We start from the raw sequence: 57,671 nt of genomic DNA on the forward strand, positions 1-57,671 counted from the left end.
TACAGTTTTTCTTCTCAGGAAATTGCAAGTGCAAAATTGGAATGTACGGAAAATCCGAATTGTTCTTATGTTAAAAAAGCAGCTAATGTATGGGAAACTCCGCTCCTCTATCAGTCACAAATTCCCAATGGAACGTATGAGATCTGGGCAACAAATCTGGAAGGGGAGATTGCTACTCAAAAACAGACGTTTACGATTGACAAGAGCTTGGGAGAATTGAATTTAAAGAGTTTTTATTTCGAATCGGGAATTATCCATGCAAAATGGGAAACTGTGGCAAACGCCACAGAGTATTGTCTGATGTTTTGCGTCCGGACAAAGGAAATGGCAAGCAGCGGGGGATTTAACCGTTATAATAATTACTACGTAAAATGGGATCCTTATAACACAGTCGTTACTTCAGGATCTTACAACTTGAAAGAGGTCGTAAGCCGTACAACAGGTTATTCTCTGCAGGACAACGATGAAGTACAAATCGCTGTTGCCGTGATGTACAATAGGAGCGGTAAAGGAACATTGATTCTGGAAAGTAACCGCTATGTAGTTACTACAAAGAGCGGGGATATCGATTTCTTGCAATGATAGAAATTTAGAATATACGCTATAAAACTGTATTGTCAGCTATTGGCAAATATGGAATAAAGAAAACCGGAATAAAATAATTTTTATTCCGGTTTTTTGTTCCCGGCCTTTTGAGGAAGGAGAGATATTTTTGGCTGATCTATAAGGATTATACAGCCTGTCGTTCAAAAGTTTTAATAAAAATTTTTTCCCCCGTCAAGAAGAAATCCCTCTTTTATGATTCTTTTCTTTTAAATAGGAGATGTTTTATAAGCTGAATGAGCATATCTGTATCTTATATACATAATAGTAAAAAATAGAATATTTATGTAAATATTGAATATTAAATGATTATTTCTATATATTTGTAATTGTAAATTTAATGTAAAACAGGATTTGTTGTGTATTTATCTAAGAAAAGGTATTCCATCTATTTTTAAGGGAATAGAGCAGGAGGGAGGTATGTTCGAATCCTACTTTATTTAATCTTGTTTCTTTTATGAATATATTGGGTTTTATCAAGGAATCAAAATGGTTTCAGCGTACGACTTATGGAGAAATTTATCTGGATATAGAGATAAATGAGAAAGAAGAGATTACCTTTCGGGTAAATGCCGGGTGGGTTAAAGTGGAATGGGGCGATGGAGAGCAGAGTGAGACAAAAAGGCGGGCGGAATGTTTCAGACATTATTATAGGCAAAAGGGGCTATATCGTATACTTGTTCAGGGAGAGAATATTGTAGATTTGGACATAAAGAAATGCCGGATTGTTCGTTTAGAAGTAAATTATTGTCCTACACTGGAATTTATAGACTGTTCAGGAAATTTATTAAAAGAACTGGATGTACAGGGATGCAAAAAATTGTATGAGTTGGATTGTTCTCATAATCAATTGGAAGAATTGAAACTCGGTCGGTATAAAAAATTATTTCATTTATCCTGTGCCTGGAATAATTTAGAACAGCTGGAATTGGGGGGATGTCCGGGATTAGTAGATTTATTCTGCAAGTATAATAATATACATCATCTGGATGTCAGTAAATGCAAAAAGCTGCGTTCTGTAAATATAGGAAACAATGCTTTGGATGTATCGGCTTTGAAACATTTTGTCAATTCATTAGCTATACCGCCGCATAAGGAAAAGGGTTTTATCGTTATACGAAATAATATGACCTCTCATTCTGAGCAGACCCTTGTATTGAAAAGGGGATGGTATGAAATATAGCATCCGGACAGTTTGTTTTACTGTCTCATTTTTCTCCTACAAATCAAAAAATATTTTTAACGGACTGTTTAATTAAAAAAGTCATTCATAGAACTGCTGAAGGATTACAACAACAACAACCTGGTGCTGAGCAAATCGACAATTTTCGAACGTAACACATGAGGATTGATAGGCTTGGCGGTATATCCGTCAAATCCTTGGCTAAGGATACGCTGTTCGTCTGAAGCGTAAGCATAAGCTGTGACCGCAAGTATGGGTACATCCGCCGATATTTTGCGTATCTCGGCCGTTGCTTCATATCCATCCATTACGGGCATATTTACATCCATCAATACGATATGCGGACGATGGGCTTTAAATAAGTTTACGGCTTCCTCTCCGTTCCAGGCGTGAAGAATGCGGTAATCTTTTTTGAGAATCGTTTCGAATAATTTAAAATTGCTTATGTTATCTTCGGCGATGAGAATTGTGATTTGGTCTTTTGCTACAGCCTGAAGCGTATATTCCTGAACGTGCTTTTTATTCAGTTCTGCCGGAACGTTCCGGATCGTAAACCAAAAAGTCGAACCCTTGCCTGGTTCGGACTCCACACCGATTTCACCGCCCATTCGATTTACGATGGTCTTACAAATAGACAACCCTAGTCCCGTCCCCTGTGTAAAATTATCCAACTTGACGAAACGAGTGAAAATATCGGCTTGTTTCTCCGGGGCAATACCACATCCGGTGTCGGTTACGTAAAAACGGAGCAAGCCATCTTTTTGTAATGTATAGCCTACTGTGATGCCGCCAGTCTCGGTAAATTTGATGGAATTGGTAATGAGGTTGATGAGCACTTGATTCAGACGGTTGCGATCTGTCAGAATACTACACTCAGGCAACCGGTCTTTGAATACGACCGTCAAATTTTTTGTTTCGGCTCGTAATTGCAGAGATTTGGTAACTTCCTCCAGCAAGGCATTTACATCTACCGGCACTTCAGCAAATTCCAACGTGCCGGCTTCTATTTTCGATAAGTCAAGAATATCGCCTATAAGCTGGAGCAACAGTTCGTTGTTGTTCTCGATAATCTTGACGTACTCGTTCCGCTCTTCGTTTTCGTCCGTAGAATTGAGTAAGCCGGCAAAACCGACGATGGCATTCAGGGGTGTGCGTATCTCATGGCTCATATTGGCCAGAAATGCCGATTTGAGCCGATTCGATTCTTCGGCTTTGTCGCGTGCATCAACCAGTTCCTGTTCCATTTTTTTACGTTGGGTGATAATCAGAGAAGAACCAACTAATGTGAGCGGGTTGCCATTGGCATCGCGTTTCTCTACGGCAGCCTGTGCTTCAACCCAATCCATTTTGTATCCGTTTTGATCGTGTGACACCACTCGGTACTCTTCGCGCACTTTGTTTGTACGTCCTCCGATCAGATCGTTATAAGCCTGTTCGACCCGTTCCCGATCCTCCTTATGTATTTTGGAAAAATATTGTATGTCCGGAACCGACAGTTTTTCTTCGTCGACCTGCTGCCCGACATTACTCAATTCGACCGGACGGTTTACATCACAGAGAATCTTATGTTTGCGTAAATCCCAGTTCCAAGGTACGATACTGGCTACCTCGAGTGCCATTGACAGCTTATGGTTCGTATCGTCGAGTTTCTGTTGGGCGTGATGTAATTCCGTCGCATCGATGTAGTACGCATCTACATAACCCTGCTGTGTGGCCGGGGTTATTACGACATTCTGATAGAGATCGGACGCTGAAAAGTATTGTGTGTAGGTAATAGCTCTTTTTTCAGTTTCCGCTAATTTTGCAAGGCGCAAGGATGGACCTAAATCCGCGCCAAAAAGTTCGCTCCCCCGGTAGCTGTCCGATTCGATGCCACGGGCGAAATTTATTGTAAAACGTTCGTTTGTTTGGCCTATTTCCATATCGGCGATCTCCCCGTCAGCATTGTACAGGAGTTTTGCTTTCATATAAGCAACCGGCATATTGTCGAAAAGGTTGGTTAGTTCTCGGGTCGTTTCAAACTGAAGTCGCTGAGACTCGTTCAGAACATTCAAAATGTGGAGGCGGTAGTATAAGTATGCGAAAACCGCGATCAGTAATACAGCAATTAAACTCGCTCCCAGAATAATTGAAAATTTATGCTGTTCGAAGAATGTCTGAGGGCGATCTATAAATACGCTGTTCTGAGGAAAATCTTCCACTGAGAATCCTTTCAACAGCATCGACGGATAACTAAAAGTAGGTTTCGCTTCCGTGGGTACATAAAAGGGAATTTTTCGTGGAGGTGTATCTGCTAATACCGACAAAATGGTTTGCTGTAAATGAGCCAGAAAAGCCTGTTCATCGTAAAAATATCCTCCGACCATACCGCTATTATTCATTACGGCACTTTTCAGGGCGAATACCGGGACTGAAAGGTTTGCGATCACCCGGAACGAGTTGGCGCTGAGTATGGAATTTCCAGCGATATTCGTCTTTTCGAACCACGAGGAGAAAAGGACTCCCGTTGAAGTGACATCAATCGTTTCCAGCAGGGACATTAATTCCTCCAAAGACATATTCGCTGCTGAAAGAAAACGATATTTGAGGCCCGGATATTTCTGCGCCATCAAACGTTCCATATCGTAATTAAGTTGCTGATTGACATAGCGGCCATCGCCTATAAGCAATATCTCTTTCAGTCCGGGGATTACCTGTCGCAGCAAATCTACATTATTTCGCGGAAACATTTTGGTTTGCAAGCTGGTCAGATTGTAGTCATCCGCAAGTGCTGAGATCGGCGCACGCTCCTCTTTCGGAATCGGACTTTTGTTGATATAAGCCGTATCGGGACCAAAATAATTTTCTTCCGCACATAGAATTATAGGTATGTCTCCCCAATAATCCCGTAGCTTGTCTTTCAATAGTAAAGTCGAATTCCCCAACAGCAGCACGCCTTTGGGAGCCTTATGTGCATATTTACCGAAAAGAGAATTTTCCAGCTCACCGAATTCTGCGGTATTGTCAATCATCAGCATATTGAGATGTTCGACAAAGACTGCAACATTGCGTTCGGTAGAAACCCATTTCTGTACTGGTTCGATGATTGCATTGCTCCACGGTGCATCTGAAGTATAGGTGTTGATGACCAGTAGGTAGTCGTTTTTGATATTCGGCATATGATTATCGCGGGCTTGGGCTGTTCTCACAAACGCAACGCTGATAAGCAAAAATAAATACCACTGCCCGAAGGCAAAAACACCACAATATAGACTCCGCTTCATGTTTTAGATAAATAAATTGGTGCGAAAGTATAAAATTAATCGCAAATTTTGATTATCAGTCAATTAAAATTAATCTTTTAAAATTTAGGCCTTTATACACAGTCATATGCATCCCCGCAGTAATTTCTTTTTTCTCAGATGGAAACGAAAAAACGATGCTGTTATCATTTCAAGAAGGTGGCAGTCTGCAATCCTTTGCTACCACTATGCCGTGCCGGAAGGATATAGGAGGCTGATAAAGGCGATGAAGCAGGCTAATGTGAAAAGCAATACGGCATACAAAAAATTCCTCGGAATCCTTATGGTCCGAGGAATTAATTAAATCATTCAAAGGATGCCTTCCTCCGAAAAGTTATTTAAATAACCTCTTTCAGATAGCCTTTTCGATTATTTTACCAGATTTAAAGTATCGGTAGCGATGACGAGTTCTTCATCTGTCGTGATAGTCATAACGAATGTCTTGGAGTGAGGAGTGGAGAGTATTCTGTCGACACCTCTGGCCTTCAGATTGACCGCTTCGTCGAATTCCACTCCCAGATATTCTAGTCCAGTGCAAACGGAATTCCTCACCCTTTCATCATTTTCACCTATTCCTCCGGTAAAAATAATTAAGTCTACGCCATTTAAGACGGCAGCATAAGCTCCAATGTATTTTTTTACATTGTAACAGAATACATCTAAGGCTAGTTCTGCCCTGTAATTTCCGGCATCAGCAGCACTTGTCAGTTCCCGGAAATCAGAAGAGACCCCGGAGATTCCGAATACTCCGGATTCTTTGTTTGTCAGGCGTACCGCGTCGAGAGACGTATATCCTTTTTTGTCACAAATGTAGAGTAATGCTCCTGTATCTAAATCCCCGCAACGGGTTCCCATTACGAGTCCGGCAACCGGCGTAAATCCCATGGACGTATCAACGGATTTTCCTTTATCGATGGCGGTAATAGAAGCCCCGTTGCCCAGGTGACAAGTGATAATTTTCTTTTCCGTGATGTCCCAACCCAATATTTTACATGCTTTTTCCGCTACAAATTTGTGGGAAGTGCCATGAAAACCGTATCTTCTCACACTGTAATTCTCGTAGTATTCATACGGAATGCCGTAAATAAAAGCTTTCGGCGGAAGTGTTTGGTGAAAAGAAGTATCGAATACAGCCACTTGAGGAATAGTGGGAAGTAATCGTTCCATTGTTTCGATTCCTTTTAAGTGAGCTGGGTTGTGTAAAGGAGCGATTTCACTGCAAGCTTTAATTTTAGCTTTTACTTCTTCGTCGATTAAAACACTGTGGGAAAAATATTCTCCTCCGTGTGCGATACGGTGTCCCACGGCAAATATTTCATCCAATGAAGCAATGACTCCATATTTTTTATCTGTCAGAGCTTTCAGAATAAGATCCATACCGTCGACATGATCCGGGATCGGTTTTTCCAGTATGTATTTTTCTTTTCCCTCTGGTTTATGGGTAAAAATTCCCAACGGAAGTCCTATTTTTTCTACAATACCTTTGGCCAGTAATACAGGCTGGGCTTCCATATTCAGTAATTGATATTTTATGGAAGAACTTCCGCAATTTAAAACTAATATATTCATGTTTACAGAATTAATAAGAGAAAGCCGGAAGTTAAATTTTTCCGGCCTACCGGTTTATTTATTATTTAGTCAAACCTGCGGCTTGATTAGCCGTAATGGCGACCATATTGATAATATCGTTTACAGAACATCCCCGGGATAAATCGTTGATGGGAGCGGCCATTCCTTGTAATACCGGACCTACTGCTTCGATACCGGCAATGCGTTGTACCAGTTTATAACTGATATTTCCGACTTCCAGACTGGGGAATATCAGTACGTTGGCTTTCCCGGCTACCGGACTACCGGGAGCTTTCAGATTACCGACAGAAGGTACTAATGCCGCATCTGCTTGTAATTCACCGTCAATCATGACATTAGGAGCCATTTTCTGTGCCAGTTCGGTCGCTTTTACGACTTTATCGACCAATTCGTTTTTGGCAGATCCTTTCGTAGAGAAACTCAACATGGCTACCCGGGGTTCTATTTTAGCAATATTCCGGGCTGTCCGGGCTGTAACCACGGCAATTTCAGCCAATTCTTCTGCTGTCGGATTCGGATGAACAGCACAGTCGGCAACTACCAGCAGGCCGTTTTCTCCAAATTCGGGTTTATTGGTCAATAGCATAAAAGCTCCGGAAACAACTGAAATACCGGGTTCCGTTTTTACAATTTGAAAAGCCGGTCGTAAAACATCTCCCGTCGCATTGATAGCCCCGGCTACTTCCCCATCAGCATCCCCGTTCTTTATCATCAGCGTGGCTAAATAGAGCGGATCTACAACCAGTTTTAATGCCTGCTCCTTGGTCATTCCTTTACTTTTACGTAATTCTACCAATAAATCTGCATAGACTTCTTTCTTGGCATGAGAATCTGGATCAATGAGAGTGGCTTTTTCGATATTTTTTAAACCCAATTTTTCTGCTTGTTTCAGAATGTCTTCCGGTTTGCCCAATAAGATAAGTTGAGCTATTCCTTCAGATAAAATAACTTCAGCAGCTTTTAACGTACGTTCTTCCGTGCCTTCCGGAAGTACGATTCTTTTACTGTACTTCTGGGCATTTGCTTTAATTTGTTCTAAAAGTTCCATATACCTTGCGTTTAATATTAATTTCAAAAGAAAAGTTGCTCCCTTTTTCCGGAACAACCTGTACGTTCTGAACGGATTTTAGCTTAAGTTATGTCATTCCGCCTTTTTCTCCCGGTTTTACAAACATTTTCTATTGACAACAGAGAAGAAGAACGATTTCTTACTCCTTTGAGGAGTTCAACAAAAGCGAAACAAAATTATATAAAAAAATTTAAATTTAAGGAGGTTTATTCTTGAATTTCCAAAAGTTCTGGAGTTTTGAATCATTTGATAAACTTATTTTTCCGTTTCTAATTCAAAGCGGAGACGAAATGCTCCGTTTTCGTAATCCATACCCCTGTTGAACGAAATACTCAACGGTAAACGTCCTGTATCTGCTGATATGTCTTTACTATTACTCATCAAGTTTAAATCTGATACGCAAAGTATTATTTTGAAAATCTGTACTAATTATCCTGAATCTACCTATTTCAGAAGTATTATTGACATGCAAACCAATACAGGCACAAGTATCATAATTTCCAATCCTTACAATGCGCAATGTTTGACTAGCATCTTCTGGTAATTTACTTAAATCTACATTATCTGGGACTTCACTACGAGAAATAAACTCAACAGTTACAGGTAGATTTTGTGAGATAATTTCATTGACCCTCTTTTCTATTTCAGTAATTTGCTCTAGCGTTGGAGCCATGGCTAGAGTATAGTCGCATTTGCTCTTTTTTCTTTCTATATGGTTGTTTCGAGACCGCTCACAACCGAATATGCGTATCATGGTTTGGTTTAAAATATGCTCGGCTGTATGCATTGGTGGATATTCCTGTTTGTTATGAGTGTTTAAAGTAGGTTGTTCCATTGCATTATAATTCTTTTGATAAAAATCCATATTCTTTCATGTCCTCAAAACCGATTTTAATATAAAACTTGTAGGCAGGAGAGGATAATCCGGTATTTAGTATGATATCGTTAATATTTTCAAGTTTTAGTTTCTGTTCTATTTCTCTCATAAAATATGTTCCTAATCCTTTTCCTTGTAAGGCATTGTCTATGCATAGTTGGTCAAGAAAATACTCATATCTTAGTTCGCCGTTTTTTAACCATGGCTTTATAAAACCAATCGATATTCCAATGATGTTATTATTATCATTAATTAATTGATAACCTTTAAAGTTAGGTAGTCTGATAAATGCATTAAAAAAATCTATTACAGTGTTTTTTGAGTCGAAGATATCGTTCCATGGCGGTTTTGAAAATACATTCATAAACAAATCGACAGATTCTTCGGTTAAGGATGTGTTAAATTCTGCTGTGTGCATTGGTGGATGTTCCTGTTTGTTATGGAAGTTTAAGATATTCTCTTCCATATCATTTATATATAATTAATTATTAATACTATGCGATAGTAATTGATTTCTTTCGCTCGATAGGTGCATTGCGGAAGCGGGGACAACCGAATAAACGTAGCATCGTTTGATTTAAACTATGTTCTGTCGTATGCATTGGAGCGATAGATACATCTTGAAATTTGGGGTTTGCTTCCTTTAATTCCATAAGCGGGTCGAATAGTTATTCTTTCTGTACTATTGAGAAACTTTGTTTTGATATCTTGTGCTATATCGCATGTAAAAATAATTTATATTTTAACAACATACAAGTTTTCAACTCTTTTCCCGGAAGAAGGGAGAGCGGAAAAACTTTTCAAGGAAGGAATAATCCGTTAAAAAACGGAGAGAGAATTTATTAATTCGGGATTGTAAATTGGGGGAATATCGTTTTTTAATTACCTTTGACTTTTGAAAAAAGAATAAAAACCAATAAACGGGTTTAAAAGCTAATTGATTTTGTTTAAATAAAACTGTTATTTATGAAGTTATTAGAAGGAAAGACCGCTCTTATTACAGGGGCCTCCAGAGGAATCGGTAAAGCAGTGGCATTGGCGTTTGCCAAACAAGGTGCTAATATTGCGTTCACAGATTTACGATATGATGAAGGGGCACAAGCTACTGAAAAAGAATTGGCTGAATGTGGTGTGAAAGCGAAAATGTATGCCTCAAACGCTGCTGATTTTGCTGCCACTGCTGCTACTGTAGAGGAAGTTGTCAAAGAATTCGGAAGAATCGATATTTTAGTGAATAATGCGGGTATCACTAAGGATACGTTATTGATGAGGATGACGGAAGAACAATGGGATGCTGTGATCAATGTAAACTTAAAATCCGTATTCAATTTTACCAAGACCGTTTCTGCCGTGATGCTGAAACAAAAATCCGGTTCTATCATCAGCATGAGTTCTGTTGTAGGGGTTAGTGGAAATGCGGGCCAGGCCAATTATGCTGCTTCTAAAGCCGGGATTATCGGATTTACAAAGAGTGTCGCCAAAGAATTGGGCTCCCGTAATATCCGGGCAAATGCGGTGGCACCTGGCTTTATTATAACCGATATGACCGCTCAGTTACCGGAAGAAGTACGAAAAGAATGGGCTGCAAAAATTCCGTTGAAAAGAGGAGGGACGCCGGAGGATATTGCTGATGTATGCTTGTTCCTAGCTTCTGATTTGTCCAGGTATGTTACCGGGCAGGTTATACATGTATGCGGGGGAATGAATATGTAATTTAGGGAGGAGAATATCTCAAAAGTCGAATATAACATCGATTTTCAAACTATTTTGAGGTAAATCGGAATGCTTTTGAGATATTCACCGCTAAAAAAAGAGGGGGTCGATGTATTTTAAGTCTCTTCAAATTTGTCGTATACAGGTCCGGAAATAAATTCAGGACTTTTCGTCTTTCCAGTATTTTTATAAGATACTATTATCTTTGTTTCTTATTATCCTGCTAAAGGGAGGTTGTTGAAGGGAGAAAATTTTAAGGACAAACTAAAATTTCGGGAATAGCTTTACATCTCAGAAACTTTAACTTAAGAAATATGTATAAAGTAATTTCTATTCGTTTTTTTTATAGCTTCCTACTCTTTTTTATAGGGATATGTAGCGCATGTAGCAGTTATCGTACGTTAGAAGTGGAAATATTGTCTCCGGCTAAAATTACGCTTGAGCGAGAAGGGAAAATCGGCTTTTTGGACCGTCAGATCAGTCGGGCTGCAGATACGACCTTTGTCTTGTATAGTTATCAGGGGATTTCTCCCGCAGAATTGTCTTTTTTGTTTTTTTCCGGTCTTCAGGATGCCTATAGAGATATACAGAAAGGAGATTCTATTCCGGAACTTTTGGCTAAAACCAGAACTTATTTACCGGCCCGGGATACTTTACCTCGTCCTTTGAGTAAAGGAGAAGTGGAAAAAATATGCGAGGCTTATCAGTTGGCTTATCTGATTTCTTTAGAGACTTATTCTTATACGATAAACATGGACTTGTTGGAAGTGCATAATAAATATACGATACGGTTGTATTCCCGATATGCAGAAAAACCCTTGGATTTTGTGGTACTGGGGGAAGATTTATCCGCTTTTTTAAATGATGATTACGATTTTGTAACTTATATTCGGGACAAAGCCTGGGAGACTGGATTTACTTATGCTCATCGGATTATGCCTTATTGGTATCCTGTAAAACGAAGAATTTATAACGGACAGAAAGTATTGAAAATAGGAGATTTGTTTTTGCAGAAGAACGATGTAGAAGAAGCCAGAAAGCTTTGGGAAGCTGCTACTCAACTGTCTCCGGGAACAGCACTGAAAGCTTATATAAATTTAGCGTGGTTATCGGAAAATGAAGGGAACTTTGCTGCTGCTTTGGAAGTTTTACAGAAAGCACAAAAACTGGCTTCGGCTGAAAAAATATCTTCCAAAGACAAGACTTATTTGGAAGAATACATCGAAATCCTGAAAAAGAGAATACAAGAGATGCAAATTATAGAAAAGCAGATGAAATAATTTTCAGTAGCTTCAGGAGTATAAAATAACGGACGATGTCGAAATTGAATATATATAAAGCATCAGCGGGTTCTGGGAAGACATTTGCCCTCACATTGGAATACTTTAAGATTATCTTTTCTTTTCCCCAGGAGTATAAAAATATACTGGCTGTTACCTTTACCAACAAAGCGACGGAAGAGATGAAAAACCGTATCATCGGAGAACTTCATCTTTTGGCAGAAGGGGAAAAAAGTAGTTATGGTCCTTTGTTATGCCAAAGGTTCGGTTATACCGAAGAGCAATTGAAAAACAGAGCGACTGTTTTGAGGACGCTTTTATTGCACGATTACGGACGGATTGCGGTGACGACGATAGATCGTTTTTTCCAGAAAATTATCAAATCCTTTACCCGGGAATTGGGGATATTTCCAGGTTATAATGTAGAATTAGATACTGATTTTATCTTAGCTAAAGCGACGGATAAGATGATGGTCCAATTGAAAAAAGACCGGGATTTGCGTTTGTGGATCAGCGAGTTGATGGAAACGAATGTGGACGAGGGAAAATCCTGGAGCATTAAAGCTAAAATTGCAGATTTGGGAGAAGAACTTTTCAAGGAAAATTATATGCTTTTCGACAAAAAAGTTCTGGATAAATTCAATGATAAAAGTTTTTTAAAAACATATCAAAATTTTCTGCAAAATGTCGTACGAACTTACGAAAAAGAACTAGAGGAGATCAGTCGGGAGGCCATCGAGATTATAGAACAAAATCAATTGGAATTAAAAGATTTCCGAAATGGCAAAACAGGCTGTGTGTCTCATTTTTATAAGATCCGGGAGAAAAAATACGATGAATTGACTCAGACAGTTCGGGATAGTATTGATAATTTAGAGTATTGGTATACAAAAACATGTAAAGCTGATGTTAAAGAAAAAATTGAAACTGTTTTTTCAAAACTAAATCCTTTATTGGGGCGTTGTGTACAACTCTATGACGATCGTTGTAAATATTATCTTTCTGCCCGTCATTTATTGGCCAATCTTTATCAGTTGGGAATTTTAAATGACCTTTACCGGAAAGTGAGGGAATATTGCGAAGAGAAGAATCTGATGTTGCTGAGCGATACAACTTATATTCTCAATACTTTAATAGAAGGGAACGATACGCCTTTTTTGTTTGAGAAAGTCGGGAATTATTACAAACATCTGATGATAGATGAATTTCAGGATACCTCTTCTATGCAATGGCGAAATTTCCGGCCTTTAGTTATCAATTGCTTGTCGGAGGGGCATAAAGCTTTAATTGTAGGAGATGTAAAGCAAAGTATTTATCGCTGGAGAAATGGAGATTGGAGTTTACTTGCCGGTGGGGTGGAAAAAGAGTTCCGGCAATTGGGTACGAAGAATGTGGTGTTACAAAATAATTGGAGGAGTGCGCGGGAAATCGTAGATTTCAATAATTTATTTTTCCGGGAAGCTTCGACGGAGTTGAAGCGTATATATGACGAAACCGCAGGTGCCGCAAATCCTTGGTCCGAGGCTATTGAAGCCGCTTATGATCAGGCGGAACAGAAAGTACAGACCCATCGTAAAGGATATGTGGATTTCTTTTTCGGACCTTCCAGAAAGGAGGAAAATTGTGAGGAAGCTATCATGAATTCTGTGGTAGGTATTCTTTTGGATATTTTGAAACGGGGAGGCCAGCCTAAGGATATTGTCATTTTAGTCAGGAGCGGTAAAGAGGGGGCTTTCGTTGCTCAGCATTTGATAGAATACAATAAAACAGCTTTACAGCCAATAAATTTTATTTCTAACGATTCCCTGTATATCTGGACTTCTCCTTATGTGAAATTTCTGGTATCCGTATTGCGGTATATCATAGAGCCGTTCGATTTTATAAATAAGGCAAATCTGTTGTTTTTTTATCATTCCTTTGTAAATCCTCATCCGGAAGAACAATTGGACCGTATTTTTAAGGCCGTAGAAGAGGAGAATCTCTTTCAGTTTTTACATACGGATTTTGATATTCATTCGGGGAAATGGATGTCTTATTCCCTGTATGAAACGGTTGAAACTATAATTGATAAATTTTCCCTGAAAGGTAAAAAAGAGGAAATCCCATATCTAATTGCTTTTCAGGATATTGTATTTGACTATGAAGCAAATAATTCCAATAATATCCATTTTTTTCTGGAGTGGTGGGAAAAAGAACAATCCAAGAAAGTATTGACGACTTCGGAGGAGGCGAATGCCGTGCGTATATTGACAATCCACAAATCCAAGGGATTGGAATTTGAATATGTCATTCTGCCTTTTTGCAGTTGGGAACTTGATAGCACCCGGCCTATGCGCAGAATTTGGTGTACAAATCACGAGAAAGGTTTTGACGTATTAGACTATGCTCCCTTGAATTATTCCGCTAAATTAGCAGGTACCATTTTTGAAAAGAATTATTTTGACGAACATTTAAAAGCCTATGTCGATAATCTTAATTTATTGTATGTAGCTTTAACGCGGGCTAAGAAAGAGCTTTATGTCCGTCCTTATATGCCTAAAATAAACAAGGACGGAAGTGTATCCCTTACAGATATAGGGGCTTTTATCTACCGGGTAATGGAAAAATTGAAAAAAAACGAAAATCTTTCTTTTTTCCAGGAGGGAAGTATGAACATCAAATACGGAGAAAAAGAAAAGGGGAGGGAGAAGGGAGCAGAAAGCAGGCCTTTGAACCTGGAAAATTATCCGGTTTACGATCCGGAAGAAAGGATTTGCGTAAAATACAAATACGCAGATTATACCTCACCTGAGTGTCCTCAATTACTGCCGATAGATGAAGGAAAATTGTTACATGAAATTTTTAAGTCGATCAAATATAGCAAAGATATAGAAAAGGCTGTTCGGGAAGCTTATTTAGCTGGGTTGATATTGAAAAAGGAAAGAGAGGCATTTTGTCAGAAAATCCGTTCCTACATAGATAAACCGGAGGTGAAAGAATGGTTTGATCCGAAATACGAAGTAGTCAACGAGCGGAATATCCTTTTTCATTTAGGCTCCCGCTTGCGACCGGATCGTGTCCTTGTAAACGGAAACAATGTCTTTGTTATTGATTATAAATTCGGAATAAAAGAAGAAAAAAGTTATATCCGACAAATTCGTTATTATTGTTCTGCCTTAAAGGAAATGGGCTATCAAAAGGTGAAGGGATATATTTGGTATGTAAATTTGAATAAAATAATAGAAACAGAATAAAAGGAAAGAGGATACGGCATTTTTGTCTTTCCTCTTTCCTTTTAGAAAGGATTAATATTTTCTTTCTGAACGATATCCTCCCCGGTTGTAATTATTATTTCTCGGACGGTCTGTTCTCGGTTTAGCTACATTTACATTGATAACTTTACCGTCGTATTCCACCTGATTCAATTCATCAATAGCTTTCTGTCCCTCCGTATCACTTGGCATTTCTACAAATCCAAAACCTCTGGACCGGCCGCTTTCTCTATCCATAATTACTTTTGCTGAAGAGATTTCTCCATATTCTCCGAATAAATCTCTTAAATCGCTGTCATTTACAGCATAACTCAAATTTGAAACATAAATGTTCATTTCACTAAAAAATTTTGATTAATAAAAATATAGATGAGTTTGAAAGCCGGAAGAAGTCTACTTAACAATACAAATGAAGGCAAGAACTTTAATACAAACGAATTCAATTCTCAAATACGCTGCAAAGGTAGGATAATAATAGAGAATAAAAAAATTTTTGCTTCATTATTAACAAAATTTTATCGGGCAAATATCCTCTTGGGAAGTCGATCCGGTAAACGCCATGTACCTGATTAACTTTTTTCGAAACTGCGACGGAAAGAAGTTGCCGGTCGCAGGAAAAGGGTTAATCAGGTACGAAGTATTATTATTCCTTTACACTTGAATATTTAAATGTTTAAGCGGGATAATCTACTTATATATTTTAGGCTGCAATTGTCCTTTTAAGACCATCAATCCGTTTAATGCCAGGGCTCGCATTTCGTCTTCCCCGGGATATATTTTGACAGGGGCGATAAAGTGGACCATATCTGTAATATAATCCGTAATGGGTTTACCGTAAGCAATACCTCCCGTAAGCAGAATGGCATCCACTTTTCCTTTTAGCACAGCGGCCATGGATCCAATTTCTTTGGCTATCTGGTAACACATTCCTTCCTGGATCTGGGCGTACCGGGGGTCGCTGGCCGCTTTTTCCTCTACCATTCGCATATCATTAGTCCCCAGGTAAGCGACAACTCCTCCTTCTCCCTTTAAGATTTTTTTAATTTCCCCTTTCGGTTTACCGCTATAACATAGTTCTACCAAACCTCCTGTAGGAAGTCCCCCGGAGCGTTCCGGAGAGAAAGGACCGTCTCCGTCCAGAGCGTTATTGGTATCCACTACTTTCCCTTGGCAATGGGCGCTGACGGAAACTCCGCCTCCCATGTGGGCGATGACCAGATTTAAATCTTCATATTTTTTCCCTACTTCTGCAGCGTATGTACGGGCAATGGCTTTTTGATTCAGGGCATGGAAAATAGAAACTCTCGGTAAAAGGGGATGTCCGCTGAGGCGGGCGAGAGGCTGCAATTCATCTACTACTACCGGGTCGGCGATATATGCTTTTGCCCGGTTACCCAAACTTTGAGCAATATCTTGTGCTATCAATCCTCCCAAATTGGAGGCATGTTCTCCCATAACCGGAACTTTCAGATCCCGTATCATTTCAGCATTCACTTCGTAAATACCGGACTCAATCGGTTTGATAAGCCCGCCTCTGCCAACGATTGCATGGATATCCGAAAGAGAGATACCAGCTTCTTTTAAGGTGGAAAGAATAATATCTTTACGATAGCTAAACTGAGAAGCTATTGTGGGAAAACTTCCAATTTCTTCTGCCGAATGACGAATTGTCTTTACAAATATTTGCTGGTCGTCTTCGAAAATTGCTATTTTGGTCGAAGTAGACCCCGGATTAATCGCTAAAATTTTATAAGCCATATCTTCGCTGTTATTTAAAAATTAAATTAATTTGATTACAAAAGTTGTGAATTGTAACCAAAATTCAAAGAAAAAAAACAAATACTTTCTGTTTTTGGATTTAAAAATTCAAAAGTCCGGATGTTTTTCCGGTACGGGCACAATTGAGTTTTTAGGAAGGAGGGCAGGTGAGGAGGTAGTTTTTTATTTCCTGACAGATTGCAGGAAAATAAAGTTCTGGATGTAGAATTGCTTCGGTGGTAGAAGGCGCATAGGAAACGAGCTCAAAGATACGATTGAAGTCTTCGATACCGCTTTCTGCAGAGCCGCATACGGCCAGAAGGTTTACTTTATTTTGTTTACATATCTTTGCTATAACCCCGGGAATTTTTCCGTAAAGCGATTGTTTGTCCAGATGTCCTTCCCCTGTAATCACCCAGGCACAATGGGACAGTAGTTTGTTGAAACCGGAATAATGAAGGTAGTAGGCAGAGCCCGATACCAATTCGGCATTTAATAAGGCGGCAAAGGCTGCAGCAATTCCTCCGGCAGCTCCTCCGTATTTTATACCCGATACTTCTTTTGTCGAATAGGCGGACAGGAGAGATGCGTAATTTTTCAGTTTCTGATCCAGCAGGGATATTTGTTTTGCCGAAGCTCCTTTTTGGGGACCGAATAGGGCGGCGGCTCCTTGGGGACCGCACAAGGGGGTATCTACATCACATAAAACAGTAAAAGCGATATCTTTAAATTTTTCTTTTAAATCATGTGGGTTAATGCTTTCTATTTCAAGGATATGATTTGAGTAATGATCTGAAGATTTAAACAATTGTAAACCCATTTCTTGCAGGGCTCCGCTACCGCCGTCTATACTGGCGCTTCCGCCTACACAAAGCCATATCCGGCGGACTCCGTTCTCCTGTGCATGATTAATCGCTCTCCCTAATCCTGCCGTATGGGCCTGATATACATTGTATTCACTTTCTTTTAAGTGTTTTAAACCGCATATAGAGGCCAATTCGATAAGAGCCAGATCTCCAATCCGGTAGTATGTTGTTTTATGAAAGCGTCCGATAGGATCCTGGGCCTCTAGCTGAACAGGAGTTGCTTTCAGATAATAAGCGAGGATGGCAGCTGTTCCGTCCCCTCCATCTCCTGCAGGCAAGGGATATAAAGTATAACGTGGATCAGCTAAGCTGGCAGCTAGATACGAACATACCTCAAAAGCATCCAGACTACCTTTAAAAGCATTCGGGGCAAGCAGAATTCCGGTGTGATTTGATGAAGAATACAATTTTACTGAGATACTAAAAAACGACGGGGTTCGTAATGCTGTAAATCGAATAGATTCTTTTCCGGCCAATTGGATACTTTTTTCAAAGCAGTGGTGACCATCTGATTGATATAAGAAGGGAAACGAGGGCCTTTCCAATTGCTGGTATTGGTAATAAATGCCCAGGCGTATCCGTCAGCTTGTTTCTTTAATAAAACACTGGTACCCGACAAGGTTCCACTTCTCCACCATTCTCCTTTAGGGGTGACATGCATCCAGCCAATGGGAAGAGCATCTGCAGCATAAGCCGTCATTTGGGTTATTGTTTCCGGTTGCAGAATATCCGGTAAAGCGGGATCTCCGTCGATTGCAGAAAGGAACCGCAATAATTCACTGGCCGAAGCGACCCAACCTCCCGCTCCGTATAGACCTTCCACATTATTTCCTCCGTAATATTTAGGGACGAGTTCTCCACTGCCATCACAAGCCGGAATCATTTCCGGAGTGGAAGATTCATAGTACCGGACTTCGTGTGGAAGCCGGTCTTCGTAAAGATTATTCCCCAGATACATATCATAACATCCCGCTGGTTGAAGCACATGGGTACGGATGTAATCTTCGTATCCCATTCCGCTCACTTTCTCTATGACCTTTGTCAAGATGCCGTATCCGATATTCGAGTAGAGGGTGGAAGTGCCTGGATAATAATGCAGGCGCTTTTTCAATACATATTGGATGAGGGTGGTCAAATCGGCGGGAGCAGGAACATGCATTTTACGGGCGATTTCTACGGGCGAAAACATGGGATCTCCAAATGCTCCGGCAAAGCCGGCCTGATGACGAAGTAAATTTTCAACAGTAACTTTCTTTACTTTCCGGTCTTTTATATTTAGAAAAACACTGTCATTCAGAATACCTTCCGGTCCAAAAACACGATCGCTCAACTGTAATTTTCCCTCTTCCTGCAATTTCATAATACCCACTGCTGTAATGAGTTTAGAAACAGAAGCAATCCGGAAAACATGCTGCACATCTGTCTGGATATCTGCTTCTTCGTCAGCATATCCATAGCCTTTACTGTAAATGAGTTTTCCATTCTTCATCAAAGCGAAAGAAGCACCTTTTATCGACCAGCTACGCATAAAACGTTCTATACTACGATCGATTTTATCGCTTTCAGGAAAATCAGAATCCTTGTTACAGATGACGTCTCCAATGGGGTAAAGGGTAAGCGGAATCCTGAAACGGGCGGCATTGGCTTTGAGTAAAGTGCTGTCGTCCCGAAGCGGAGTACCCCCGGCAAAATTAATTTCCCAGGGTTTAGCAAGCAAAATGATAAATATGACTATCGTTAAAACAATATACTTCATTACAAAACTAAATTTCTTATAATGACCTCCACCACGTTCCGAATGCGAATTATAAGATTTGCATAGATATGTTTTGCAATATTAGAGAAAAGATATTTAAAAAAAAACTTTTAATCCTCAAAAAAATTAAAAAAACTTGTCCAGCAATGAAAAGTAAAACTCCATAATTTCTCTTAAACGGTTGTTCTGCGGATCAAAACTAAATTCGTCGATTTTCCGGATCGGCAATACCAGCGGAGAGGTACCGGTAATGAAAGCTGATTCAAATTCTTTCAAATCGCTGTATTTGATTCTCTCTTCTATCACCGGAATCTGATGTGCCTTACAAATGTCAAGGACCCTTTTCCGGGCAGTGCCCGGAAGTACCTGGGAAGTCGGGGCTGTATAAAGGATACCCGCTTTGATGAAAAAAACATTGGAACGGGAGCCTTCCGTAACAGATCCTTCCGTATCTTTTAAAATAATCTCATATACCCGATGCTCTTGTAAGAGTCTGTCTGTCAGGGTCCGTAAATCGTTATTGATATATTTTACCTCCGGATTGAGCCGGATTGCTTCACAGGTGATGGTATCGATCCCGTTTTTATAGTTTTCTTCTGTAGGATAGTGGTGGGGTATTTGGTAAATATATTCGTCCCATTTATCCTTTGTGAGGTGAAGTACGTATTTGATATTTCCTTCTTCGATATGTTCCAAAGCGATCAGACGGTTGAGTTTGTCCTCTATCCGGAGTTGGTGTATATCGATGTCAATGTTTGATTTTTTGATAGAATTACGTAATCTTAATAAATTATCTTTTAAGAAGATAGCATGTCCTTTAAAAATGCGTATCACTTCATATATACTAAGACCCGTTTTAAATTGAGATTCCGGAAATTCAGCCGGCTGCACAATTTGATTGTTCAATAAGATCATGTTGTCAATTTTTTACAAAATTACAAAAATGTGTCTTTCGGTGTGCTGTTCTTCTCCTGAAAGTTTTTCTTTTTCTTATATCAGCTTTTTCAATAATTTGAACTAAATTTGGCTCAATTATGGAAAATAAAGGGCTGATCGAAAAAACAGAGACTTTTTTGAAAGAAGTCGTTATGGGTGAATTGGGAAAGTTGCAGCATGCCGGACTTTCTTATATGCAATTTGTGCTGATGGGGCAAGCCATTGAAGTTTTGGGAGGATTTCTGGATCAGAAGCCGATGAAAGCGAAAGGACAGGGGGCAAAACGCTTTGCTGCCTGTGTAAAATATCTGTTAGGAGGACGTTATCGTTTACTCAATGAAAATGATTTTCTCTATCACACCTTACGCAATCAAATGACACATACTTTTATTCCGGGAAATCAGCTTCTTTTATTGAACGGAGAGGAAAATACAGCCGGATATCAGCATCTGGAAAGGAAAGGAAATCAGTTGGTGATGATTTCCGGGGTATTTTATGAAGACCTTTGCCAAGCTTGTGAAAGATTGCTTGTATTGTTAAAAGAAGGACGATTAAAGCCTAAAAATATTGCATTCGGGGATGATGAATAAGAAAATAGTACTGATCGGAGCCGGAAATGTTGCCCACCATTTGGCACCTGCTTTGTTACGAGCCGGGATGAATATGTGTCAAATTTATAGTCGTACCCTTGAATCCGCCAGAGAGTTGGGCAGGAAAACAGGAATAACTTATACTTCAGACACTTTCGCCGTATACCCGGATGGAGATATTTATATATTTTGTGTAAGTGATGATGCTTTATTATCTGTATTTAAGAGTTTAAGAATTAATGAGGAGGCTTTGATTTTACATACGTCCGGAAGTGTGCCACTCGACATTTTTAAGCCTTATCGTCAGAACTATGGCGTACTTTATCCTTTGCAGACTTTTTCAAAGACGAGAAATTTGGATTTTGGGGAAATACCTCTTTGTATTGAAGCTCCGGACAAAGAAGTTTTAAAAACAATAGGCCAGATCGCAGATAAACTTTCCTCTAAAGTTTATGAAATCAGTTCGGAAAAACGGAAGAAACTTCATTTGGCGGCTGTTTTGGCCAATAATTTCACAAATCATTTATATCATATGGCGGGTAAGCTATTGGAAAAAGAGGATTTGGATTTTAATTTACTAAGGCCTTTAATTTTTGAAACGGCTCATAAAGTCATGCAGATGATTCCGGAAAATGCCCAGACCGGACCTGCCCGGCGGGGAGACACCAATATCCTGAATTTACATAAAAGTATGCTGAAAGATAACCGGGATATTCAAACCTTATACGTTTTATTATCCCAATCCATACAGCAAACCTATTCTAAAAAAGAGAAAAAAGAAGAAACAGAAAATAATGCTCCCCAGTGGACATTGTGGTAAATAAAAGAAAATAATTAAACGAGATAGAATGGCATTTTTTAAAGAAGAATTAAAGAAAATACGAGCTTTTGTATTTGATGTAGACGGTGTATTGTCCCGTCAGGAAGTAAGTCTTTCACCGGAAGGAGAACTCATTCGGACATCCTGTGCAAAAGACGGTTATGCTTTGATGTATAGTGGTAAAAAGGGATACATTTTAGCTATCATCTCCGGGGGAGGATCCCCAGGGCTGGAAGAGAGATTTAAAAAATTAGGCATAAAAGATATTTACCTGAGAATTGAAAATAAGGTAAAAGCACTGGAAGAATTGATATCTAAATACGGTTTGAAGCCGGAAGAAATCATGTATATGGGGGACGATATACCCGACTACAATGTGATGACGCGTGTAGGACTTCCGGTATGTCCTGCAGATGCCTGTGAAGAAATTAAAGCTATTTCAAAATATATATCCGATTTAAACGGGGGAATGGGATGTGTGCGGGATGTTATAGCTCAGGTTTTAAAAGCCCGGGGAGATTGGATGGATACAAGTTGTTACGTAAAGAGTATGTAAGGAGGACAGAAATCCCGGAATTTGAAAAAAAGTGGTGTTTTGACTAAATGTGCTTAGATATAGGTTTTTATATATAATTATTTAATTCTATAGTGTAGCGAATTATGCTTAAAATTTTGAGACTGATCCGGATTCGTACCCTTATTTTTACTGTATTTGTGATGTGTATGGTAAGGTATTTTGTAATGGAACCTTTGTTGTTAAAAGATGGTTTTTTTTTACAGATGCCTGTTGTCGTATTTGTCCTGTTGATTATTTCTGTCTGTTGTTTGGTTGCGGCAGCCTACGTTATCAACGATTATTTTGATACCCGTACCGACCGTATATCGGGAGTGAAAGCGGTAATTGTCGGTCGGCATATAACGAGAAGGACAGCTATCATTCTCCATACTATATTGAATATTGTAGCGGTCGGTTTGGCTTTTTACGTGAGTTGGATGGTTGGGAAATGGAAAATCAGCCTGTTATTTTTTCTGATTTCGGGTATATTATGGTTTTATTCTTCCTGCTATAAAAGATATCTTTTGCTGGGAAATTTAATGGTTGCTTTTTTGGTTGGTCTGATCCCTTTGAGCGTACTTGTATTTGAAATTCCGTTGTTACAGGAAGCATACGGGCAAACGGCATTTTTTCCGGATTTTATGTATTTATATAAATGGGTATTGGGTTTTTCTTTTTTTCTAGTAGGGAACACATTTGTTTACGAAGTAAATAAAGATAATTATACGATGAGTGGGGATATAGAGAAAGGGATAGTTACTATTCCTTTGAAATGGGGTAGAAGAACGACTCGTTGTATCATGGGAACAGTAGTCGTAATCATTATGCTTGCTGTCTTTTTCCTCTGTCTTAAAATTTTTCCTTTTTCTGTCCTTAGCTGGACTTACATTTTTCTGGCGATAGAATTACCTTACTTGTTTTATTTATATACGATATTAAATCCCCGGGGAAAACGCAGTATACAACTGGGAACCATTCGGTTTATTATGGTTGCAGGTATTGCTTTCGCTTTTTTTATCGGTCATTTATTATAAAAATGTCGGACGGTTAAATTACAAATTATGAATTATAAAATTATATTGGCATCTTCTTCCCCCAGAAGGCAGCAATTAATGCAGGCTGCAGGAATTCAGTTTGAAGTCCGGTGCAAAGATGTAGCAGAAATTTATCCTTCTGATTTGGAGGTGAAAAATATTCCCCTTTATTTGGCAAAACTAAAGGCGGAAGCTTTCAAAAAGGAACAATCAGAAGATGAGCTGTGGATAACGGCAGATACGATTGTATGTATCCACGATAAAAAAGTCGGAAAACCCCGGGACAGAGTAGATGCCATCCGTATATTGGAAGAATTATCAGGCAATAAGCATACCGTTATTACCGGATTATGTTTGACAACTTCAAGCGAACAGAGGTGTTTTTCTGTCAGTACCGATGTCTATTTCAGAACATTAAGCAGAGAAGAAATCGAGGCTTATGTCGATGTTTATCAGCCTTATGATAAAGCGGGTGCTTATGGTATACAGGAATGGATCGGATACATCGGGATTGAACGGATCGAAGGTTCCTTTTATAATGTGATGGGATTGCCCGTACAGACATTATACAGTGAATTGAAAAAACTGGGAATAACATTTTTACCGGAAGATCCTTCCGTTCAGAAAATACAAGGGGAGTGAATCGGATAACTTTCTAGTGGATTCTTATAAGCCATCGTTTGCATCTCATGAAGTCGTTAGAATACATAGTTAATTATAAATGAATCTATAAAATAAATAAATTTATGCGAAAACTAATTTTAATATTTTTGGCAGGGGTGCTACTGTTACCCTATTGCCGGGCCGATGAAGGTATGTGGATTCCCATGTTGTTGAAAAAATATAACATAGAGGATATGCAGGCCAAAGGATTTAAGCTAACAGCGGAAGATGTTTATCATATCAATCAAGCTTCTTTGAAAGATGCTGTAGTCGGATTAGGACGGGAAGGGCAGCCCTTCCATCATTTTTGCACCGGGAATCTGGTGAGTGAAGAAGGTTTGCTGATTACAAACCACCACTGCGCTTTTGGGATGATCCAAGCTCATTCTTCTTTGGAACACAATTATCTGAAAGATGGTTTCTGGGCTCAGAATAAGAACGAGGAATTGGTTAATCCGGGAATTACGGCTTCTATTTTGGTGAGGATGGAGGATGTGACAGATCAGGTAAACGCTGTCCTGAAAGAGGGGATGACTGAAGCCGAACGGAAAAAAGCTCTCGAAGAGGTCTGTTTGCGTTTGGAGCAGAAAGCCGTGGCTGGTACAGATTTATCTGCCGATGTAAAACCTTACTTCAACGGGAATCAGTTTTTTATGTCGGTATATCGTATATACAAAGATGTACGCCTTGTGGGGGCACCGCCTTCTGCCATCGGAAAATTTGGCGGAGATACGGATAACTGGATGTGGCCCCGGCATACGGGTGACTTTTCGGTGTTGAGGATATACGCTGGTACCAATAATGAACCGGCTGAATATTCGGTACAAAATAAACCGTACCGACCTGCTGCTTTTTTTAAGGTTTCTGCCCGGGGAATAGAAGAAGGGGATTTTACTATGGTTTTCGGTTACCCCGGAACAACGGTAGAATATTTGCCTTCTGATGCTATCTCTCAGTTGATTGAGGTGGAAAATCCGCACAAAATAGCAATCCGGACGGCTATTCTGGGAATTATGAACGCGGCGATGGACGCTGATGAAGCCCTGCGGATCAAGTATGCCGCAAAAGCAGCAGGTGTAGCAAATGCATGGAAGAAATGGCAAGGGGAAACCAAAGGACTGAAGCGTTTCAAAACAGTGGAGAATAAGCAAGAGTTAGAAAAAAAATTTGAAAACTGGGCACAAGGGAAAGAGAAATACGCAGGATTGTTGGAAGAATATCGGAAATTATACCAACAGCGAAAAGAGCTGAAACTTGCTTCTGTGTATCAAACTGAAGCCGGGAAAAAAGGAGCGGAGATTATCTCCTTTGCTCCATCTCTTTATACAGAAATCCTCGGTTACGAACAAGCGGAAGACAAAGCTGCCTATAAGACTTATTTGAGAAAGAAAGCGGAAGATTTCTTTAAAGATTACGATGCTGGAGTAGACCGGGCAATACTGGCAGAAATGCTCCGCTTATACAATACCAATTTACCTGAAAATTGGATTCCGGCAAAGGTGGCAGAAGCGAGTAAAGCAAGTGATTATCATGAGTATGCGGAAAAATTATTCCAGCGCTCACTGTGTGGGGATCCAGCTAAAGTTTACAACTTTATTGAAAAATTGAATAAGAAGTCGATCGAAAAAATAAAGAAAGACCCAGCTTATCAGTTAGCTAATTCTATAGCAGAGTTCAATAAAACCCGGATACGCCCGGAACTCTCCAAAATTGAAAGAGAACTTACCCGTCTCGACCGATTATGGTTGGCCGGTTTGATGGAAATGCAACCGGAAAAAACTTTTTATGCGGACGCAAATTCTACGCTGAGAGTCGCTTACGGAACAATAGGAGGATATTCGCCCCGGGACGCCGTCGAATATCTGTATTATACTACTTTGGAAGGGATTATAGAAAAAGACGATCCGAGTATTTATGATTATAATATTCCCCAGAAATTGAGAGATCTTTACGCAGCGAAAGACTTCGGTCCCTATACGCAAAATGGAAAAGTGCCGGTTTGTTTTATTGCCAGCAATCACACTACAGGCGGAAATTCCGGAAGTTGTGTGTTGAACGCAGAAGGATATTTGATCGGCCTTAATTTTGACAGGGCTTGGGATGGCGTTATGTCCGATATGCAGTATGATCCGGAAATATGCAGGAATATTGCGGTAGATATCCGTTATGTACTCTTTATCATGGATAAGCTAGCCGGAGCGAAACACCTGATGGAAGAAATGGAAATTGTATGGTAAGTGAAACCGGATTTACGACAAGGTTTTGAAAACCAAATCGTAAATCCGGTTTTCATTCGTTTATTTTTCACAAAGCATTCTCTTTTCTACCTTTTCCCAGTCTACAATATTCCAGAAATTTTCTACATATTTTGCCCGTAAATTCTGTACATCTAAATAATAGGCATGTTCCCATACATCCAAGTTTAAAATCGGCTTTTTCCCTTGAGTAAGTGGATTTTCGGCGTTTTTGGTTTGCATAATTTCGAGTTTGCCGTCTTCTCCTGCAAGGAGCCAGGCATAACCAGATCCAAAGACAGAAACGGCAGCTTCTGAAAATTTCTTTTTAAAATCTTCCAGGCTTCCAAAACTTTCTTCTATTTTCTCTTTCAGCTTTTTCGGAAGTTCTTCGTTTTTATCCTTGGCAGGCCGAAGGGCCTCAAATTGAAAATAGTGGTTAAATACCTGGGCCGAATTGTTAAATAGTTTATCGGAAGAATTCAGCATGATCTCTTCGATTGTCATATCTTGAAACTCCGTGCCTGCAATGAGCTTATTGGTGTTTTCAATGTAGCCGAGTAAATGTTTTCCATAATGGAACTGAACCGTCTTTCTACTCATATAAGGTTCATAAGCGTCTTCCGGATAAAGAGGAGGCAATAATTGAAATTGACCATTCTGATCCTTCTTATTCACTTCTTTCGATAAAAGTAGTACACAACTTGAAATTGATTTTTCTGTTTTCATAGGACTATTTTTTAGTTTTTTGTTCTGATTTTCCGAATGTATCTGATTTTAATTAATATTCAGGCAAACCCTCTTTTCCTTTAACGTTATCTAAAATGGAAAGTTACTCCTTGTTTTTTATAAACCAAGTATTCTTCCTTAAATTTTATTTTTCCTTTTTTATAAAGAAGAAGGTGTGATTTCGTGATAAAAAAGTGTATTGTGAAAGGGGGGATACTCCTGTATGAAATTTCTTAATTCAGTTTTTTATGCGTACTTTTACCATCAGGTATAAAATAGGTTCATTATGAAAAATATATTTTTAAGTTTAAAAGTATTCTTGGGAATTTTTTTGATCGTTTTCACGACGGCTTGTCAGCAACAAGAGTCTGTCACGCCTTATTATCAGGTTATTCCGGAAGAAGTAGACGGTGTTGTTGCAGTAAAAGTAAATCGGATCCTTGAAAAAGCAGGGGGAGATGAAAATATAATTTCTTTTTTAGCGTTGTTTCAAAAACAATTGGATCAGAAGATTCTTCAACAACTGCAGGAAATTTTGAAGAATGGTCCGGAATACGGTTTGAATTTGAGTGAGAATTTATATGTATTTTCAGAGGCTGCCGAAGGGCAGATTGGGATTGTTGCAAAAGTTTCAGAGGCTGCCCGGACGGAAAAAGCTTTAAAGAATTTGGGTTTGACTATAGGGACGGATGCAAAAGGATACCGTCATGCTGTGTTAGACAAAAGGTTGGTTTGTTACTTTAACGAATCTGTTTTAGTATGTGTAACGACTTTAAAAGGAACTGCGGATATTGAAAACTATGCGGTGACTTTAATGAATCTGCCTGCGGAAAAGAGTTTGAGTCAGAAAGAAGGTTTTGTAAAATTACGTTCTTCTGCAGATGATATCAGTTTCCTGAAAAAAAATCAATTTCCCGGAGAGGACTATATGCTGAGTTTTTCGGAAATAGATGTCGCTAAGGTCGACCTATTGGGAGGAATTAATTTTGAAAACGGTCTGGTAAAAGCTTATTATTCTTATTTTTCTTCGGATCGGGCCACAGCTGATTTGTTAGCAAAAGGGTATGCATTTTTAAGAAAAGAGAAAAAAAATTTATCGGATCTTTATCCTGCTTCTACTTTATTTTATTTTGCTACGAATCTGAATGGACCGCAACTTGCAAAAGAAATAGAAGAACGGGACTTTCCGGAGTTACGACAGAATAAGATTGCCATACAACAGTTTTTATCGGCTTTAAATGGAGAGTGTGCTCTGGGATATCTGAACATTTCGCCCATGGGCATCCCTTCTTCCTTGTTGTATGCAGAAGTCGACAATGATTATCCGTTGGAATATATGATTCAATTCGTGCAGAAAGAATTCGGAAATACGGTACAAGTCAGAAAAACAGGAAATTCTGCTTATGAATGTAAAGTCATTATGTTGAATATGGATATTTATGCCGGAATAAAAGACGGGCTTTTGTATATCACAAACGATAATTCCGCGTATAGAAATATTGGAAAAAAAGTTGCCGATCCTTTGCATCGTTCGCCGTTTTTTACTCATTTAACCCATTCTTATATCGGAGCTTTTATGAATGTGACAGCTCTTTTACAATCCCCTATTGTACAGTTAGGGCTTTCCCAATGGAAGCAAGGAGTAGGCGCTTTGATTCTCCAATTTCTGTCAGAATGTTCCTATTTGGAGCTATATCAGGAAAGTCCGGAAAAAACCGTTTTGAATATTTCTTTGCAAAACCAAGGACAAAACAGTCTTAAAACCCTGCTGGAAGCAGCCAGAAAATAATCAAAGTCCGGATAAAAATGAAAGAGATCAGTTTGTCGCAGATTGTCCCCGAGGTTTTTAGTCAAAGAGAGAAAAAGGAGTCTGGTATATGGTATCGGGAGGTTGCCTTCACAAAAGGAGAAGTCTGTTTACTAGAGGCTGTTTCCGGAGCTGGTAAATCTTCTCTTTGCAGTTATCTTTATGGATACCGTTCTGATTATCAGGGAACCATTTGTTTCGATGGAGAGAATATACGGAATTTTTCGAAAACACAGTGGGCTGAACTGCGAAGAGTATCTTTGAGTATTCTTTTTCAGGAATTACGGCTTTTTCAAGAATTGACAGCTTGGGAAAACATCCTGATTAAAAATAATCTGACGGGTTATAAGACGCTTCAATGGATTGAAAATTGTTTCTATTTATTGGGAATAGAAGACAAAAAAGATGTTACTGTAGCCAAATTATCTTTTGGGCAACAACAAAGAATAGCTTTTGTCCGGGCTTTATGCCAACCGTTCGATTTTGTCTTTTTGGATGAACCCGTCAGTCATTTGGATATAAACAACAATCGTATTTTGGGAGAATTGCTTGCGGAAGAGGTGAAACAACAGGGGGCCGGGGTGATTGTCACTTCGATCGGAAATCCACTGAATATAAAATACGATAAAATAATGCAACTATGAATTTAGTGTGGAAATTATTGCGGCAGCACATTAGTAAGTCGCAGCTGACCGGTTTTTTTGTTGCGAATCTGGCCGGTATGTTTATTGTGCTGCTGTCTGTGCAGGTATATTCGGATTTACGACCTTTATTTAGTGGAGGAGAAAGTTTTTTAAATAAGGATTATCTGATCCTGACAAAGAAGATAAATGCATTTACGTCGCTGGCGGGTAACGGAAGTATCTTCACTCCGGAAGAAATAGAAGAAATCCGGCGGCAATCTTTTGTCAGAAAGGCCAACGGTTTTACGCCTTCGGCTTTTGGGGTGACTGCCGGAATCCGTATGGGAGGCAGGGGATTTGCTACCGAAATGTTTTTCGAATCTGTTCCGGACGAATATGTGGATGTCAATACAACTTCCTGGAAATTTGACGCAACGGATAGAGTTATCCCGATCATTATCCCTCGCAATTATTTGAATCTCTATAATTTCGGGTTCGCTCAGGCCCGGAATTTACCGAAACTTTCGGAAAAAATAATCGGTTCTATGCCTTTGGAAGTAGAATTGAGAGGAGAGGGAAAACGCCAGCATTTCGAAGGACGTATTGTCGGCTTTTCCGATCGGCTGAATACCATTCTGGTTCCACAACAATTTATGGACTGGGCCAATCAAACTTTTGCTCCCGAAAAAACTATCGGTTTTTCCAGATTAATTGTAGAAGCCGGAAATCCGGCTGATCCGCATATTGTACACTATTTTAAAGGAAAGAACTACGAAACAGAGGACGGAAAACTGGATGCGGGAAAGACCATGTGGTTTCTGAATATGTTAACCAGTTCGGTGATTGCGGTGGGATTGATTATATGTGCCTTATCCCTTTATATCTTGATGTTAAGCATTTATCTGCTGCTCCAAAAGAATAATGTTAAACTCCAAAATTTATTGTTGATTGGCTATCGGACGACTCAGATTGCCCGTCCGTATCAAAACCTCACATTGGTCCTCAATGGAATTGTCTTTTGTATAGCGATGATAGCTGTGTTTATTATGCGGCATTATTATACAAATTGGCTAAAAGAAATCTGGCCGGATTTTACTTCCGGCAGTACCGGTTTTTTGTTTGGAATGGGAGTCGCTTTATTTCTTCTGGTATCCCTGTTGAATATAACCGCTATACGGGTCAAAATAAATAAATTATAAGGTAAAAATATTCAACAGATCCTCCGAGCTGTTCCAAAAGCTGAGAAAATAATAGCTTTGAAGACTATTGCTCCGGGAATAACACCTTCTCCCGGATATTACAAAACCGAATTAACTCATTGTGAATTAATTCGGTTAAATTAAGTTATTTGCGGAAATCCTTTTGCCTTTTAGACGAAGGGACTAATTGTGGTTGCTCAAGGTAAAACCCAGTTCCAGTTTGAGAGTATTATCGAAAATTGTAGCAATTTGTTCCTTAACGCTTCCTGAAATAATTTGTTTCATGGTATCCGGAAACTGATCGAAGCCTTCTATAATACTGGGTAAAAGTATGCTCAATAGCTGATCCTGCATCATGGCTATCATATTCTTCAAATACGTTTTATCAAAATACATCAGCAATTCATCGCCTTTTTGTTGATAGATAAAACTGATTTTAGGGATATCGGGAGCTATACCTCCTGTCAATTGTGCTAAATCGGCTGAATTGAGAGCAACTTCTATATAACGTTCATCTACTTTATACGTCGCGCCAAGGGTAGCTGGGGTACCGTTTTGAAGACTCATATTCACTTTCAGGGTATTATTGTCCGAAAAAGTGACTCCTTTGAAATAATCTCCCATTTTTTCCTTTGCCATACTTAAAAACATCGTTTTCAAGTCTTTTGCAGCTATCGACATTTTACGATACTGTCCCATGGAAATAACGATAGAATCCTGAGCGTATTCAAATTCAAAATGAGGCTGTTCATACTGCCAGGTCCCAAGTAAGGAATTGGGTTCGTCTTCATTATCACTACAAGCACACAATGCTACCGCCAGCATTGAGAGCAGAGAAAAAAGAAAAAATTTTTTCATATACAAATTGTTTAAAAGGATTAGATTTTAAAGGCAATAGACGCTCCAAAACGGGCCGGAGAACCGGATTGTCCCATATCGTAATATTGGGGTAATTTTTCTCCAACGGGATTGTTGAGCATATAAGTAAAAAATGCTTTATCCAATAAATTCTTCCCCCAAATATGGAAATCGATATGTTTACCGGAAAAATATAGATCCAGATTCCAAAGGAAATAAGGCGACTGTTTCAATAAATTGGCTTCGTCAAAATACTGGGTTCCGAAACCGGAGACCGTAGTCGAAGCGACAAAATTTTCAAAGCCCAGGCTTCGCAGAGGCATTTGATAGGAGAGCCCCGCATGTCCCGTAAATTCCGGGGACATGACAATGCGGTGTCCTTCATAGGCTTGGATCAGATGATGGTAATATTCAGCATGATTATAACCTGCCGAAAAGGTATAAGTCAGGCGGGGGACAATTTCCCATTGCAAATCCAGTTCTCCACCGAAACTCCGGGCATCTCCGGCATTCTTAATGCTGGGGCCCATCATTCCCATGACGAAAATCTGTTGATCTTTCCAGTCGATATAAAACAGAGCGGCCGTAAGATTAAATTTTTTCCGGGGACTGAAATACTTTAATCCGATTTCATAATTCCACAATTCTTCTTCCTCATAGCCCAGATCTACAAATTGGGAACTCATTTCGTTTACAATAATATTATATCCCCCGGCTTTATAGCCTTTCGCTACATTGGCATAAAGAGAAATTCCCTTCTCCCATTTTTGTAAAAATGAGAATTTCGGTAACCAGGCTGCAAAACTTTTGTCTTTTTTAGAGGAATGATAGGCTTCGAATTGGGAAGATCCGGTCAGTAAAAGACTATCCCGGTAATTTAAATGTACACTTTCGTAATCGTAACGCAATCCGGCTGTTAAAACCATACCCGGCCACAATTCCTTTACGCCTATTTGGCCGTATCCGGCTATTCCCTTCGTCGTTGTGGAATTATAATACGTCGCTTCATCCAGCGGCATAGGTAAAAGAAAATGTTTGTCCTTTCCGAAGGTAGCCAGATAATTATTTTCCAAGTCTTTATAAAATCCGAATGTACCGATGGTCCAATCCCAATAACGGGTAGCAGCGGATTGCAGATTTATTTCCTGGGTAACCAGATGTTGTTTCGATTTCTTATAATTGTCAAATACGTCCAGATAAGTAAAATCGGCATCTAGAATTTGTTTATCTTTTGACCAGGAATAGGAACTCATCCAGTTAAAAGCCGCATGCTGCCCGCTCTTTTTCACACTGAGGTAAGACCTCAGCAAGTCCCGCTTATAAGAAGAAGGGGTATTATAATTCACTTTATACCGCTCCTTTTTTAAAGAATCTACCGCATAATATGCGTATCCTCCGTCAAAAGAATGTACGTAATTAGCTCCCAAGCCGATCTTCCAGTTCCGCCCCGCATAAATATTTCCCTGATATTGGCCGTTGTAGGATTCTGTCGGGTTTGATCTCCTTTCGCTTTCAAATTTATTTTTAAAATAACCTCTGGACTTATTATAAGAAAAAGAAAATTTGTTACGTAACTTCTTTAGAGGTAAGTCGATTACCAGATTATAATTTTGAGAAACATAACTGGCTACTCCGATTTTCCCCCGTAAAGCAAATTTATTTCCCGCCTGACGGGTGTTTATATTGATCAAACCATTGATACTGTTTCGTCCGTATAGAGTGGTTTGAGGTCCCCTTAACACCTCTATTTGCTGGATGTCGTATAAGTCGAAGACAAAAGCATTTTTATCGAAGACGGGAACGCCATCTACATAAAGTCCTACAGGAGGAGTGCCGGAAACCGTTCCAATTCCGCGCATATACATGGGAGTGGAAAGCTTTAATCCTCCTTCCTGCATATAAAAATTGGGGACTATACCGGAAATATTCCGTAAATCGGGATTATTTTCGCCCGGTATGGAACGTTCGTTGATTACCGTTAATGCAACGGGGATATCCGATGGGGATAATTCCCTTTTTTCTGCTATAACAGTTACTTCCTGCAATTGTTGCACAATACTGTATACAGAATCCGGACTTCCGATAGCCGATTGTTGTGTAAATGCCGGAAAACAAATGAAAAACAATAGAATAATAAGTATATAACGCATATTGAACGATCATAAAGAAAGTAAAGTAAAAATTTTCGTTAGAAAAAAACACCGAAATCTGTATAAAAACTACTTATCCCGAATCATTGCGATACGGAGATAAACTTTTATATAAATTCGGGAATACTTACGAAAGATAAAAGGGAGGAGCCCTCAAAAAGGAAAAATCCGCAGGGAAGGATCTGCAATAAGGAAAGAGATAAATTATTTCTTTTTTAGGTACACTGAAAGCGAACGGCAAAGAAACTTTCTTTTCTTCTTTTTTCTCCCAAGCAACGTCCTGTATATGGGTATACTCAGTTTCTCTAACAGAGTCAATTGTATAGGTGTATGCAACAATTCCTTCCGACGGAGATACTTGTTCCTGAATATACCAAAATACCCCGAAAAAAGCCGGAATCAAGAAATAGATCAATATGTTTGTCGATGCGCTCAAGAAAAACATAAGGCAAAGATATAAAAATATTATAGAGATGTATAAGAAAATCAATTTATTTGGAAAGAGTAAAAAGTAAGAAGATAACCGATAAGAAATTTCGTTTTTTTGTAAAATTAAAAAAAATATGTAATTTTGTAGTGAAAACAAATTTGTATTGATTACAAATAAAGTATGGATACAACATTCACCGCCCAGGATTATTTAGTGAAGTACGGGATCAAGCCTTCGGTACAGCGCATTGCTATTATGGAATACTTAATGAAGCATCGGACACATCCTGCTGCAGATGAAATATATGAGATTCTCCTGGAATGTATTCCGACTTTATCCAAGACGACCGTATACAATACCTTGAAATTATTTGCGGAACAAGGGGCTTTGCAAGTATTGGGAATTGATGAGCGGAATATACGTTACGATATAGATACTTCCAGACATGCTCATTTTATTTGTCTCGGGTGTGGAAAAGTATACGATCTTGCCGTTGAAGGCTTGGATAGATTGATTTTAAAGGAAGAATTCTTTATGACGGAAATGCATTTGTATTACAAGGGATATTGTAAATGTTGTCAGTCCAAAGAAAATCAAAAAACTGAAAATAGAGAAACAAATTAAGCTAATTATTAAAATCAAATTGTCATGAAAAAATTTATTTGTACTGTATGTGGTTACGTGTATGAAGGAGAAGAAGCTCCGGAATTTTGTCCTCAATGTAAAGCTCCGAGAAGTAAGTTCAAGGAATTGGAAGAAACAGAAGGCGCTCTTACTTTTGTAGATGAACATGTAATTGGGGTAGCACAGGGAGTAGATCCGGAAGTTTTGGAAGGATTGAAAGCACATTTTAACGGAGAATGTACAGAAGTGGGGATGTATTTGGCTATGAGCCGTCAGGCTGATCGGGAAGGTTATCCTGAAGTAGCTGAAGCTTTTAAGCGTTATGCCTGGGAAGAAGCAGAACATGCTGCTAAATTCTGCGAATTGCTGGGAGAAATGGTATGGGATACCAAAACCAATTTGAAAAAACGGATGGAAGCAGAAGCCGGAGCTTGTGAAGATAAAAAACGGATTGCTACTTTAGCTAAAAAATTGAATTTAGATGCTATTCATGACACCGTACATGAAATGTGTAAAGATGAAGCCCGTCATGGAAAAGGATTTGAAGGTTTGTACAACCGTTATTTTAAAAAATAAAAGAAGAAGCTGTTTAATAGCAAAATTTTAATCCCCCGGAAAGGGGGATTTTTTATTATTTTCTTTGTTTCTCTTTTTAGTCGTCAGCCATAATATGCGGGGGAATATTATCTTTGCTGAAAAAATAGAATAATGATGGCTGTCAAAAATAACGATTTATTTTCTTTTGTAACGCCGCCTTCTTTCAGTTTACCTAAACATTCAGAGCAACTTTATATTCCTTTGAAAAAATGGGAATTTTTGTGTCATACGTTATACTTAAAGAAATATCCATTTTTATTAGGTCCGAAAGGCTGCGGTAAATCTTCTATTGTCCGGGAATTAGCAAAGGCTATGGGGATGGATTATTATGCATTCAATATGGGACAAGCTTTTAAACCGAAAAAAATGTTTATCGGCGGACTGATTATCGGTGAAAATGGAAAAACAGAAGCGGTTCGTTCTGAATTTTTTCAGGCATTCATTTCTTCCCGTCCCACATTAATTTTTTTGGATGAACTTACGCGTACGCCGGCTGTAGCTGCTAATTTTTTGATGACAGTATTGGACCGCCAACAATCTTATTTATACGATGAAGATTCGGGGGAACGATATAATAAAGGGGAAGAGGTAATGTTTGCGGCCGCGGGCAATACAGGTTTCGCTTATGTATCAGCCCAGCGATTGGATACCGCTTTTGAAGACCGGTTTGTCAAGACAAGACTGGACTATCTTTCTCCTGCCGAAGAAACAGCCTTAATTTTATATACCGTAAAAGAAGTATCCCCTGCGGATGCGTCCCGTTTAGCCGAAGCTGCCCGCCTTTTGAGGCTGGGGGAAGAAAAAGAAGTTCTGAGTGTTTCCTTATCCACACGTCAGGTATTGGATGCAGCGGCCTATCTCCCTCTGGGGTATAGTTTGCAGGAAATCCTGGAAGAAATTATTCTTACAAATTATCTGATTTCAGGAGAAGAAACCATTGCCCGTTCTTTATTACAAACATTATGAAAGATTCAACTTCCGGATGGCTGGAACGGATATTTGAAGATCAGTATATCGATCGGGAATGGTGGGGAGATTTTCCTACCCCGGTAGCATGGGTCGGTAAAAATATTCATTTTAAATCTCTTTCGGATTTAGTTGCGGTAAGCGGAAAAATTGCTCTGCATTTATTAGGAGAAATCCCTTCCCTTGTATTATCCAACAAAGCTCCGCATTTGTCCGTCAATCCTTCTCAGATTACGCTTAATATCAAATTGTTACGTTTGAATTTAGCAGAAGAGATACAGATGGAAGCTCTATTCGGATGTTTTATTCACGAAGTAGCTCATATACTCTACACCCGTAAAGAGGCAGCGGCAGCCGGTAATAAAACTTACACTAAAACCTTAAATAGTTTTATACATCTTATTGAAGACAGGAGAGTTGAATCGAAATTGGTGTTGGATTTCCCGGCTTATCATCATTTTTTGTATACGGCTCGTCGGCTCTATGCTTCTGTTGGTTGGGGGGCTATCGAAAAACGAATCGGTTTTTACGGGGGGATATCCCCGGACTCCGATGCTATAGGGAAGGACGGGACAGAGGCATTGTGCGATTACATTGCTACTTTTATTTTATTTCCCCATTTTCTGGAAGATCCCTTTTATATCAAAGATGTCCGTTCTTTTCCGGGAAATGAACGGAAAATACAGGAAATAAACCGCCTATTGAAAAATATACGGAACTATGCAAAACTCTCTTTTCGGGAAGTAGAAGCTCTGGCAGAAGAGTTGGCCCACGTCGTAGGAGTCCAGGAGATTTGTTACGAGAATTTCTATTTGAAAGAGATGAAAAATACACTGAGGGGAATTGAAAACTATAAGTCGGATCAGGAAGTTCGTCTGGCAGAATCCGTAATCCGGAGTCTGCAGAAGACTTTTAACCCGGCAAAACAATATACTTATTTGCCTGCCGGGCGTTCAGAAGACCATCATACACAAACCGTCGAGAAAACATTTATACACCAGATCCGGGAAGTAGAGGCGGAATCCGGAGAGATTTCTGAAAATATTTTAAATAAAGCCCGGGAATTAGCCATGGGTATACAGCTTCAGTTATCTATGTTTTCAGCTAAAACGGATAAATGCCGGATATTGTACGAACAGGATTCCGGAGAATTGGATGAAGAAGAATTATATCAGTCCCGTTTTAATAAAAATGTGTTCTGGGAAGAGATACTTTTACCTGCTATATCTTTGGAAATTGTCGTTCTGCTCGACCTTTCCGGTTCGATGGTCACGGGGGACAAAATTCCCATGCAGATAACCCTATCACTTGCTTTAGCGCTGGCTTTTGAAAAGTATGCGAATAGTATTTCCTATTCTATATACGGGCATCGTTGCGACGATGAAGGCATTGAAATCACTTGTTTTCATAAAAGAGGAACTCCTTTTAGAATGCATAAATTGTTTTCACAGAAAGCAAACCATGCCAATGCAGACGGTTATGCATTAGCCTATTGTTTGCAAAAATTTCAGACAGATGCTCCTCACAGGCTGTTTTTGATGGTTTCAGATGGTACTCCTTCTGTTATCGGATATGAGGGAGAAGACGCGAAACAACATGTCCGAGAAGTGGTGGACGAAGCTAAAAGACGGCATATTGAAGTACTCTCCTTGGGAATTGACAATTTTGACCAGGGAGAGATGTACGACGAATTCATTCCTTATTCCGGAACGGAAACCGCGACTCGTTTATCCCAATGGCTCAGGCGAAAATTTATTTCTTTTGCTGACGAAGCTATTTTTGCTTTTTTCCTTTTCTTCTTTTTCTCATGGACGATGGGCAGCATATAAGATAAAAATAGCCGGACGCTTATTGATATCCGGTAATTTTCCCTGCCAGGCTTGGACTGAAAGAGTTTTTATATATTCTTTTTCCGTCGTCAGGTCGCAAGCAATACACAACATAGTGGAGGGAGACAAAACAGCTAACATTTCTTGAAAAAGCTTCAGATTCCGGTAGGGGGTTTCAATAAACACCTGGGTTCGTTTTTCCTGAGCAGATTGTCTTTCATAAGCTTTCAGGGCTTTAACCCGTTCGGGAGTTTTTACGGGTAAATAACCGTTAAAAGAAAAATGTTGTCCGCTGCAACCGGATGCCATAAGAGCGAGCAAGATGGAGGAGGGACCTACTAAAGGGATAACGGTATAAGAATGAGCATGGGCCAGAGCGACCAATTCTGCTCCCGGATCTGCAATGCCCGGACAACCGGCTTCTGATATAATTCCGACATCTTCTTTTTCCAGCCAGGCCAAACAAGATTCGATCTCCCGGGAGGTGGAATGTTCGTTCAGATCCAGAAAAACCAGCTGATCTACATCAATACCCTTGTCTATTTTTTTCAACAGCCGACGGGTATTTTTAGGATTTTCCGTTGCAAAAACCCGAAGCTTTTTTAACGTATCTGTTACTTTAAGCGGCAAAACAGCAGCAAACTCGGTTTCACCTAAGACATTGGGCAATAAATAAAGCTTTCCCATAGACTTTTTTCCGGATATTTTATCTATCTAACTGAATAACGAAATATGTGAAGAAACGAAAAGCTGTCGGAATTCAAACGTAATCATGCTGAAATTCAGCTATTTGTGCTTTATCAAACAACTCAGGACAAAGATATTTTATATTTCAGAAATAACCAATAATTTCAGGAATATTCTAGTGAGGGCGATAGCGGGCAAAGTGCTCTAAAAAATCTCTTTTATCGAAATTTACAGGACTTTAAAGTGGGAGATTTCCACATTATTTTTATCTTTGTGGAAGGAATTGTGACTCAGAAAATTTTATGAAATTAACGATATTAGGGAGTGGGACATCACAAGGAATTCCGGTTATTGCTTGTGAATGTGACGTTTGCAAATCGGAGGATCCTAAAGACAAAAGATTGCGGTGTTCGGCTATGCTGGAAATAAACGGCAAAAAAATTATCATCGACGCGGGTCCCGATTTCCGGTATCAAATGTTGAGGGCGGGAGTAAAGGATATCCGGGCGATTTTGTTGACCCATGGACATAAAGATCATGTAGGGGGATTAGATGATGTAAGGGCTTTTAACTGGGTAAAGCATGGAGCTGTCGACATTTATGCGGATATTCGTACGAAAGAGATTGTTTTTAAAGACTATTCCTATGCTTTCAGTGAATACCGTTATCCGGGAGTACCGGAAATGAGCGTGCGGGTTATCGATCAAACTCCTTTTTTTATTGATGAAATTGAAGTATGTCCCATAAGGGTTATGCATCATAAATTGCCTGTAACGGGATTCCGGATCGGGAATTTTGCCTACATTACGGATGCAAATGCCATTCCGGAAGAATCCATGCAAAAACTAAAAGGAGTAGAATATATGGTGCTCAATGCTTTGCGTAAGGAAAGTCATTTGTCTCATTTTACTCTAAGGCAAGCCGTTGAAGTGTTGCAACAATTACAGGTTAAAGAAGCCTGGATCACTCATATTGGTCATCAGATGGGAAAGGCGGCAGAGGTAACAAAAGAAATGCCGGAAAATATACATTTGGCATACGACAAGATGGAAGTGTGTTTCTAAGATAAGTGTAAAGTTTACGATCTTTTTTGTCAAAAATCTCATTCATTTTATTACATTTGTGGGATTTTAGCAATAATGACCTGAATTTTGGGCTAAATAATTGTTTTATAATCGATTAATTGCAAATTTGAATAGATGGAAAACGGCGGAGAAAAAATCATTAAGATTAATATAGAGGAAGAAATGAAATCGTCCTACATTGATTATTCAATGTCGGTGATTGTTTCACGTGCATTGCCTGATGTGAGGGACGGAATGAAGCCTGTGCACAGAAGAGTACTTTATGGAATGAATGAATTGGGAGTTACTTCCAATAAACCTTATAAAAAATCTGCCAGAATTGTGGGAGAGGTGATGGGGAAATATCATCCCCATGGAGATAGTTCCGTATACATGACCATGGTTCGTATGGCCCAACCCTGGTCTTTGCGCTATCCTCTGGTGGACGGCCAGGGAAACTTCGGTTCAGTGGACGGAGATAGTCCGGCTGCTATGCGTTACACCGAAGCCCGTATGAAAAAGATTGCTGAAGAAATGTTGGCAGATCTGGAGAAGGATACGGTAGATATGGCTCCGAATTTTGATGAATCCTTAAAGGAACCAACAGTGTTGCCTTCTAAAATTCCGAATTTACTGGTTAACGGAGCTTCCGGTATTGCGGTCGGCATGGCAACGAACATGGCTCCTCATAATATCAATGATGCGGTGGATGCCATTTGTGCTTATATTGACAACCATGACATTGATATCGAAGAATTAATTAGAATCATTAAGGCTCCGGATTTTCCTACCGGGGGTACCATATACGGATATAACGGTGTAAAGGAGTCCTACCGTACCGGCAGAGGAAGAATTATCGTACGGGCTAAGACTTCGATAGAAGTAAGCCCGACAGGACGGGAAAAAATTATCGTACACGAAATTCCCTATCAGGTAAATAAACTGGAATTAATTTTACGCATTGCAGAGCTGATTAACGAAAAGAAAATCGAAGGTATTTCGAATGTCAACGACGAATCGGACCGGAACGGGATGCGGATTGTGATCGATGTGAAAAAGGATGCTATTTCCAATGTGGTATTGAATACCTTATTAAAACATACGGCTCTGCAGACTTCCTTCGGAGTGAATAATGTGGTATTGGTACACGGACGCCCTAAATTATTAAACCTGAAAGATTTGATCCGTCATTTTGTAGAGCACCGGCACGAAGTGGTGATCCGGCGTACACAATTTGAACTGAGACAAGCTGAAAAACGGGCTCATATTCTGGAAGGTTTGATTATTGCTTGCGATCATATCGATGAAGTAATCCGGATCATAAGGGGGTCTAAAACGCCGGAAGAAGCGAGAAATACCTTAATGGAACGGTTTAGTCTGACTGACGTACAAGCCTCTGCCATAGTGGATATGCGTTTGAGGCAGTTGACAGGGCTGGAACAGGACAAGTTGAGAGCAGAATACGAGGAAATCGAAAAGCTAATAACGCATTTGCAGGAGATTTTAGCCAGTGTGGAATTACGTATGGAGATCGTCAAGAGCGAATTGATCGAAATGAAACAATTGTATGGGGATGAGCGCCGTACCGATATCGTCTACGCTTCGGAAGAATTTAATCCGGAAGATTTTTATGCAGATGAAGAGATGGTGATCACCATTTCCCATATGGGATATATAAAACGTACTCCCCTAAGCGAATATAAAGTTCAAAACAGAGGAGGCGTCGGTTCCAAAGGTTCCGCTACCCGGGATGAAGATTTTCTGGAGCACATGATCATGGCCACTATGCACAACACTATGCTTTTCTTTACAGAAAAAGGAAAATGTTTCTGGCTGAAAGTGTACGAAATTCCCGAAGGAACCAAACAGGCAAAAGGACGGGCTATACAGAACTTACTGAATATAGAGCCGGACGACAAAGTAAAAGCTTATATCAATCTGTTGGATTTAAAAGATACGGATTATATAAATAGCAACTATATTGTCTTGTGTTCAAAGAAGGGAATTATCAAGAAAACGACTTTAGAAGCTTATTCCCGTCCGCGTCAGAACGGAGTTAATGCCATTACCATAAAAGAAGGGGATCAGTTGCTGGAAGCGAAGCTGACGAATGGAGAAAAGGATATCATGCTGGCTGTCAAATCCGGTAAAGCGATCCGTTTCCCGGAACATAAGGTTCGCCCAATGGGACGTACGGCTTCCGGAGTAAGAGGGATTACCTTAAATGATGAAGAAGACGAAGTAATCGGAATGATCTGTATAGAACCGGAAAAGGCCAATGTACTGGTCGTTTCTGAAAATGGATATGGAAAACGTTCCGATATTGAAGATTACCGGATTACAAACAGGGGCGGGAAAGGCGTGAAAACCATTAACCTGACGGAAAAGACAGGTAAGTTAATTTCGCTGATTGATGTGACCGATGAAGACAATCTGATGATTATCACCAAGTCCGGTTTGACCATTCGTTTGGAAGTATCTTCTTTGCGGGTAATGGGGCGAAACACCCAAGGGGTAAGGTTGATCAACCTGAGAAATGACGATGCTATTGCTGCAGTGGCTAAAGTTTCAGCTGCTAAAGAGGAAGAGAGAGAAGGAGAGGAGAACGATGTAAATCCGGATGCAAGCTTTGAAGAAAGTGTCTGATTGTGAAACAAATTGCGCATTTTTAACGTGAAACTGAAATATAAATTAAACAAACAGGTACGTATGAGAAAATTAACTTTTATTATGATTTTGCTTTTTTGTGCTACAGCAACATATGCACAGAAAGGAAAAGTAGCACAAGCTAGCAGTTACTTGAGTTCAGGTAAATTGGACGAAGCTAAAAAACTGATAGATGAGGCGATTACACATGAAAATTGTGTAAATGATCCTAAAAGCTATTTCATAAAAGGTCAGATTTATCAAGCTATTTACGAAAGTCCTTTGCCCGATTATAAAAAATTGGACCCGAACGCTTTGGATGTAGCTTGGGAAGCTTATCAGAAGGTTCAGCAACTGGATGAAAAAGGAAAATTTCCTAAGAAGTTAAAAGTTCAGTTTGAAAATTTAGCCATTGACTATGCCAACAAAGGAGTAGAATTCTATTCATCTGAAAATTATGCAGGTGCTTTGAATGCATTCAAGAGAGTATTGGAAATAGAAAAATCTCCGATTATCAATAATCCGGGCATTGATACGGCAATTATTTTCAATGCAGGTTTAGCTGCTCAAAAAGCAAATTTACTCAGTGAAGCAGAAGGATATTATAAAGAAGCATTGAAATACAATTATGAGCCTGCCAAGACTAATGTAATGTTAGCCAGTGTTTTAAAAGAACAAGGTAAAAAAGAAGAAGCTCTTCAATACCTGCAGAAAGGTTATGAATTGGCTCCGAACGATCCTTTCACCTTGGTAGAACTGATCAATTATTATCTGTTAGGAGGCGAACCCGAAAAAGCTGAAGTATATCTGGATGCTGCAATCAAACAAGATCCTAATAATCCTTCTTATTACCGGGCTAAAGGTACTTTGTATGAGAAACTTAACCAACCGGAAAAAGCACAGGCTATGTATGAAAAGGCTTTGTCTATCGATCCGAACGATTTCAATTCACTGTTTTATTTAGGTAATATGAAATTAAATGAAGCCAATGAATTGAATAAAGTCGTATTTAACATCGAAGACGCCGATGAATACAACCGGGAAGTTCCCAAAGTATATGCTGCATACGCAAAAGCAATTCCTTTTTTCGAAAAGGCTTTGGAAATACAACCGGGAGAAAGAAATACAATGACTATTCTGAAAGAGCTGTACTTCAGACTGCGCGCTACTGATCCTGTATATCAAGAAAAATACGATAAAATGCAAGAAGCTTTGCAGAAAGCAGAATAATTCAAAAACATGGGAGGAGAAGAAAATTTCTCCTCCTTTTCATTTTATATATTATTTTACATAATATAAATTATAGGACAAACATTTTTTTATATTTTTTCAGATTAAAAAAACGATGACCCCAGAATTTATTATATTTGCGCAAATATAGTAAAAGGTAAATTATAGCGAAGATGCGTAATAAAGTCGTTATCGTTACGGGTGCGTCATCCGGAATCGGAAAAGCATTAGTATATGGTTTTGCTGCTGAGGGTTGTAAGATTGCAATGGGTGCTCGGAATATAGAAAAATTATTACTTATAGAACAGGAACTACGGGCTCAGGGAGTCGAAATTATTTCGGTAAGGACAGATGTTTCCGTGGAAGCTGATTGTAAGCAACTGATCGATCAGACTTATCAACAATTCGGTCGGATTGATATATTGGTAAATAATGCAGGCATATCTATGCGGGCTGTATTTGAGGAGCTGGATATGAAAGTATTGCATCGTTTGCTGGATGTCAATTTTTGGGGAACTGTTTATTGTAGTAAATACGCTCTTCCTCATTTATTAAATAGTCGTGGGAGTCTTGTCGGGATTATTTCTATTGCGGGGTTTATCGGTTTACCGGGGCGTAGCGGTTATGCAGCCAGTAAGTTTGCCATGCGTGGTTTTTTAAATACCCTGCGAATTGAAAATTTGAAAAAAGGATTACATGTATTGGTTGCTGCCCCCGGTTTTACGGCTTCTAATATCCGAACGACAGCTTTGGATGCTAGCGGGCGTCAACAAGGAGAAAGTCCGAGAGATGAAGCAGGCATGATGTCGGCAGAGAAATGTGCTTCCTTGATTATAAAAGGAATACGAAAGAGGAAAAGGGAAATTATCATGACATTTGTAGAAGGGAAACTGACGGTATTCTTGGATAAATGGTGGCCTCGTCTGATCGACAAATTAGCGTATTCCCACATGGCTAAGGAACCGAATTCACCTTTTAAATGAGAAATGCATAATATACTAAATTTACTACTATGACCCGAATAATACTGGTGGTGTGTGCTTTATTATTAAGTAACGGTTTCGCTTTCGGACAATTGCTCTGTCCCGAGGAAATACCTCCTATTCCCCTCCTTCCTCAACCGCTTGTTTCCAATCATTCTATTTTTCCCAAAAATCTGTCTTCTTTGAAACGAAAACTAAAAAATACGGAAATAGAAAATCCGGCTATTCGTTATGCGATTCAATATCTGGAAAATAAAAAATACGCCGATCAGGAATTGAACCAGGCATTAAACACTTTAATTCAATACGCTGAAAACGATTCGTTAAAGCGGATGGTGAATTATTTGAGGGATTATATAAAAACAACCGGAGAAAAAGAGGAAGCTTTGAATAAAATACAAACGAAGCTCCTATTTGACAGCGTTGCTTTATATACGAAACATGCCCATTTACTGACCACCGATTACCAGACTTATATGAATTCCGATTTGTCGGCCTTGGCCAATTATGTCCGTACGGATTCGAACTACCGCTGGTTAAAGGATATCAGCCGGGATTCGGTATTGCTGGAAGTGTTGAATGTGGCAGATAGTTCTGTTCAATTCTGGATCAACAACGGACGTGCTGAATTTCATCGTTTCTGGGCTCTTAACAAAACCGGGGATTCCATCGGTACTTGGATTGAAGTTGCCCCTCCCGGCAATAATATACGGGTGTATGTGGATGATAATGTGTATCCGGCTAAAATCGATGCGCAACAAAATAATCCGCGGAGTTTAGCCAACCAATTAGGAGACAAATATTTTGATATCCAACAGATTAAAGCGGGAAATTTATACCGGCGTCATTGGACGTATTATTCTGAAGTGGAATTGGCTATGGGGCAAGGCTATTTGGCTAATTGGTCGAGCGGTGGTGAAAATTCTTTATCTGTACTCAGTAATATCCGTTTTTTTATAAATTACAATAAAAATAAAACCAGCTGGGAAAATTTTATGCATTATCGCCTGGGTTTCTTGAAAAGCGGAGATCAAGGTTTGCGTAAAAATGAGGAAAAACTGGAATTGAACTCTAAATTAGGACATCAAGCTTTTAAGAACTGGTATTATACCACTCAGCTCAATATCCAGACCATGATCTTCAATTCTTACGAATATTCTGAAAACGAGAAAAAAATAGTCGGAAATTTTATGACTCCTGCTTATTTTACCCTTTCTTTGGGTCTTGACTATAAGCCGAATGAAAATTTCTCACTTTATCTCTCTCCCATTGCAGGAAAATGGACTTTCGTGCGCGACACAGTGGGGATAGATCCCACTCGTTATGGAGTGGAAGTCGGAAAAAGATCCAAAGGGGATGCCGGTGCCCGATTGGAATTGCGGAATAAATTCAGTTTGTTTAAGATTATGGACGTACGCAACGAACTCATCATGTTCAGCAGTTATTATAATTCCCAACAGACTTTTACTGCCAACTGGCAGGTTCAGATCGACTTTAAGATAAACTATTTTATGCGGGCTTCGATATACACAAATGTCGTATATGATGAAAACTATTCTAAAAAGATGCAGTTTAAAGAAAACCTGAATCTGGGCGTTAATTTTAGATTTTAGAGTATGATAAATTTTGAAAATTGCGAAATCGGAAATATCGTTATCCATAAGGTCGGGAATAAATATGAAGGAGGTGAACTGACAATTTCGGATAATTGTTTTCTTCCGGATGATCCGGATGTGATCAGTTTGTTAAAAAATTATTTCCTCTCTCCTTTTAAAAAAGATGCCTTCTACAATTTTCAGGCATATGCAGGAGAATTGGAAAATAATCCAGTATACGCTGCAGTGAATACTATTTTTGCTGATGCCGGAGCATTTTATGCACAGTCCGTTACGATAGCAGAGCAATTATTTGAACAATCCAACAATCCGAATATTAAGTCGGGGGAATTGTACATTGTTTATTTCCGGAATTGTAATATTGAGGAAGGACTTTGTGATGCAGTCGGGATTTTTAAGTCGGAAACGAAAGATACTTTTCTGAAAATTATTCTGAACCAACATACTTATCAGCTAAAAAGTGAATCGGGCATCAATATCCGGAAATTGGATAAAGCTTGCCTGATTTTCAATATTCGTCCGGAGTCCGGTTATAAAGTATCTGTATTGGATAAAACCAATCAACAAGAGGCTATTTATTGGACAAACGATTTTTTAGGTTTACAGCCCAGTAATGACAGCTATTTTCAAACTTCGAATTATTTGAATCTTTGCAAAGATTTTGTCAAAGATATTTATAATAAAGAAAATGATGTGCCTTGTGCAGACCAAATTGATATGTTAAACCGTTCGATCAATTTTTTTAAAGATGCTGAAGTTTTTTCGGAAGACCGCTTTAAAGAGGAAGTCGTGAGAGAACCGGAAGTTATCCAGGCTTTTGAAAATTTTAAAAAACAATATGAAACGGAAAAGGAGATTCCTTTTCAGCCAACCTTCCCCGTGTCTGATTATGCAGTGAAAGACGAAAAGAAATATTTCAGACATGTATTGAAATTGGATAAAAATTTTCACGTCTATATTCATGGGCAACGAAAATATATTGAAAAAGGATATGATACAGCCCGGGATATGAATTACTATAAGCTTTATTTCCGGGACGAAGAATGAAAAAAATTATCAGAATCGGATTTATCTTGCTTTTGCTGGCATTTTTTGCCGGAGGAACCGCTTACTATTTTATATACTGGCCCAATACTCAGGTAAAAGACAAGGGAATTATTTATATTCAGAAAGGAGATTCTTTTGAGACGGTGCTGGCCACTTTGCAAAGTAAGGGATATGTTGAAAATGTGTATACACTTCGTAAGGTAGCCGACTGGAAAAAATATCCCGCATATATAAAATCCGGACGCTATCGTATACAGAATGGGATGAGTAACAATGCTTTAGTCAATTTATTGCGTTCTGGAAATCAGGAAGCTGTAAACTTTACTTTCCATAATGTCCGCACTTTCCAACAGTTAGCCGGTCTCGTGAGTCATCAGTTGGAAATGGATTCGCTGACTTTTCTGCAAACCGTCCAAAATCCGGAGATATCCCGGGAATTGGGTTTCAGTCAGGAAAATTTTAAGGCGATGTTTATTCCCAATACCTATCAATTATATTGGAATATTACCCCCCGGGATTTTGTTTACAAAATGGCCGGGGAATACAAAAAATTCTGGAATACAGCCCGTCGGGAAAAAGCAGCTCAAGCAGGGCTTTCTCCGGAAGAAGTGATTATTCTGGCGTCCATTGTAGAAGAAGAGACTGTAAAACCGGAAGAATACCCCATCATCGCAGGTGTTTACATAAACCGTTTGAAAAAAGATATTCCTTTAGCAGCCTGTCCCACCCTCAAATATGCCTGGGGAGATTTTACCTTGCAGAGAATATTGACCAAACATACCGAAATAGATTCTCCGTACAATACTTATAAATACCTGGGATTGCCTCCCGGACCGGTACGCCTGCCTTCTATCCCGGTTATTGATGCCGTATTGAATTACCAAAAACACGATTACCTTTTTTTCTGTGCCAAGAGTGATTTTTCTGGTGGACATCATTTTTCGAAGACTTTGCGGCAGCATAACCAATATGCCCGTCAATATCATGAGGCTTTAAACAGGAAGAGAATCTATCAATAAAATCTTTTGTCCGATAAACCGGGAATATAATTCAGGAATAATTTTTACAATTCGTGCAAAAACATTATCTTTGCGCCGATAAAATAATTTTATACTAATAATCAATTAATTATGTTGAATCATTACGAGACCGTTTTCATTACAACTCCCGTTTTATCTGAAGTGCAGATAAAGGAAGCGGTAGAAAAGTTCAAGAGTACCATTACGGAAAATGGAGGTACGATTGAGCATGAGGAGGCATGGGGCCTTCGGAAGCTGGCTTATCCGATCCAGAAGAAAACTACCGGATTTTATCATTTACTCCAATTTGAAGCAGAAGGTGCCTTGGTGGATAAGCTGGAAACTGCTTACCGCCGGGATGAAAGAGTCATTCGTTTTCTGACTTTCAGATTAGATAAGTATGCATATGAGTATGCTTTAAAGAGAAGAAGTAAAAACCAAGAAAAAAAAGAGGAGAAATAAGCCATGGCACAGAACGAAAGTGAAATCAGATATTTAACTCCGCCTTCCGTAGAAGTTAAAAAGAAAAAATACTGCCGCTTCTTAAAGAGCAGAATCAAATTTATCGATTACAAGGATCCCGAGTTCCTGAAAAAATTTTTGAATGAACAGGGGAAAATCCTTCCGAGAAGAATTACCGGAACCTCTCTGAAATACCAGAGAAAAGTGGCTACCGCAGTGAAGAGAGCAAGACACCTTGCTTTATTGCCTTATGTAACCGATTTGATGAAATAATTTAAGGAAGGAGGACAAAATGCAGATTATATTATTAACAGATATAGCAAACTTAGGTCATAAGGACGACATAATTAACGTAAAGCCGGGTTATGGTCGGAACTACCTTATCCCCCAGGGATATGCTATCCTGGCAACCGAATCGGCTAAAAAAACTGTAGCCGAAAATACCAAACAAAGAGCACATAAAGAAGCGAAATTGAGAGCTGAAGCTCAAGAATTAGCTGCTAAACTCGAAGCGTTGAAATTAACTATCGGAGCCAAAACCAGTAGTACAGGTAAAATTTTCGGTTCTGTGAACAGTATCATGATTGCTGAGGCTTTACAAGCTCAGGGCTATGAAATCGACAGAAAGAAAATTATGCTGAAAGATATCAAAGAAGTAGGAACCTATTCTGCCGTTATCAAACTTCACAGAGATGTGAAAGTAAACGTGGAATTTGAAGTGGTTTCTGAATAATTAAATTGAGTCATTAACAAGGCTTAAACGTATTTCCAAACATATCCAAACAAAAAAGGCATCCCCTAGAGAGGTGCCTTTTTTAGAATATGTAGGGATATTATATAATTTATTTCACGGAGACTTGTACATCATCTGAATTAAGAGGATGATAAGCCCCATCTTTAGACTCAAAAATAATACAAGGTTCAGATACAATAATTGTGTGCCATGTTCCTTGAGGAACCTGTATGCCAAATCGACCGTCTGCAGGACATAAGTCATAACGAACGTACTCCTTACCATTTTCATCATAGAAAACTTCTATAAGTCGTCCACTCAACACTATAACAGTTTCTGTAGTTTCTTTATGTCGATGAATAGGGATTTGTGTACTAGGAAGTAACACATTTAACATACGCTGCGATAGATCATTATCAGATGTTCTCAAATCGTAGTTTGCTCTTCTGCGCTCACTTTTTGTTGCTTGTTCTAATAATGCCTCTATGAAAATGTTATCAATAATCATAAGCTTTGATTTATCCTATAGAATGTTAGCTTTAATCTGTTCAACGATATACTTAACATCTTCGTCTGTTACATAACGGCCAGCAGGAAGGCACATACCAATCTTAAATATTGCTTCTGAAATACCATTTACGTAAGCAGGGGCATTCTCATATACAGGTTGCTTGTGCATAGGTTTCCAGACAGGACGAGCCTCAATATCAGCAGCATCTAATGCCATACGCATGGCTTCCACATTAGCGTTAGGTTCACAATCTGTATGAATTCCGCCACCTGCATGAATAACACCGGCAGCACCACCGACGGCACTTGTGATAGCGGCTCCATATGCTTTTTCTTGGCCTTTCACTTTGACATTCTCATCAATTGTAATTGTACAGAGCCAGTAGTTGCTGTCAAACTTTTCAGACGGGGCTTTATTTACAACGATTCCAGGTATATCGGCTAAGAGTTCTTCATATAGAGCTTGTACATGCTTATGATGATTGATGTGATCTTGCGCAACTGTCATTTGCCCCCGACCAATGCCAGCACAAATATTTGACATACGATAATTATAACCTATTGTTTCGTGTTGATAATATGGATATGCTTCTCTTGCTTGAGTTGCATACCACATAATAGTATTTTTGTCTTTAATATTTGAACAAATAAGAGCCCCACCCCCTGAGGTAGTAATCATCTTGTTACCATTAAACGACAGCACGCCGAACTTGCCAAATGTGCCCAATACTCTGCCATCGTAACGACTTCCGAAACCCTCCGCTGCATCCTCTATCACTGGAATGTCATAACGATTCGCAACTTCCATAATTTCGTCAATCTTATAGGGCATACCATAGAGAGCCACAGGGACAATAGCCTTCGGGGCTTTTCCAGTCTTGGCAATACGATCTTTGATAGCCTCTTCGAGAAGTTGAGGATCCATATTCCACGTATCCTTTTCAGAGTCGATGAATACAGGAGTTGCTCCAAGGTATGTGATGGGGTGAGACGATGCACAGAAGGTGAACGACTGCACACACACCTCATCACCCTGTCCAACACCACAGGCCAGCAGTGCAAGATGCACCGCAGCAGTACCGGCAGACAGAGCCACCACTTCATTCTCGCCGCCGACAAACTCTTTAAGGTCGGCTTCGAAGCCGTTGACGTTAGGACCGAGGGGCACCACCCAATTGGTATCAAAGGCCTCTTTGATAAATTCCTGCTCTTTGCCGCTCATATGAGCAAGGCAGAGGTAAATACGATTTCTTGACATAGTATTATATTAATTCTCCATTATACATCATTTTTCTTCCCAACACCGTACAGAAAATCATCAAAATATCCTTCACGAAAGAATAATTGTGCAAGTAATAAAGATTTATGCGTACCTTATCGGGGAAAATTACTTCATCATTATATTTCTGCGGGTCATCTACCTTAGCCAGCAATTCCTCTTCATTGCGATATTTCAAACTCGCCGGTCCGGTTATACCAGGGCGTAGTTTTAGAACATCTCTGTCTTTACCTTGCAATGCATCAGCATATCCTGGTACATCTGGACGCGGACCAACAAAACTCATATCGCCAATGAACACATTCCATAACTCTGGCAATTCGTCAATCTTATATCGACGTAGCTTTGCTCCCAACGGCGTTATTCTACTCTCACCAGCTACAGACACGGAAGATCCTGAATGCGAAACGGTCATTGAACGAAATTTGTATATCGTAAACAATTTACCGTTTTTTCCTACACGTTTCTGGGTGAATAATACAGGCCCACCAAGCATTTTAATTTTAATAAGAATCGCAACGACCAATAGAATAGGCCAAATCACAAGCAGCCCACATAAAGCTGCTATGCGGTCAAATAAAAATTTCAAAAACATATTTTAAAGTGAATAAAAATCTATCGGGTTCTATAATGACTTGTGAGTAATACAAGAAAAGACACTAACAAGCCTTTACGATACGCAATGCGATGTTTCCATCTGTTTCCCCGCCAACGACGAAGTGTATAAACTATTCTTTAACCAGTTTTGTCCCAACTCTCCTCTTTCTGGGTATGCAGGACGAAGAAACACATCAATAGATGAAGAATCTTTCACAGCAATGTCATTCGCTGTTTCTGTGAATGCTATTTACAGATTCTCTTTATACCATTCAATAGCTGCTTCTATGCCACGTTCAAAACTCCAGTCTGGATTATATCCGAGAAACTCTTTTGCCTTGCTTATATCAGCATTAGAATGTTTGATGTCACCAGCTCTATCTGGACCGAATTCAGGTTCCCTGTCAATACCTAATGATTTCGTCAAACCATAATAAATATCAATAAGATATTCACGTCCACCGTAGGCAATATTATATGCCTGCCCTGCAGCAGAAGAAGGAGACAAACAAGCTTTGAGGTTTGCCTCTATCACATTTTCAATGTATGTGAAATCACGACTTTGCTTGCCATCGCCATTTATACGGCACTTTTCTCCATTCAAAAGTAATTTGATAAACTTTGGTATTACAGCCGCATATGCGCCATTAGGGTCTTGACGACGGCCAAAAACATTGAAATAACGCATACCGTATGTATCAAGACCATAGTGCTTTGTATACTGTTTTGCCCATTCTTCGTCGCAACGTTTGGATACGGCATAGGGAGATAGTAGATTACCTTCACGTCCCTCTTTTTTGGGTAGATTTGGCTCATCACCATATACAGAACTTGAAGATGCATACACAAATTTCTTTACCCCTTTCTGGCGGGCTGCTTCAAGCATATTAAGAGTACCTTGAATATTGTTCAAAGAATAGAACAATGGCATCTCAATTGATCTTGGTACACTTCCCCATGCAGCTTGATTGAGGACATAATCAACTCCTTCGCATGCTTTCATACATGTATCAAGGTCTTTGATATCTCCTTTGATAAACTCGTAATTTGGATTATCTATAAATAAATCTACATTTGATTGTTTCCCTGTACTCAGGTCATCTAAACAACGTACCTTATAACCTAGGTTAAGAATAGCTTCACATAGATTTGAACCAATAAATCCGGCACCTCCAGTAACTAGGAATAAAGAATCCTTTGGAAATTTTACTTTTTGATAGCTCATATTAACTATGTTCTTGAATTATAATCTTCCATCTACAATTTCTCTATTCAGAGTGCATTTAACATCATAAATAACATGATTGTCATTCAAAAGAGAAATAACATCAAGTCTTTCAAACTCCTTATGAGCTACAGCAGCTATAGCTGCGTCAAATTTCTTAGCAGGTAATTCATTGGTTACCTTAACACCATACTCATGTTCTGCAATCGCAGGAGTAGCCCAAGGATCATATATTGTAATCTTGACATTATACTCTTTAAGAGCCTTATAAATATCAATTACCTTTGTATTACGAACATCAGGACAATTCTCTTTGAAGGTAAAGCCTAATATGATGATTTCAGAATTGAGGACTTGAATACCTTTCTTAAGCATAAGTTTTATTGCCTCCGTAGCAACATATTCACCCATTCCATCATTCATACGACGGCCAGCAAGAATAATCTCTGGATTGTAACCATGACGTTGGGCACACTGCGCAAGATAATAAGGATCTACGCCAATACAATGTCCCCCTACAAGACCTGGGTTGAATGGCAAGAAGTTCCACTTTGTTGAAGCAGCCTCAAGGACATCCTGAGTATCAATACCTAACTTCGTGAAAATCTTTGATAGTTCATTGACAAAAGCAATATTAATATCACGCTGTGAATTTTCAATAACCTTTGCCGCTTCTGCAACCTTTATTGTTGGTGCTAGGTGGGTACCGGCTGTAATAACAGATGCGTACACATCATTAACCTTTATACCAATTTCTGGAGTCGAGCCGGAAGTCACCTTCTTAATGTGTTCAACAGTATGAAGTTTATCGCCCGGGTTGATGCGTTCTGGAGAGTATCCAGCATAGAAGTCAATATTAAACTTTAAACCTGATACTTTCTCTACAACCGGTAAGCATTCATTTTCTGTCACTCCCGGGTAAACCGTTGATTCATAAACAACAATATCGCCCTTACTTATTACTTTACCAACTGTTGTACTGGCGCCATAAAGCGGAGTAAGATCAGGATTGTTATTCTCATCCACTGGTGTGGGAACAGCAACAACATAGAAGTTGCAGTCACGGATTTCTTCCATATCAGCGGTACACTTGAATCCATTGTTATTGATTGCATCTTGAAGGAGTTCATCGCTTACCTCCAACGTTGCATCGTGACCTGCCATAAGTGCATCGACGCGCTTTTGGTTCATATCAAAACCAACGGTAGGATACTTAGTTGAGAACAAACGAGCCAAAGGTAATCCAACGTAACCGAGACCGATTACGCAAATCTTAATGTTTTGCATATTTTTATATATTTATGTTAATTCTTGATTTTTATAAAACATCCCACGATAGAACCTACTCCGTATGAGATATGAAGAGCGAAATACAGTCCCATCATAGCTAGAATTTTCAGCGGATTGAATGTAAATTTGATTGATGCAATCAGTGCCAAGGAAAAATATAAGGCCAACACAGCTAATTCAAGCCACCAAATTGGGAAGAAAAAGAAACCAGCAATTGTCGTTAAAAGAATAAAGAGAACAAAGAACAAAGGAACGAGGTGACGAAGAGAAAGACGAGCCTCATTATATCTTACAATTATCAAATTCCATTTACCATTTCCATAACCTTGACGTAACATTTTCTTCACTGACGGACGGGAATAGTAGATACTGCTTATTTCCGGATTGAAATAAAATTTTCCACCAGATTTCTTAATGCGTGTGTGAAGTTCAATATCTTGATTTCTTACCAATGATTCGTTGAAATAGCCAATTTCATCAAACACATTTCGTTTATATAGTCCGTATACAGCCGTATCAGCATAACAAGCTGTATTTGATACACGAAAACTTGAATTCCCGACCCCAAACGATGAAGAAAGAATGTTACTTACTATCTTATTCTCATCTCCCAAAGATTTTGTTGTAAGTTTTCCTCCAACACATACCGCATCAACTTTCAGCATAGTTTCAACGCTATTACTAATGAAGTCAAGAGCGGCTTCTCCATGTGCATCGATACGTACCACGTATTCTCCTTTTGATGCCTTAATTCCGATATTCCATCCCGCGGCAAGTATCTTTTGGGGGTTGTTTATAAATGTGCATTCTGGTACTTCACGACCCTCTATCTTGATTTTTTCAATCACATCTTTAGCTCTTTGAACCGTATCGTCCGTAGACTCCCCATCCACTATCAATATCTCATATCTTGATGTGGGATAATCTTGATTCAAATAACTTAAAAGAGCTTTCTCAATATATGCGCCTTCATTTCTTGTAACTAGAATGGCAGATATAAAAGGTTTTTCTAATGTTTTTGATTTCGTCATATCGTTATGCTCTAAATCGTTATAACATATAGCCCTCTTCGCCCTTCAAATACGGAATCGAAACAGACTTTTTTCCCATCACGACTCCATCGAGGATGTAAGTCACATCGAGTATCATTGTCATATTTGAAAGGAGCAAACACTCTTGCTATCACTTTCATATCCTTTGCATCAGGGTCTGTGTCGCGTAAAAGTTTTATGTCTGCCACCCTAGCACGATTGGGATAAGAGTCAATGACTACAAGAGAATTATCTGAAGGGCAATAGCTTGGATGGCCGTCATTACTTAGTTGCTTCCATAAATGCTGATATTTTTGCGTTTTATCTCTCATCAGAAAATATCCATTCCCTGCATCTTTCTTCCTCTCAAACGCAATTATCTCCTCGTCATTTTTCCAGAAACAATGACTCACCATATCATCATCACTTAAAACATACATATCTGTCCCATCTACATTACAAGTTATCAGACGCGTATATTTGCGTTGTCCGCAGAACCAACGATAGAGTACCATGAAACGCTTGCCATTTGGTGATAGCATTAGGTGATTAACCTTATGTACTGAACCAGGTTCTTTCATCTCTTCACGAGGTTCAAAGTGTGCAAAATTTTTATAAGTTAGTAGCGGTTCAACCTTTCTCGATTCTATATCAATTCTCCAAATGGCTGTTGAATTTGGGAGAGCTTCTCCTTTTGTGGCTTCATGCAATGCGGCATATCCATACCCTAATCTGAGAGAATGTAAACGGGAAAAATCAAGAGATAAAGCCGTTTTGCCGTCTGTCGACACTGTATAAATCGGGAATGGAAGCACAATTTCTTCTTTTGTTTCAATATTCAGGATAACTGAACAGTACTTCCCTTCACGTAAATCGTTATAAAGAATTTTATCTTTGAAATCCGGCCCTAACCACTGTGCCATACAACCTTGCTGAACATTCCAAGTATGTGTCGTTGCCACAATGCGATGTGTCCCGGCTTCTGTGTCTATCACTAATATTTCTGCTTCAGTAAAGGGATCCGGTTCACTCCATGTGTCTTTTGCTTTCATGCAAAGCATATATCTTCCTGTAATATCCCAAGGTGATTTATCATAGTAGCCAAAAAAGTATTCTCCATCTGCCTCAGGCGATACCCTGATAATATTCCCCTCACTTTTGACTTTTGGAGATATCGCATACATAGCAAGTTGGTAAGTACGCTTAACAACCTTTTTAATTATTGGATATTTATTTAATTGATAATTGATTTTTTGTTCTATACTCATGACATTGGGATTTATTATTTGTCAACCAATCTTGAATGCAAATAAGTAAGGGTTTTCAGCATCAGAATAAATCTAAATCTCGCACATTGAAGATACACGAACTTAGCTCTTCCTATTGAATGCAGAATATTACATTTCCACCACTCTGGGTACTTGTTTTCATATTTTTTTAAGTAATCTAAAATATATCGTCTTGATTTACCAGCCTTCAATATCATGAGTAACCCACCATATAATAAGTCTGTTACTGATTTCTCTTTTATCTCTTGTGGATATTTTAACGCTAAGTGTTCTTCAATGATTGCAAACGCCTTCACCATATCCGATTCATCCATTTTCTTGTTGTTCGAAAGAGAAGTAGGACGTTGATAGTAATAATACAATGGAATATTTAAATAGTACACTGTTTTACATGCTTCTATTGCACGACAAACGAAAGCGACATCCTCACAACGCCTTAATTCAGGGAAGCGGATTTGTTCTCGACGACAGTCAGAAAGTTTGTAAAACTTTCCGACTGTATGGTTTCTTGCAAAAACCATACAGTCGGAGAGGGAAATTATTCCACCCTTTCCTTTATACATAGAGTGAGATACACTTTGGCTTGTTTCAGACTTTATGTAATAGTCATAAATAACACAATTAATATCAGGATTATCTGCTAAGACTTTGTCTATTTGTTCCAGCCATGTTACCTCTACCCAATCATCATTGTCAATGAATGTGATAAAATCACCGGTGGCCTTATCCATACCGATATTGCGTGCATTTCCCGGACCAGAATTCTGCTCACTTTGGTATACTCGGATATTCATTTCGGAAGCTTTTGCATAATTTTGTAATTGCAGATATGAATCATCTTTGGAACAATCATCCACGATGATAACCTCGAAATCTTTCATTGTTTGCGCTTCTAAACTCTCGAAGTAGTTTTTCATAAGCGCAAAACCATTATAATTTGGAGTGATTATTGAATATTTTGGCATAATCATTTATTTTGCATCTATACCTATTTTGTTAATTTTAATGACTTTCCCAGGAATTCTTACGCACACCCCACCCCGAGGCACGTCACTGATTACAACGCAGTTAGCACCTATTTGGGCATAATC

At 39.1% G+C, this 57,671-nt stretch carries 51 protein-coding genes (1 of these 51 running past the window's edge); 28 read left to right on the forward strand and 23 right to left on the reverse strand.

Annotated features, from left to right (window positions below):
• Together HMPREF9449_RS04400 and HMPREF9449_RS04405 are read left to right on the forward strand one after the other, a co-directional pair.
• Positions 1-582, forward strand: the 3' portion of a protein-coding gene (locus tag HMPREF9449_RS04400) for a hypothetical protein (protein ID WP_147640019.1). Its footprint begins 165 nt before the window's first position; 582 of the gene's 747 nt are visible here — the last part of the coding sequence; the start codon falls outside the window, past its left edge; it ends in the stop codon at positions 580-582.
• Positions 583-1,060: 478 nt separating this feature from the next.
• Complete coding sequence (locus HMPREF9449_RS04405; protein ID WP_009136030.1) at positions 1,061-1,786, forward strand: leucine-rich repeat domain-containing protein; 726 nt, start codon at positions 1,061-1,063, stop codon at positions 1,784-1,786.
• Positions 1,787-1,890: 104 nt separating this feature from the next.
• Here the strand turns inward: HMPREF9449_RS04405 and HMPREF9449_RS04410 are convergent, their stop codons facing one another.
• The 6 genes from HMPREF9449_RS04410 to HMPREF9449_RS04435 all read right to left on the reverse strand — a co-directional run bounded on the left by HMPREF9449_RS04410 (position 1,891) and on the right by HMPREF9449_RS04435 (position 9,069).
• Complete coding sequence (locus tag HMPREF9449_RS04410; RefSeq protein WP_009136031.1) at positions 1,891-5,049, reverse strand: ATP-binding protein; 3,159 nt, start codon at positions 5,047-5,049, stop codon at positions 1,891-1,893.
• A gap of 387 nt (positions 5,050-5,436) precedes the next feature.
• Complete coding sequence (locus HMPREF9449_RS04420; RefSeq protein ID WP_009136032.1) at positions 5,437-6,636, reverse strand: acetate/propionate family kinase; 1,200 nt, start codon at positions 6,634-6,636, stop codon at positions 5,437-5,439.
• Positions 6,637-6,697: 61 nt separating this feature from the next.
• Positions 6,698-7,705 carry a phosphate acetyltransferase gene (gene pta, locus HMPREF9449_RS04425; RefSeq protein ID WP_009136033.1) on the reverse strand — a complete coding sequence of 336 codons (1,008 nt, stop codon included), beginning with the start codon at positions 7,703-7,705 and terminating at the stop codon, positions 6,698-6,700.
• 276 nt (positions 7,706-7,981) lie between these two features.
• Positions 7,982-8,107, reverse strand: a complete 126-nt coding sequence (locus tag HMPREF9449_RS16905) for a hypothetical protein (RefSeq protein ID WP_009136034.1) — start codon at positions 8,105-8,107, stop codon at positions 7,982-7,984.
• Positions 8,100-8,561 carry an alanyl-tRNA editing protein gene (locus HMPREF9449_RS04430; protein WP_040611630.1) on the reverse strand — a complete coding sequence of 154 codons (462 nt, stop codon included), beginning with the start codon at positions 8,559-8,561 and terminating at the stop codon, positions 8,100-8,102. The genes HMPREF9449_RS16905 and HMPREF9449_RS04430 overlap by 8 nt, the downstream gene beginning before the upstream one ends.
• A 4-nt stretch (positions 8,562-8,565) precedes the next feature.
• On the reverse strand, positions 8,566-9,069 hold the full coding sequence (locus HMPREF9449_RS04435) for a GNAT family N-acetyltransferase (RefSeq protein ID WP_009136036.1): 504 nt from the start codon (positions 9,067-9,069) through the stop codon (positions 8,566-8,568).
• Between the two features lie 500 nt (positions 9,070-9,569).
• Here HMPREF9449_RS04435 and fabG point away from each other — a divergent pair, with 500 nt between their 5' ends.
• The 3 genes from fabG to HMPREF9449_RS04450 all read left to right on the forward strand — a co-directional run bounded on the left by fabG (position 9,570) and on the right by HMPREF9449_RS04450 (position 14,829).
• Positions 9,570-10,316 carry a 3-oxoacyl-[acyl-carrier-protein] reductase gene (gene fabG / locus HMPREF9449_RS04440; protein WP_009136038.1) on the forward strand — a complete coding sequence of 249 codons (747 nt, stop codon included), beginning with the start codon at positions 9,570-9,572 and terminating at the stop codon, positions 10,314-10,316.
• A 314-nt stretch (positions 10,317-10,630) separates the two neighbouring features.
• Positions 10,631-11,596, forward strand: a complete 966-nt coding sequence (locus HMPREF9449_RS04445) for a DUF6340 family protein (RefSeq protein WP_009136039.1) — start codon at positions 10,631-10,633, stop codon at positions 11,594-11,596.
• Between the two features lie 35 nt (positions 11,597-11,631).
• Entirely contained in the window at positions 11,632-14,829 is a 3,198-nt protein-coding gene (locus HMPREF9449_RS04450; protein WP_009136040.1) for a UvrD-helicase domain-containing protein, read from the forward strand.
• A 51-nt stretch (positions 14,830-14,880) separates the two neighbouring features.
• Here the strand turns inward: HMPREF9449_RS04450 and HMPREF9449_RS04455 are convergent, their stop codons facing one another.
• The 5 genes from HMPREF9449_RS04455 to HMPREF9449_RS04475 all read right to left on the reverse strand — a co-directional run bounded on the left by HMPREF9449_RS04455 (position 14,881) and on the right by HMPREF9449_RS04475 (position 20,142).
• Positions 14,881-15,183: an RNA recognition motif domain-containing protein gene (locus HMPREF9449_RS04455; protein ID WP_009136041.1), complete on the reverse strand. Its 303-nt coding sequence runs from the start codon at positions 15,181-15,183 to the stop codon at positions 14,881-14,883.
• A 351-nt stretch (positions 15,184-15,534) separates the two neighbouring features.
• Positions 15,535-16,605 carry a butyrate kinase gene (gene buk / locus HMPREF9449_RS04460; RefSeq protein WP_009136043.1) on the reverse strand — a complete coding sequence of 357 codons (1,071 nt, stop codon included), beginning with the start codon at positions 16,603-16,605 and terminating at the stop codon, positions 15,535-15,537.
• Between the two features lie 151 nt (positions 16,606-16,756).
• Positions 16,757-17,878 (reverse strand): glycerate kinase family protein, encoded by a 1,122-nt coding sequence (locus HMPREF9449_RS04465; RefSeq protein WP_009136044.1) that lies wholly within the window; start codon positions 17,876-17,878, stop codon positions 16,757-16,759.
• 2 nt (positions 17,879-17,880) lie between these two features.
• Complete coding sequence (locus HMPREF9449_RS04470) at positions 17,881-19,227, reverse strand: serine hydrolase domain-containing protein (protein ID WP_009136045.1); 1,347 nt, start codon at positions 19,225-19,227, stop codon at positions 17,881-17,883.
• A 126-nt stretch (positions 19,228-19,353) separates the two neighbouring features.
• A complete protein-coding gene (locus HMPREF9449_RS04475; protein WP_009136046.1) occupies positions 19,354-20,142 on the reverse strand; it encodes an aminotransferase class IV in 789 nt (262 codons plus the stop codon).
• Between the two features lie 119 nt (positions 20,143-20,261).
• On the opposite strand from HMPREF9449_RS04475, the gene HMPREF9449_RS04480 reads away from it, so the two are divergent.
• The 6 genes from HMPREF9449_RS04480 (at position 20,262) to HMPREF9449_RS04505 (ending at position 26,063) form a co-directional block, all read left to right on the forward strand.
• Complete coding sequence (locus HMPREF9449_RS04480) at positions 20,262-20,753, forward strand: hypothetical protein (RefSeq protein ID WP_009136047.1); 492 nt, start codon at positions 20,262-20,264, stop codon at positions 20,751-20,753.
• On the forward strand, positions 20,743-21,573 hold the full coding sequence (locus tag HMPREF9449_RS04485) for a Rossmann-like and DUF2520 domain-containing protein (RefSeq protein WP_009136048.1): 831 nt from the start codon (positions 20,743-20,745) through the stop codon (positions 21,571-21,573). The genes HMPREF9449_RS04480 and HMPREF9449_RS04485 overlap by 11 nt, the downstream gene beginning before the upstream one ends.
• Positions 21,574-21,601: 28 nt before the next feature.
• Positions 21,602-22,129, forward strand: coding sequence for a KdsC family phosphatase (locus HMPREF9449_RS04490; RefSeq protein ID WP_009136049.1), 528 nt, complete (start codon positions 21,602-21,604; stop codon positions 22,127-22,129).
• 104 nt (positions 22,130-22,233) lie between these two features.
• A complete protein-coding gene (locus HMPREF9449_RS04495; RefSeq protein ID WP_009136050.1) occupies positions 22,234-23,163 on the forward strand; it encodes a geranylgeranylglycerol-phosphate geranylgeranyltransferase in 930 nt (309 codons plus the stop codon).
• Between the two features lie 27 nt (positions 23,164-23,190).
• Positions 23,191-23,805, forward strand: a complete 615-nt coding sequence (locus tag HMPREF9449_RS04500; RefSeq protein ID WP_009136051.1) for a Maf family nucleotide pyrophosphatase — start codon at positions 23,191-23,193, stop codon at positions 23,803-23,805.
• A 104-nt stretch (positions 23,806-23,909) separates the two neighbouring features.
• A complete protein-coding gene (locus tag HMPREF9449_RS04505; protein WP_009136052.1) occupies positions 23,910-26,063 on the forward strand; it encodes a S46 family peptidase in 2,154 nt (717 codons plus the stop codon).
• A gap of 60 nt (positions 26,064-26,123) precedes the next feature.
• On the opposite strand, the gene HMPREF9449_RS04510 is transcribed toward HMPREF9449_RS04505, so the two are convergent.
• On the reverse strand, positions 26,124-26,789 hold the full coding sequence (locus tag HMPREF9449_RS04510) for a superoxide dismutase (protein WP_009136053.1): 666 nt from the start codon (positions 26,787-26,789) through the stop codon (positions 26,124-26,126).
• Positions 26,790-27,075: 286 nt separating this feature from the next.
• On the opposite strand from HMPREF9449_RS04510, the gene HMPREF9449_RS04515 reads away from it, so the two are divergent.
• Genes HMPREF9449_RS04515 through HMPREF9449_RS04525 form a run of 3 tightly spaced genes read left to right on the forward strand, consistent with a single transcriptional unit; the run spans position 27,076 to position 30,418 of the window.
• Positions 27,076-28,578: a DUF4836 family protein gene (locus HMPREF9449_RS04515; protein ID WP_009136054.1), complete on the forward strand. Its 1,503-nt coding sequence runs from the start codon at positions 27,076-27,078 to the stop codon at positions 28,576-28,578.
• A gap of 17 nt (positions 28,579-28,595) precedes the next feature.
• A complete protein-coding gene (locus HMPREF9449_RS04520; RefSeq protein ID WP_009136055.1) occupies positions 28,596-29,240 on the forward strand; it encodes an ATP-binding cassette domain-containing protein in 645 nt (214 codons plus the stop codon).
• A complete protein-coding gene (locus HMPREF9449_RS04525; protein WP_009136056.1) occupies positions 29,237-30,418 on the forward strand; it encodes a hypothetical protein in 1,182 nt (393 codons plus the stop codon). Before HMPREF9449_RS04520 ends, HMPREF9449_RS04525 begins: the two co-directional genes overlap by 4 nt.
• A gap of 183 nt (positions 30,419-30,601) precedes the next feature.
• On the opposite strand, the gene HMPREF9449_RS04530 is transcribed toward HMPREF9449_RS04525, so the two are convergent.
• A complete protein-coding gene (locus tag HMPREF9449_RS04530; protein WP_009136057.1) occupies positions 30,602-31,276 on the reverse strand; it encodes a hypothetical protein in 675 nt (224 codons plus the stop codon).
• A gap of 20 nt (positions 31,277-31,296) precedes the next feature.
• Positions 31,297-33,426, reverse strand: a complete 2,130-nt coding sequence (locus tag HMPREF9449_RS04535; protein ID WP_009136058.1) for a TonB-dependent receptor — start codon at positions 33,424-33,426, stop codon at positions 31,297-31,299.
• 610 nt (positions 33,427-34,036) lie between these two features.
• On the opposite strand from HMPREF9449_RS04535, the gene HMPREF9449_RS04545 reads away from it, so the two are divergent.
• The 4 genes from HMPREF9449_RS04545 (at position 34,037) to HMPREF9449_RS04560 (ending at position 37,872) form a co-directional block, all read left to right on the forward strand.
• The gene (locus tag HMPREF9449_RS04545; RefSeq protein WP_009136060.1) at positions 34,037-34,480 is read left to right on the forward strand and encodes a Fur family transcriptional regulator; all 444 of its coding nucleotides are present in this window, start codon (positions 34,037-34,039) and stop codon (positions 34,478-34,480) included.
• A gap of 24 nt (positions 34,481-34,504) precedes the next feature.
• The gene (locus HMPREF9449_RS04550; protein WP_009136061.1) at positions 34,505-35,056 is read left to right on the forward strand and encodes an NADH peroxidase; all 552 of its coding nucleotides are present in this window, start codon (positions 34,505-34,507) and stop codon (positions 35,054-35,056) included.
• 132 nt (positions 35,057-35,188) lie between these two features.
• Positions 35,189-36,043, forward strand: coding sequence for an AAA family ATPase (locus tag HMPREF9449_RS04555; protein WP_009136062.1), 855 nt, complete (start codon positions 35,189-35,191; stop codon positions 36,041-36,043).
• Positions 36,040-37,872, forward strand: a complete 1,833-nt coding sequence (locus tag HMPREF9449_RS04560) for a vWA domain-containing protein (RefSeq protein ID WP_009136063.1) — start codon at positions 36,040-36,042, stop codon at positions 37,870-37,872. The genes HMPREF9449_RS04555 and HMPREF9449_RS04560 overlap by 4 nt, the downstream gene beginning before the upstream one ends.
• Here HMPREF9449_RS04560 and HMPREF9449_RS04565 read toward each other — a convergent pair.
• Complete coding sequence (locus tag HMPREF9449_RS04565; protein ID WP_009136064.1) at positions 37,849-38,559, reverse strand: SAM-dependent methyltransferase; 711 nt, start codon at positions 38,557-38,559, stop codon at positions 37,849-37,851. The two genes, HMPREF9449_RS04560 and HMPREF9449_RS04565, sit on opposite strands and share 24 nt — an antisense overlap.
• A 302-nt stretch (positions 38,560-38,861) precedes the next feature.
• On the opposite strand from HMPREF9449_RS04565, the gene HMPREF9449_RS04570 reads away from it, so the two are divergent.
• From HMPREF9449_RS04570 to rplI, 10 genes are all read left to right on the forward strand, one after another.
• Positions 38,862-39,623 (forward strand): MBL fold metallo-hydrolase, encoded by a 762-nt coding sequence (locus HMPREF9449_RS04570; RefSeq protein ID WP_009136065.1) that lies wholly within the window; start codon positions 38,862-38,864, stop codon positions 39,621-39,623.
• A gap of 135 nt (positions 39,624-39,758) precedes the next feature.
• Positions 39,759-42,269: a DNA gyrase subunit A gene (gene gyrA, locus HMPREF9449_RS04575; protein ID WP_009136066.1), complete on the forward strand. Its 2,511-nt coding sequence runs from the start codon at positions 39,759-39,761 to the stop codon at positions 42,267-42,269.
• Positions 42,270-42,332: 63 nt separating this feature from the next.
• The gene (locus HMPREF9449_RS04580; protein WP_009136067.1) at positions 42,333-43,499 is read left to right on the forward strand and encodes a tetratricopeptide repeat protein; all 1,167 of its coding nucleotides are present in this window, start codon (positions 42,333-42,335) and stop codon (positions 43,497-43,499) included.
• 173 nt (positions 43,500-43,672) lie between these two features.
• Positions 43,673-44,482: an SDR family oxidoreductase gene (locus HMPREF9449_RS04585; RefSeq protein ID WP_009136068.1), complete on the forward strand. Its 810-nt coding sequence runs from the start codon at positions 43,673-43,675 to the stop codon at positions 44,480-44,482.
• Between the two features lie 29 nt (positions 44,483-44,511).
• On the forward strand, positions 44,512-46,095 hold the full coding sequence (locus HMPREF9449_RS04590) for a DUF3078 domain-containing protein (RefSeq protein ID WP_009136069.1): 1,584 nt from the start codon (positions 44,512-44,514) through the stop codon (positions 46,093-46,095).
• A gap of 3 nt (positions 46,096-46,098) precedes the next feature.
• Positions 46,099-47,145, forward strand: a complete 1,047-nt coding sequence (locus HMPREF9449_RS04595) for a nucleoid-associated protein (RefSeq protein WP_009136070.1) — start codon at positions 46,099-46,101, stop codon at positions 47,143-47,145.
• Complete coding sequence (gene mltG / locus HMPREF9449_RS04600; protein WP_009136071.1) at positions 47,142-48,164, forward strand: endolytic transglycosylase MltG; 1,023 nt, start codon at positions 47,142-47,144, stop codon at positions 48,162-48,164. The genes HMPREF9449_RS04595 and mltG overlap by 4 nt, the downstream gene beginning before the upstream one ends.
• Before the next feature lie 114 nt (positions 48,165-48,278).
• A complete protein-coding gene (rpsF, locus tag HMPREF9449_RS04605; protein WP_198010602.1) occupies positions 48,279-48,626 on the forward strand; it encodes a 30S ribosomal protein S6 in 348 nt (115 codons plus the stop codon).
• 3 nt (positions 48,627-48,629) lie between these two features.
• The gene (gene rpsR / locus HMPREF9449_RS04610) at positions 48,630-48,899 is read left to right on the forward strand and encodes a 30S ribosomal protein S18 (RefSeq protein ID WP_009136073.1); all 270 of its coding nucleotides are present in this window, start codon (positions 48,630-48,632) and stop codon (positions 48,897-48,899) included.
• 19 nt (positions 48,900-48,918) lie between these two features.
• On the forward strand, positions 48,919-49,359 hold the full coding sequence (rplI, locus tag HMPREF9449_RS04615) for a 50S ribosomal protein L9 (protein ID WP_009136074.1): 441 nt from the start codon (positions 48,919-48,921) through the stop codon (positions 49,357-49,359).
• Positions 49,360-49,468: 109 nt separating this feature from the next.
• Here rplI and HMPREF9449_RS04620 read toward each other — a convergent pair whose 3' ends face one another.
• From HMPREF9449_RS04620 to HMPREF9449_RS04655, 8 genes are all read right to left on the reverse strand, one after another.
• Positions 49,469-49,867 (reverse strand): WbuC family cupin fold metalloprotein, encoded by a 399-nt coding sequence (locus HMPREF9449_RS04620; RefSeq protein ID WP_009136075.1) that lies wholly within the window; start codon positions 49,865-49,867, stop codon positions 49,469-49,471.
• A 15-nt stretch (positions 49,868-49,882) separates the two neighbouring features.
• A complete protein-coding gene (locus HMPREF9449_RS04625; protein ID WP_009136076.1) occupies positions 49,883-51,127 on the reverse strand; it encodes a DegT/DnrJ/EryC1/StrS family aminotransferase in 1,245 nt (414 codons plus the stop codon).
• A 4-nt stretch (positions 51,128-51,131) separates the two neighbouring features.
• On the reverse strand, positions 51,132-51,743 hold the full coding sequence (locus HMPREF9449_RS04630) for a sugar transferase (protein WP_009136077.1): 612 nt from the start codon (positions 51,741-51,743) through the stop codon (positions 51,132-51,134).
• A 252-nt stretch (positions 51,744-51,995) separates the two neighbouring features.
• Positions 51,996-52,970, reverse strand: a complete 975-nt coding sequence (locus HMPREF9449_RS04635; RefSeq protein WP_009136078.1) for an SDR family oxidoreductase — start codon at positions 52,968-52,970, stop codon at positions 51,996-51,998.
• A gap of 18 nt (positions 52,971-52,988) precedes the next feature.
• Positions 52,989-54,257, reverse strand: a complete 1,269-nt coding sequence (locus tag HMPREF9449_RS04640; RefSeq protein ID WP_009136079.1) for a nucleotide sugar dehydrogenase — start codon at positions 54,255-54,257, stop codon at positions 52,989-52,991.
• A 17-nt stretch (positions 54,258-54,274) separates the two neighbouring features.
• The gene (locus HMPREF9449_RS04645; RefSeq protein WP_009136080.1) at positions 54,275-55,291 is read right to left on the reverse strand and encodes a glycosyltransferase family 2 protein; all 1,017 of its coding nucleotides are present in this window, start codon (positions 55,289-55,291) and stop codon (positions 54,275-54,277) included.
• 11 nt (positions 55,292-55,302) lie between these two features.
• Positions 55,303-56,559 carry a TolB-like translocation protein gene (locus tag HMPREF9449_RS04650; protein WP_009136081.1) on the reverse strand — a complete coding sequence of 419 codons (1,257 nt, stop codon included), beginning with the start codon at positions 56,557-56,559 and terminating at the stop codon, positions 55,303-55,305.
• 14 nt (positions 56,560-56,573) lie between these two features.
• Positions 56,574-57,545: a glycosyltransferase family 2 protein gene (locus HMPREF9449_RS04655; RefSeq protein ID WP_187118586.1), complete on the reverse strand. Its 972-nt coding sequence runs from the start codon at positions 57,543-57,545 to the stop codon at positions 56,574-56,576.
• Positions 57,546-57,671 lie beyond the last annotated feature (126 nt).

The sequence above is a fragment of the Odoribacter laneus YIT 12061 genome (genome assembly GCF_000243215.1).
GTDB classification, from domain to species: Bacteria; Bacteroidota; Bacteroidia; order Bacteroidales; family Marinifilaceae; genus Culturomica; species Culturomica lanea.

Excerpts from the sequence above, each read along its gene's own strand:
- HMPREF9449_RS04650 (WP_009136081.1), bottom strand. The coding sequence starts at position 56,559 with ATGAGTATAGAACAAAAAATCAATTATCAATTAAATAAATATCCAATA.
- HMPREF9449_RS04505 (WP_009136052.1), top strand. The coding sequence starts at position 23,910 with ATGCGAAAACTAATTTTAATATTTTTGGCAGGGGTGCTACTGTTACCC.
- HMPREF9449_RS04590 (WP_009136069.1), top strand. The coding sequence starts at position 44,512 with ATGACCCGAATAATACTGGTGGTGTGTGCTTTATTATTAAGTAACGGT.
- HMPREF9449_RS04580 (WP_009136067.1), top strand. The coding sequence starts at position 42,333 with ATGAGAAAATTAACTTTTATTATGATTTTGCTTTTTTGTGCTACAGCA.
- HMPREF9449_RS04475 (WP_009136046.1), bottom strand. The coding sequence starts at position 20,142 with ATGATCTTATTGAACAATCAAATTGTGCAGCCGGCTGAATTTCCGGAA.
- HMPREF9449_RS04445 (WP_009136039.1), top strand. The coding sequence starts at position 10,631 with ATGTATAAAGTAATTTCTATTCGTTTTTTTTATAGCTTCCTACTCTTT.
- HMPREF9449_RS04485 (WP_009136048.1), top strand. The coding sequence starts at position 20,743 with ATGATGAATAAGAAAATAGTACTGATCGGAGCCGGAAATGTTGCCCAC.
- HMPREF9449_RS04595 (WP_009136070.1), top strand. The coding sequence starts at position 46,099 with ATGATAAATTTTGAAAATTGCGAAATCGGAAATATCGTTATCCATAAG.
- rplI (WP_009136074.1), top strand. The coding sequence starts at position 48,919 with ATGCAGATTATATTATTAACAGATATAGCAAACTTAGGTCATAAGGAC.
- HMPREF9449_RS04570 (WP_009136065.1), top strand. The coding sequence starts at position 38,862 with ATGAAATTAACGATATTAGGGAGTGGGACATCACAAGGAATTCCGGTT.
- HMPREF9449_RS04410 (WP_009136031.1), bottom strand. The coding sequence starts at position 5,049 with ATGAAGCGGAGTCTATATTGTGGTGTTTTTGCCTTCGGGCAGTGGTAT.
- mltG (WP_009136071.1), top strand. The coding sequence starts at position 47,142 with ATGAAAAAAATTATCAGAATCGGATTTATCTTGCTTTTGCTGGCATTT.
- HMPREF9449_RS04645 (WP_009136080.1), bottom strand. The coding sequence starts at position 55,291 with ATGACGAAATCAAAAACATTAGAAAAACCTTTTATATCTGCCATTCTA.
- HMPREF9449_RS04655 (WP_187118586.1), bottom strand. The coding sequence starts at position 57,545 with ATGCCAAAATATTCAATAATCACTCCAAATTATAATGGTTTTGCGCTT.
- HMPREF9449_RS04500 (WP_009136051.1), top strand. The coding sequence starts at position 23,191 with ATGAATTATAAAATTATATTGGCATCTTCTTCCCCCAGAAGGCAGCAA.
- HMPREF9449_RS04635 (WP_009136078.1), bottom strand. The coding sequence starts at position 52,970 with ATGAGCTATCAAAAAGTAAAATTTCCAAAGGATTCTTTATTCCTAGTT.
- HMPREF9449_RS04620 (WP_009136075.1), bottom strand. The coding sequence starts at position 49,867 with ATGATTATTGATAACATTTTCATAGAGGCATTATTAGAACAAGCAACA.
- HMPREF9449_RS04435 (WP_009136036.1), bottom strand. The coding sequence starts at position 9,069 with ATGGAAGAGAATATCTTAAACTTCCATAACAAACAGGAACATCCACCA.
- HMPREF9449_RS04630 (WP_009136077.1), bottom strand. The coding sequence starts at position 51,743 with ATGTTTTTGAAATTTTTATTTGACCGCATAGCAGCTTTATGTGGGCTG.
- HMPREF9449_RS04640 (WP_009136079.1), bottom strand. The coding sequence starts at position 54,257 with ATGCAAAACATTAAGATTTGCGTAATCGGTCTCGGTTACGTTGGATTA.
- HMPREF9449_RS04535 (WP_009136058.1), bottom strand. The coding sequence starts at position 33,426 with ATGCGTTATATACTTATTATTCTATTGTTTTTCATTTGTTTTCCGGCA.
- HMPREF9449_RS16905 (WP_009136034.1), bottom strand. The coding sequence starts at position 8,107 with ATGAGTAATAGTAAAGACATATCAGCAGATACAGGACGTTTACCGTTG.
- HMPREF9449_RS04495 (WP_009136050.1), top strand. The coding sequence starts at position 22,234 with ATGCTTAAAATTTTGAGACTGATCCGGATTCGTACCCTTATTTTTACT.
- rpsR (WP_009136073.1), top strand. The coding sequence starts at position 48,630 with ATGGCACAGAACGAAAGTGAAATCAGATATTTAACTCCGCCTTCCGTA.
- HMPREF9449_RS04555 (WP_009136062.1), top strand. The coding sequence starts at position 35,189 with ATGATGGCTGTCAAAAATAACGATTTATTTTCTTTTGTAACGCCGCCT.
- HMPREF9449_RS04515 (WP_009136054.1), top strand. The coding sequence starts at position 27,076 with ATGAAAAATATATTTTTAAGTTTAAAAGTATTCTTGGGAATTTTTTTG.
- HMPREF9449_RS04450 (WP_009136040.1), top strand. The coding sequence starts at position 11,632 with ATGTCGAAATTGAATATATATAAAGCATCAGCGGGTTCTGGGAAGACA.
- HMPREF9449_RS04530 (WP_009136057.1), bottom strand. The coding sequence starts at position 31,276 with ATGAAAAAATTTTTTCTTTTTTCTCTGCTCTCAATGCTGGCGGTAGCA.
- HMPREF9449_RS04455 (WP_009136041.1), bottom strand. The coding sequence starts at position 15,183 with ATGAACATTTATGTTTCAAATTTGAGTTATGCTGTAAATGACAGCGAT.
- HMPREF9449_RS04550 (WP_009136061.1), top strand. The coding sequence starts at position 34,505 with ATGAAAAAATTTATTTGTACTGTATGTGGTTACGTGTATGAAGGAGAA.
- HMPREF9449_RS04525 (WP_009136056.1), top strand. The coding sequence starts at position 29,237 with ATGAATTTAGTGTGGAAATTATTGCGGCAGCACATTAGTAAGTCGCAG.
- HMPREF9449_RS04560 (WP_009136063.1), top strand. The coding sequence starts at position 36,040 with ATGAAAGATTCAACTTCCGGATGGCTGGAACGGATATTTGAAGATCAG.
- HMPREF9449_RS04480 (WP_009136047.1), top strand. The coding sequence starts at position 20,262 with ATGGAAAATAAAGGGCTGATCGAAAAAACAGAGACTTTTTTGAAAGAA.
- HMPREF9449_RS04565 (WP_009136064.1), bottom strand. The coding sequence starts at position 38,559 with ATGGGAAAGCTTTATTTATTGCCCAATGTCTTAGGTGAAACCGAGTTT.
- HMPREF9449_RS04625 (WP_009136076.1), bottom strand. The coding sequence starts at position 51,127 with ATGTCAAGAAATCGTATTTACCTCTGCCTTGCTCATATGAGCGGCAAA.
- HMPREF9449_RS04510 (WP_009136053.1), bottom strand. The coding sequence starts at position 26,789 with ATGAAAACAGAAAAATCAATTTCAAGTTGTGTACTACTTTTATCGAAA.
- HMPREF9449_RS04405 (WP_009136030.1), top strand. The coding sequence starts at position 1,061 with ATGAATATATTGGGTTTTATCAAGGAATCAAAATGGTTTCAGCGTACG.
- pta (WP_009136033.1), bottom strand. The coding sequence starts at position 7,705 with ATGGAACTTTTAGAACAAATTAAAGCAAATGCCCAGAAGTACAGTAAA.
- gyrA (WP_009136066.1), top strand. The coding sequence starts at position 39,759 with ATGGAAAACGGCGGAGAAAAAATCATTAAGATTAATATAGAGGAAGAA.
- buk (WP_009136043.1), bottom strand. The coding sequence starts at position 16,605 with ATGGCTTATAAAATTTTAGCGATTAATCCGGGGTCTACTTCGACCAAA.
- HMPREF9449_RS04585 (WP_009136068.1), top strand. The coding sequence starts at position 43,673 with ATGCGTAATAAAGTCGTTATCGTTACGGGTGCGTCATCCGGAATCGGA.
- HMPREF9449_RS04520 (WP_009136055.1), top strand. The coding sequence starts at position 28,596 with ATGAAAGAGATCAGTTTGTCGCAGATTGTCCCCGAGGTTTTTAGTCAA.
- fabG (WP_009136038.1), top strand. The coding sequence starts at position 9,570 with ATGAAGTTATTAGAAGGAAAGACCGCTCTTATTACAGGGGCCTCCAGA.
- HMPREF9449_RS04490 (WP_009136049.1), top strand. The coding sequence starts at position 21,602 with ATGGCATTTTTTAAAGAAGAATTAAAGAAAATACGAGCTTTTGTATTT.
- HMPREF9449_RS04420 (WP_009136032.1), bottom strand. The coding sequence starts at position 6,636 with ATGAATATATTAGTTTTAAATTGCGGAAGTTCTTCCATAAAATATCAA.
- HMPREF9449_RS04430 (WP_040611630.1), bottom strand. The coding sequence starts at position 8,561 with ATGGAACAACCTACTTTAAACACTCATAACAAACAGGAATATCCACCA.
- HMPREF9449_RS04470 (WP_009136045.1), bottom strand. The coding sequence starts at position 19,227 with ATGAAGTATATTGTTTTAACGATAGTCATATTTATCATTTTGCTTGCT.
- HMPREF9449_RS04545 (WP_009136060.1), top strand. The coding sequence starts at position 34,037 with ATGGATACAACATTCACCGCCCAGGATTATTTAGTGAAGTACGGGATC.